The sequence below is a fragment of the Vibrio sp. A1-b2 genome (assembly GCF_021726015.1).
Classification (GTDB): domain Bacteria; phylum Pseudomonadota; class Gammaproteobacteria; order Enterobacterales; family Vibrionaceae; genus Vibrio; species Vibrio diazotrophicus.
The window spans coordinates 1-57,671 of record NZ_JAKKCI010000016.1; the positions used below are offsets into that span (position 1 = coordinate 1).

The 57,671-nt window shown below is 43.1% G+C and carries 36 protein-coding genes and 7 pseudogenes (1 of these 43 running past the window's edge); 27 read left to right on the plus strand and 16 right to left on the minus strand.

From position 1 onward, the window contains the following. Window positions 1–207: 207 nt before the first annotated feature. Window positions 208–1,092: a LysR family transcriptional regulator gene (locus L3V23_RS20325; RefSeq protein WP_237292852.1), complete on the minus strand. Its 885-nt coding sequence runs from the start codon at window positions 1,090–1,092 to the stop codon at window positions 208–210. A 142-nt stretch (window positions 1,093–1,234) separates the two neighbouring features. Here L3V23_RS20325 and L3V23_RS20330 point away from each other — a divergent pair, with 142 nt between their 5' ends. The 5 genes from L3V23_RS20330 (at window position 1,235) to L3V23_RS20350 (ending at window position 8,002) form a co-directional block, all read left to right on the plus strand. Then, the gene (locus L3V23_RS20330) at window positions 1,235–1,855 is read left to right on the plus strand and encodes a glutathione S-transferase (RefSeq protein WP_237292854.1); all 621 of its coding nucleotides are present in this window, start codon (window positions 1,235–1,237) and stop codon (window positions 1,853–1,855) included. A gap of 256 nt (window positions 1,856–2,111) precedes the next feature. Next, window positions 2,112–3,806 carry an FAD-binding oxidoreductase gene (locus L3V23_RS20335; RefSeq protein WP_237292856.1) on the plus strand — a complete coding sequence of 565 codons (1,695 nt, stop codon included), beginning with the start codon at window positions 2,112–2,114 and terminating at the stop codon, window positions 3,804–3,806. A gap of 937 nt (window positions 3,807–4,743) precedes the next feature. Continuing rightward, entirely contained in the window at window positions 4,744–5,502 is a 759-nt protein-coding gene (locus L3V23_RS20340; protein WP_237292858.1) for an FCD domain-containing protein, read from the plus strand. Window positions 5,503–5,676: 174 nt separating this feature from the next. After that, on the plus strand, window positions 5,677–7,119 hold the full coding sequence (aldA, locus tag L3V23_RS20345; RefSeq protein ID WP_237292860.1) for an aldehyde dehydrogenase: 1,443 nt from the start codon (window positions 5,677–5,679) through the stop codon (window positions 7,117–7,119). A 118-nt stretch (window positions 7,120–7,237) separates the two neighbouring features. After that, window positions 7,238–8,002 carry a helix-turn-helix domain-containing protein gene (locus L3V23_RS20350; RefSeq protein WP_237292861.1) on the plus strand — a complete coding sequence of 255 codons (765 nt, stop codon included), beginning with the start codon at window positions 7,238–7,240 and terminating at the stop codon, window positions 8,000–8,002. Window positions 8,003–8,088: 86 nt separating this feature from the next. Here L3V23_RS20350 and L3V23_RS20355 read toward each other — a convergent pair whose 3' ends face one another. The 3 genes from L3V23_RS20355 to L3V23_RS20365 all read right to left on the minus strand — a co-directional run bounded on the left by L3V23_RS20355 (window position 8,089) and on the right by L3V23_RS20365 (window position 14,235). Beyond that, window positions 8,089–10,458: a sugar-binding domain-containing protein gene (locus tag L3V23_RS20355; RefSeq protein WP_237292863.1), complete on the minus strand. Its 2,370-nt coding sequence runs from the start codon at window positions 10,456–10,458 to the stop codon at window positions 8,089–8,091. 140 nt (window positions 10,459–10,598) lie between these two features. Beyond that, window positions 10,599–13,028 carry a glycoside hydrolase family 2 TIM barrel-domain containing protein gene (locus L3V23_RS20360; protein ID WP_237292865.1) on the minus strand — a complete coding sequence of 810 codons (2,430 nt, stop codon included), beginning with the start codon at window positions 13,026–13,028 and terminating at the stop codon, window positions 10,599–10,601. A gap of 124 nt (window positions 13,029–13,152) precedes the next feature. After that, the gene (locus L3V23_RS20365; RefSeq protein ID WP_237292867.1) at window positions 13,153–14,235 is read right to left on the minus strand and encodes a glycosyl hydrolase; all 1,083 of its coding nucleotides are present in this window, start codon (window positions 14,233–14,235) and stop codon (window positions 13,153–13,155) included. Window positions 14,236–14,682: 447 nt separating this feature from the next. On the opposite strand from L3V23_RS20365, the gene L3V23_RS20370 reads away from it, so the two are divergent. Together L3V23_RS20370 and L3V23_RS20375 are read left to right on the plus strand one after the other, a co-directional pair. Next, window positions 14,683–15,957, plus strand: a complete 1,275-nt coding sequence (locus tag L3V23_RS20370) for a carbohydrate porin (RefSeq protein WP_267134839.1) — start codon at window positions 14,683–14,685, stop codon at window positions 15,955–15,957. A gap of 94 nt (window positions 15,958–16,051) precedes the next feature. Continuing rightward, on the plus strand, window positions 16,052–18,910 hold the full coding sequence (locus tag L3V23_RS20375; RefSeq protein WP_237292871.1) for a beta-galactosidase: 2,859 nt from the start codon (window positions 16,052–16,054) through the stop codon (window positions 18,908–18,910). 238 nt (window positions 18,911–19,148) lie between these two features. On the opposite strand, the pseudogene L3V23_RS20380 reads toward L3V23_RS20375, so the two are convergent. Continuing rightward, window positions 19,149–20,217 (minus strand): annotated as a pseudogene (locus tag L3V23_RS20380) (integrase core domain-containing protein). Between the two features lie 268 nt (window positions 20,218–20,485). Continuing rightward, window positions 20,486–21,513, minus strand: a pseudogene (locus L3V23_RS20385) (IS110 family transposase). A 44-nt stretch (window positions 21,514–21,557) separates the two neighbouring features. Here L3V23_RS20385 and L3V23_RS20390 point away from each other — a divergent pair. Both L3V23_RS20390 and L3V23_RS20395 read left to right on the plus strand, forming a co-directional pair. Continuing rightward, window positions 21,558–24,278, plus strand: a complete 2,721-nt coding sequence (locus L3V23_RS20390) for a beta-agarase (RefSeq protein ID WP_237292873.1) — start codon at window positions 21,558–21,560, stop codon at window positions 24,276–24,278. A 389-nt stretch (window positions 24,279–24,667) separates the two neighbouring features. Beyond that, window positions 24,668–27,580, plus strand: a complete 2,913-nt coding sequence (locus L3V23_RS20395) for a beta-galactosidase (protein ID WP_237292875.1) — start codon at window positions 24,668–24,670, stop codon at window positions 27,578–27,580. A 229-nt stretch (window positions 27,581–27,809) separates the two neighbouring features. Here the strand turns inward: L3V23_RS20395 and L3V23_RS20400 are convergent, their stop codons facing one another. Continuing rightward, on the minus strand, window positions 27,810–30,044 hold the full coding sequence (locus L3V23_RS20400) for a beta-galactosidase (protein ID WP_237292877.1): 2,235 nt from the start codon (window positions 30,042–30,044) through the stop codon (window positions 27,810–27,812). A gap of 322 nt (window positions 30,045–30,366) precedes the next feature. On the opposite strand from L3V23_RS20400, the gene L3V23_RS20405 reads away from it, so the two are divergent. From L3V23_RS20405 to L3V23_RS20415, 3 genes are all read left to right on the plus strand, one after another. Beyond that, the gene (locus L3V23_RS20405; RefSeq protein ID WP_237292879.1) at window positions 30,367–31,125 is read left to right on the plus strand and encodes an FCD domain-containing protein; all 759 of its coding nucleotides are present in this window, start codon (window positions 30,367–30,369) and stop codon (window positions 31,123–31,125) included. A gap of 233 nt (window positions 31,126–31,358) precedes the next feature. Further along, window positions 31,359–31,709, plus strand: coding sequence for an MFS transporter (locus L3V23_RS20410; protein WP_237292881.1), 351 nt, complete (start codon window positions 31,359–31,361; stop codon window positions 31,707–31,709). A gap of 29 nt (window positions 31,710–31,738) precedes the next feature. Beyond that, window positions 31,739–32,209 (plus strand): YhcH/YjgK/YiaL family protein, encoded by a 471-nt coding sequence (locus L3V23_RS20415; protein ID WP_237292883.1) that lies wholly within the window; start codon window positions 31,739–31,741, stop codon window positions 32,207–32,209. A gap of 208 nt (window positions 32,210–32,417) precedes the next feature. On the opposite strand, the gene L3V23_RS20420 is transcribed toward L3V23_RS20415, so the two are convergent. The 4 genes from L3V23_RS20420 to L3V23_RS20435 form a co-directional block, all read right to left on the minus strand. Next, complete coding sequence (locus L3V23_RS20420) at window positions 32,418–34,007, minus strand: methyl-accepting chemotaxis protein (protein ID WP_237292885.1); 1,590 nt, start codon at window positions 34,005–34,007, stop codon at window positions 32,418–32,420. A 382-nt stretch (window positions 34,008–34,389) separates the two neighbouring features. Continuing rightward, entirely contained in the window at window positions 34,390–35,397 is a 1,008-nt protein-coding gene (locus tag L3V23_RS20425; protein WP_237292887.1) for an Ldh family oxidoreductase, read from the minus strand. 18 nt (window positions 35,398–35,415) lie between these two features. After that, window positions 35,416–36,432: a zinc-binding alcohol dehydrogenase family protein gene (locus L3V23_RS20430; RefSeq protein ID WP_237292889.1), complete on the minus strand. Its 1,017-nt coding sequence runs from the start codon at window positions 36,430–36,432 to the stop codon at window positions 35,416–35,418. 21 nt (window positions 36,433–36,453) lie between these two features. Continuing rightward, window positions 36,454–37,914: a mannitol dehydrogenase family protein gene (locus L3V23_RS20435; RefSeq protein WP_237292890.1), complete on the minus strand. Its 1,461-nt coding sequence runs from the start codon at window positions 37,912–37,914 to the stop codon at window positions 36,454–36,456. Window positions 37,915–38,264: 350 nt separating this feature from the next. Between L3V23_RS20435 and L3V23_RS20440 the strand changes: the two genes are divergently transcribed. The 4 genes and pseudogenes from L3V23_RS20440 (at window position 38,265) to L3V23_RS20455 (ending at window position 41,389) form a co-directional block, all read left to right on the plus strand. Further along, window positions 38,265–39,230, plus strand: a complete 966-nt coding sequence (locus tag L3V23_RS20440) for a sugar kinase (RefSeq protein WP_237292891.1) — start codon at window positions 38,265–38,267, stop codon at window positions 39,228–39,230. 12 nt (window positions 39,231–39,242) lie between these two features. After that, window positions 39,243–39,863: a bifunctional 4-hydroxy-2-oxoglutarate aldolase/2-dehydro-3-deoxy-phosphogluconate aldolase gene (locus tag L3V23_RS20445; RefSeq protein ID WP_237292892.1), complete on the plus strand. Its 621-nt coding sequence runs from the start codon at window positions 39,243–39,245 to the stop codon at window positions 39,861–39,863. A gap of 14 nt (window positions 39,864–39,877) precedes the next feature. Further along, complete coding sequence (locus L3V23_RS20450) at window positions 39,878–40,966, plus strand: mandelate racemase/muconate lactonizing enzyme family protein (RefSeq protein ID WP_237292893.1); 1,089 nt, start codon at window positions 39,878–39,880, stop codon at window positions 40,964–40,966. 205 nt (window positions 40,967–41,171) lie between these two features. Continuing rightward, a pseudogene (locus L3V23_RS20455) lies at window positions 41,172–41,389 on the plus strand (hypothetical protein). Between the two features lie 111 nt (window positions 41,390–41,500). Here the strand turns inward: L3V23_RS20455 and L3V23_RS20460 are convergent. Then, complete coding sequence (locus L3V23_RS20460; protein WP_237292894.1) at window positions 41,501–42,853, minus strand: MATE family efflux transporter; 1,353 nt, start codon at window positions 42,851–42,853, stop codon at window positions 41,501–41,503. 360 nt (window positions 42,854–43,213) lie between these two features. Here L3V23_RS20460 and L3V23_RS20465 point away from each other — a divergent pair, with 360 nt between their 5' ends. From L3V23_RS20465 to L3V23_RS20490, 6 genes and pseudogenes are all read left to right on the plus strand, one after another. Further along, window positions 43,214–44,008, plus strand: coding sequence for a MalM family protein (locus L3V23_RS20465; RefSeq protein ID WP_237292920.1), 795 nt, complete (start codon window positions 43,214–43,216; stop codon window positions 44,006–44,008). Between the two features lie 500 nt (window positions 44,009–44,508). Then, entirely contained in the window at window positions 44,509–45,525 is a 1,017-nt protein-coding gene (galE, locus tag L3V23_RS20470; RefSeq protein ID WP_237292895.1) for a UDP-glucose 4-epimerase GalE, read from the plus strand. A gap of 72 nt (window positions 45,526–45,597) precedes the next feature. Beyond that, window positions 45,598–46,650 (plus strand): UDP-glucose--hexose-1-phosphate uridylyltransferase, encoded by a 1,053-nt coding sequence (locus tag L3V23_RS20475; RefSeq protein WP_237292896.1) that lies wholly within the window; start codon window positions 45,598–45,600, stop codon window positions 46,648–46,650. A 68-nt stretch (window positions 46,651–46,718) separates the two neighbouring features. Then, on the plus strand, window positions 46,719–47,885 hold the full coding sequence (gene galK, locus L3V23_RS20480; protein ID WP_237292898.1) for a galactokinase: 1,167 nt from the start codon (window positions 46,719–46,721) through the stop codon (window positions 47,883–47,885). Between the two features lie 221 nt (window positions 47,886–48,106). After that, window positions 48,107–48,613, plus strand: a complete 507-nt coding sequence (locus L3V23_RS20485) for a substrate binding domain-containing protein (RefSeq protein ID WP_346656173.1) — start codon at window positions 48,107–48,109, stop codon at window positions 48,611–48,613. Between the two features lie 101 nt (window positions 48,614–48,714). Then, window positions 48,715–49,267: pseudogene (locus L3V23_RS20490) on the plus strand (transposase); the annotation flags it as partial. A 281-nt stretch (window positions 49,268–49,548) separates the two neighbouring features. Here the strand turns inward: L3V23_RS20490 and L3V23_RS20495 are convergent. Both L3V23_RS20495 and L3V23_RS20500 read right to left on the minus strand, forming a co-directional pair. Further along, window positions 49,549–50,499: an arginine deiminase-related protein gene (locus L3V23_RS20495; RefSeq protein WP_237292902.1), complete on the minus strand. Its 951-nt coding sequence runs from the start codon at window positions 50,497–50,499 to the stop codon at window positions 49,549–49,551. A gap of 28 nt (window positions 50,500–50,527) precedes the next feature. Next, window positions 50,528–51,583: an ornithine cyclodeaminase gene (locus L3V23_RS20500; RefSeq protein ID WP_237292904.1), complete on the minus strand. Its 1,056-nt coding sequence runs from the start codon at window positions 51,581–51,583 to the stop codon at window positions 50,528–50,530. A gap of 142 nt (window positions 51,584–51,725) precedes the next feature. On the opposite strand from L3V23_RS20500, the gene L3V23_RS20505 reads away from it, so the two are divergent. The 3 genes and pseudogenes from L3V23_RS20505 (at window position 51,726) to L3V23_RS20515 (ending at window position 54,431) form a co-directional block, all read left to right on the plus strand. After that, window positions 51,726–52,154 (plus strand): Lrp/AsnC family transcriptional regulator, encoded by a 429-nt coding sequence (locus L3V23_RS20505; RefSeq protein ID WP_237292906.1) that lies wholly within the window; start codon window positions 51,726–51,728, stop codon window positions 52,152–52,154. Between the two features lie 183 nt (window positions 52,155–52,337). Next, window positions 52,338–53,218, plus strand: a pseudogene (locus L3V23_RS20510) (IS5 family transposase). A 154-nt stretch (window positions 53,219–53,372) separates the two neighbouring features. Then, window positions 53,373–54,431, plus strand: a complete 1,059-nt coding sequence (locus L3V23_RS20515; RefSeq protein ID WP_237292908.1) for a LacI family DNA-binding transcriptional regulator — start codon at window positions 53,373–53,375, stop codon at window positions 54,429–54,431. Between the two features lie 45 nt (window positions 54,432–54,476). Here the strand turns inward: L3V23_RS20515 and L3V23_RS20520 are convergent. Further along, window positions 54,477–55,365 (minus strand): annotated as a pseudogene (locus L3V23_RS20520) (IS3 family transposase); the annotation flags it as partial. Window positions 55,366–55,565: 200 nt separating this feature from the next. Between L3V23_RS20520 and L3V23_RS20525 the strand changes: the two are divergent. Next, window positions 55,566–55,778: a hypothetical protein gene (locus L3V23_RS20525; RefSeq protein WP_237292909.1), complete on the plus strand. Its 213-nt coding sequence runs from the start codon at window positions 55,566–55,568 to the stop codon at window positions 55,776–55,778. A 79-nt stretch (window positions 55,779–55,857) separates the two neighbouring features. Here L3V23_RS20525 and L3V23_RS20530 read toward each other — a convergent pair. After that, window positions 55,858–56,025, minus strand: a pseudogene (locus L3V23_RS20530) (IS481 family transposase); the annotation flags it as partial. A 437-nt stretch (window positions 56,026–56,462) separates the two neighbouring features. Here L3V23_RS20530 and L3V23_RS20535 point away from each other — a divergent pair. Continuing rightward, window positions 56,463–57,671: the 5' portion of an alpha-galactosidase gene (locus tag L3V23_RS20535; protein ID WP_237292911.1), read on the plus strand. 894 nt of this gene lie beyond the right edge of the window; 1,209 of the gene's 2,103 nt are visible here — the first part of the coding sequence; it begins with the start codon at window positions 56,463–56,465; its stop codon lies beyond the right edge, outside the window.

The following is a 57,671-nucleotide window of genomic DNA, read 5'->3' on the forward strand; positions in this document are numbered from 1 at the left end:
TAGCTGATGAGATCGTAGATTGATGATTTAGTTCCATGATTTAGGAAACAAAGCCGCTCTGGGAATGTAGCTTTCTTCCTTAATTAGGGGCTACATTTTTCTTCTTCAAGCTATTGCGTTTGATGATCTGAACTAGAAGTTTGGGGTACAGATTTAAGTGAGCACAATCACTTACGAGGAAAACCATGACAAGCAAGAATAAACCTATTATTCTTTAAACCAAGATACAAGATGATCCACTAGGGCTCTAATTCTCGCTGTTAAATGTCGGTTTTCAGGATATACAACATATAATCCCATTGGTTCCACCTCCATACCTTCGAATAGCAATTCTAGCTCACCCGATTTGACATGAGGTTCTACGGCGTAATACGGTCCAATTCCAATGCCTAAGCCACCACTCGACATATTGGTAATTGCCCGAGGAGAGTCTGTATTAAAAGTTCCGGATACTGGGTAAGAGACGATTTGGCCATCGATATTAAAGTGCCAATTTTTCGAATCATTGGAGCTGCGAAAAAGAAGGCAGTTATGATCGATCAGCTCTCTAGGATGTGAGGGACGGCCATTTAAACTCAAATAATCTGGAGAAGCAAAAAATACTACCCGCATATCCTTTAGTTTACGTGCTATTAAATTCGAGTCCTGTAGTTTACCAAATCTTATCGCAATATCGACGCCCTTTTCCACTACGGCAATATGACTATCTGATAAGAGTAATTCAACTCTTACATCGTTGTGCTGCTTTTGGAAAGCGAGCAACGGCTCTATCAATTCTTTGCTTCCAAACCCCGTAGATGCTGTCAATCGAATCGACCCAGAAAGTTCTTTTTGGCGGTGCTGTATCAAGTCTTCTAGTTCATCAAACTGTTCTAGCATAGGTAAGCAACGCTCATAGTAAGCGCGCCCTGTTTCAGTTAATGTCACGCTGCGTGTAGATCGATAAAAAAGTTGTGCATCCAGTCTGCTTTCAAGTTGTCGGACATACTTACTTGCTAGCTTAGTACTCAGGTTTGATTGCTTTGCCCCTTGAGTAAAGGATTTATGGCGCGCCACATTAACAAATACACGCATTGCTTCAATAGTGTCCATAAAACTTTCCCTTCTGAATCTCAAAGCCGCCATTATCTATAAAATGTACATTATCTTTGTATGAATAGGTAGATTATAACCTAGTAAAAACCTTATATACTCTTTTCATACACAGACAAACAAATCAGTTTAGGAGTCCACAATGTCAAATGGTATTCGTATTCACAGTTTCCCATTGTCGGGGCACGCACACCGCGTGGAATTATTTGCAAGCATAGCCCGTATTAAACACGAAATTATTCATGTTGACCTTCCATCCGGTGAGCACAAAAAGGAGCCATTTTTAAGGCTAAACCCTTTAGGGCAAATTCCAGTCATTGAGGACGGAGAGGTTGTCATTAGCGATTCAAATGCCATTCTTGTTTACTTGGCTCGTCGATATGCACCAGACTTTTTTCCTTCAAACCCAGTGCTAGAAGCAGAAGTGCAAAAGTATTTGACACTGGCTGCTGGTGAGATAGCTTTTGGTCCTGCTGCTGCCCGTCTGATTACAGTTTTTAATGCACCATTGGATGCTCAGTTTTGCCAAGTTATTGCTGAAAGGGCACTTACTAAACTCAATACTCTAATTGGAACTAAAGACTTTTTGGTTGATGGTAGACCAACTATTGCAGATATCGCCGTCTATTCATATGTGGCTCATGCACCTGAAGGAAACATTTCGCTAGACAAGTACCCGAATATACTACGCCTGCTAAGCAACATTGAGAATCTTGATGGTTTCAAAGCGATGCCTCACACCGCGGTTGGGCTTTATGCCTAGTATGAGTGTTTGGCGTTAGAGTCGTTAAGATAAGACAGCTAATACAAAAGCTGAATACGTTCGAGTAGGTAAGCGAAGGGCCATTGAGAGATTTAGTCAGCAGGTAGTGGCACTCGCTTACTTATGTGCCACTACCTGATTTTGAATCAATTTCCATTTCATGGTTGATAATAATAGGATCTTCGCCGCAGAAAATCCTATTAATTTAAAAACTATGAAGCACGCCAATAAACTAACGGAAGACTCAAGAGGTTTTATGTCTGATTCATCTTATCATCCTGGAGAATTAGCCGCCCAAGATAAAGCGGGAACCAGAGGTGTCGCTGCTGAACTTGCGGCGGGTAAGCATAGTGCCCTTAGTTTTGCTTCTGGTCATGACGTGTTTTTAGCTGCTCAGTCATTTGCCGCGCTCGCCAGTGTTGATTTGAAAAATGAGTCTGTATGGGTAACTCCTTTATTTGGCCAATCAGGTGATTTGGTCGCTATATCAGAAAAGGAAATAGCTATCTCTAGAGACTGTATTCCAAATTTAGACATGCTTAATTTTATAGAGCCTGGTACGCCATTGTCCTTGCTAGGTATAGATCTAAACAGAAGAATTAGGCACCGAATTAACGGATATACTATTGCAGGAGAAGACAACGGTAAACATAGTGTTTTTTTGCAAGTTACTGAATACTCGCCTAATTGTCCTAAATACATTAATCGTCGAGATATAATTCCAGCTTCAGACGGCACGCCTTCGTTAAACAAAGATGCTAGGGTTGAAACTCGTACAAGGCTTACAGAGGATGATCAAACATTTGTCCGAAAGATGGATACCTTATGGATAGGTACTTACGCACCAGGCATAGGTACTGACTGCAATCATAGAGGAGGCAAACCTGGTTTAATTCGAGTCATATCGCCCTCCACAATAGAGTGGCCAGAGTATAGAGGGAATGGAACGTTTTTCACCTCTGGCAATCTGGAATCTTATGAGAGGGCTGGGGTGACACTCGTTGATTTTGAGTCTGGTAGCATTATTCAAATGACTGGTCGTGCAACGGTCGATTGGGAGCACGATGGCAGTTACGAGGGAGCTTCAAGAAAAATAGTTTTTCACATTACAAATTTGGTTCGAACGAATGAAGTAACCAATCATCGTTGGAAGCGTTTAGATTATTCGCCATACAATCCTGTAGTGTCAGGTACAGGAAACGTCGACACTGAAAGTGAATACCCACAAGTGGCAACCTTGGCTAAAATCGTTGACGAAACCGAAAATGTTAAAACGTTTCGTTTTGTGATACCCAGACGTATCGCATTTCTTCCGGGACAATATGCAACTTTTGAGTTTAATAATATTCCCGGTGGTGAAGCTATCGAAGTTCGCACTTGGACACTATCGGAAACACCCAATAGTATTAACGGTGATAACACATTAGATATTACCGTAAAGCGTATGCCAAATGGATTGGTAACAAACTGGCTACATGGCTATGCAGAAGTTGGGATGGAGGTAAAGTTACTTGGTATTCAAGGTGAGATGACTGCGGTGTCAGTTGATGAAAATACACAAAAACCTACAGTGCCTAAGCACTTATTGCTTTTGAGTGCAGGTATTGGTATTACACCTAACCTGGCAATGATTCGAGGGATTGGAGCCTTTTCGTTGCAAGACCAAACCGACATTACCATGATTCACATAGAAAGATATGAAAAGGATCTTATTAGTCAATCAGAGCTGCTTCGACGTTCAAAACAGTATCCTCACTTCCAATACATCCATGTTATCAGCAGTAAAGAGGGTCGTTTAACAAAAGAGGCTTTGAAAAAAATGGTGTCAAATACTACTAGCCAGCAAGCGTATGTATGTGGACCAACACAATTTATGAGAGATATGACAGAATACTTGGTATCAATAGGCGTCCCTGCTGGACAGATTCATACTGAGAGTTTTGAGTTCTAGTTTAATAATTACAATTGCTTTTATACATGCTGATCTTATGAACAAATCACGCATCTTTCTGACCATCAACAAGTGATGAACCAGGCGATGATAGCTTTACATTGATTTTCAGGAGAATACAGACGACAGCAGTCGGCGTTTTTCAAGGTAGTTGTCATCATTTGCTGGCTTGTTAAGCAACTTCTCTTTCTGGATGTAGGCGGACTTCATCAACTGGTTTACAGTTTCTGATTTCGCCAGGTCAGCGCTCTGGGTTTAGACGTTTTGCTGAAATTAATACCTCGGCGCGGCGCTATAAGACGTCTTCATCTTTTCCATTGTGACGCAGTGAGCTAACTTAGCTTACTGTGCATGTACTAGGTGTTGTAACAGAGCACGAAGGCTTCAACCTACCTTCGACTGCGGTTGAGAGTTTCAAAATCCTTTTTGTACAAGCTTGGCATGTACTTTTCCTTGCGGATCAACGACTCGACATTCGGGTTGTCATCGCCGACTCTTGGGTGGCTATACGATGACATAATACCTAACTCACCAATTCTCTATCAGAAAAGAACAACTAAAGGTTAACAAACATTATTTCCAGCCAAAAGAAAGCCCTGAACTTTTGATTCAGGGCAAAATGCAGATAGTACCCCCAATGTACATAACCTGCTACAAGGTCCTCTGACTACTGATACGAGTAAATATGTACCACTGTCGTCATTTAAGATAAACCCTTGACATCATTTGGTCAACCATATGAACTAAATGAATTATAATTGGTTGTCCATTTCTTGTTATTTGTCTTATTATTAATGCTAAATTGGTGTTTTTTCTGGTTGTTTGTCAATATTTGTGTCACTTTTTACCGAAAGTGACAAGGAAATGAGATAAATTTATGCATTGATACTGAAACTACTTGTTGACCAGTGGCAATGGATTTAGGGCGATTAGAGTTATGGCAGAGCTAGGAAGTAATAGAAGAAGATATTTTGATGTAGGAACACAAATAGAAGAGTTGCTATATTCCGGCGTATTCAAAGCTGGAGAAAGGCTTCCTTCTGAAAGGGAGCTCAGTGAGAGGTTTGAGACAAGCCGCGCGACCATTCGTGAGGCTATTATCATGTTGGAGCTGAAAGGATTAGTCGACGTCAAACAGGGCGCTGGTATCTACTTTATTGACTCTCCAGATGAAACCCGCCATTCACTTCTGATACCGAAGAGTGACATCGGCCCCTTCGAACTGCTTCAAGCCCGCCAAGTTATAGAAAGTAACATCGCCGCGTTTGCCGCGACACAGATAAAGTTTAACGAGTTACAAGAGTTGAAAAGAGTACTGACTCAGCAGGAAAGTGAGATCGATGGAGATAGTACGAAGTTTGAAGAGCTAGACCAAAAGTTTCATCAAATGATTGCTGAATCAACTCAAAATCGAGTCCTGATTAATCAGGCGACTCAGATGTGGAGTTCGGTTCGAATACAGAACCCGTTGTGGCGAGAGCTTAATTATAAGTACCTTCATGAATCCGCACTAAAAACCGCGTGGATAGAAGACCACAAACGAATATTGATTGCACTGCAAAAACGCTCGTCGGATGAGGCAAAGATGGCGGTGTGGCAACATATTGAGCACAGTCGACAAGAGTTAATGAAACTCGTTAGCACAGAAGGTTCAACAGCAGAGCTTGATGATCTGTTTTTCGCTCAAGAGGTTTAGAGAGCTGACTAGAAAATGAGCTAACCAGCCGATTTAATTGCGGCTAATCTACAAAAGTTAGATTTCGCGCACACTAAACTGGTTGGTTAATACTTAGAATGTGGTAAACCAATTAATGTTTTGGCTGCCCAGTCGTTAGGTGGCAGTTATCACTAGTTTAGAGTAGGAACAGCTATGAAACGTTACCAAATGTATGTCGATGGCCAATGGATCGATGCCGTAAACGGCAAGATAGACCAGGTTATCAATCCATCAACCGAGGAAGTGGTTGCTGAAATTCAAGATGGCGACCAAGCAGATGCAGAGCTTGTTTTGAGTGCAGCGAAACGAGCTCAAGCCGAGTGGAAGCGTCTCCCTGCCCGACAGCGCGCTGAGCTGATGCGTCAGTTTGCTCAAGAAATTAGAAACAATCGTGAGTACTTAGCTGAGCTATTGGTGAGTGAGCAGGGCAAATTGCACCGTGTGGCATTGGGCGAAGTGGATGTGGCTGCATCATTTATCGAGTATGCATGTGATTGGGCTCGCCAAATGGACGGAGACATTGTTCAGTCGGATAACGAAAACGAGCATATTTGGATTCAGAAAATTCCGCGTGGTGTGGTTGTTGCTATCACAGCATGGAACTTCCCATTCGCGCTAGCGGGTCGTAAGATTGGCCCTGCACTGGTTGCCGGTAATGCGATTGTGGTCAAACCAACATCGGAAACTCCACTTGCTACTTTAGAACTTGGTCATATTGCAGATAAAGTCGGAATTCCTGCAGGTGTTCTCAACATCGTAACTGGTGGTGGTGCGAGTCTAGGTGGTGCATTAACAGGACATCGCGACACGAATATGGTGACAATGACGGGCTCGACACCGGTTGGTCAACAGATCATTAAGGCTTCTGCGAATAACATGGCGCACGTGCAGCTAGAGCTGGGTGGTAAAGCACCGTTTATTGTGATGGAAGATGCTGATCTAGAGCAAGCAGCAGCAGCGGCACTTCACTCTCGTTTTGATAACTGTGGTCAGGTATGTACATGTAATGAGCGCATGTATGTGCACAGCAGCGTTTATGATGAGTTTATGGCTATCTTTATGGAGAAGGTTCAAGCTATCAAAGTTGGTAACCCTATGGACCCTAAGTCTGATATGGGGCCAAAAGTTAACAAGCGGGAACTTGACCATATGGAAGAGCTGGTGGCACAAGCATTGAGTGAAGGCGCTAAGCTTCTTCACGGTGGCAAGCGAATCACTGGTGGTGAGTTTGATAAAGGCTTCTGGTTTGAACCAACGATTCTAGGTGATGTACAACAATCAATGACAATTGTACATGAAGAAGCGTTTGGCCCGATCTTACCAGTGATCAAGTTTGATACTTTTGAGGAAGTGATTGGCTACGCAAATGACAGCGAATATGGTCTTGCGACGATGATCTGTACTCAAAATATGAAGTATGTTCACCGTCTAACGCATGAGCTAGAGTGTGGTGAAATTTATGTAAACCGTGGCCACGGAGAGCAGCATCAAGGTTTCCATAATGGCTATAAACTAAGTGGCACTGGCGGTGAAGACGGCAAGTACGGTTTTGAGCAATACCTTGAGAAGAAGACGTTCTACGTTAACTTCGGCTAATCTTTCCATCAATGAATGTCCTATCCTTTTGAGGCAAAGTTCACTTTGCCTCTTTTTTATTTATAACAAAGATTAATACAAGCATCGGTTTAATGTGTATGGAAGTAGGTGTAGTTCAATGAAAACGGATTCGACCAAATATGCGGTCCCAGCACTTGATAAAGGTTTAGACATTCTAGAGTATCTGGCATCTCAAGATGTCCCACGCTCACAAGCAGAGATAGCGATTGCGCTCGAGCGGAGTGCCAATGAGATATATCGAGTGCTGATTGGACTTGAGCATAGAGGCTACCTTCATCGTGATGATGCATCCGGAAAGTATCGTGTGTCGTTGCGTCTCTATCACTTATCAAGGCGTATTGATCCCGTCGATAAGGTTAGGCAGTGTGCTTTACCGCATATGGAAGATCTCGCTTTTTCTACAGGTTACTCGTGTTATCTGACAATGCTTTATCAAAGTCAGACGATGGTCATCATTCGTGCTGCGAGTCACAACTCAGTCTCGGTCAATATGGCTGAAGGCACTCTCATTCCAACACTGTCTTCTTGCCCAGGTAGAATACTATTAGCGAACAGTAACGATGAAGTAAGATGGATGATTTTGGAACGTGACACGTTATTTCAAGCGTTATCTCGAGAAAACCAAGAGCATGCGCTCGACGAAATTGAGCAAGTGGGTGTTTGCGAAGTGCTTAGTGGCGAGAGTCCGTTTATTCCAAACATTGAAGAGAAATCAGTATTGATCGGGCGACGTGAAGGCACTGTCATCGCATCGCTTACTGTCTCTCTACTGGATGTGAAGCCGAAGCTTGTTGAGAACGCGGAGATATCGAACCAATTGCTCTCAACAGCACATAAGATCACAGAACAATTAGGGCTTTAGTTAGCGTCAGAACTCTAAGGGAAACGACATAGGTTAAAATGGAAAATGCCCTCAACTGAGGGCAATAATAGGGTTAGTTTTAAAGGTTATTCTCTGTTGTCCCACATTTCTGGCCAGTAGCGATAGATGCAATGACCATGCTCTTCAAGACGCTCTTTGGCTTGTGCTAAATATGCAAGGCTCTGTTCTTTTGCTTGCTGTTGGTCACCGATAAGAAGGACATACTCGTTTGTTGCTAATACTTTACCGCCGTTATCGACTAGAGTGAGGTTGACGGTAAAACTATCTACTGCATTGCTAGGAACTCTCCAAGCGATCGTACCAACTTCAGTACTTGAATCCGCCAAGCTGTCTAACGATACTTCACCAGACTCAACAGGTGTATGCTTAGGTACCTGTATTTCCCACTTAAGAGTGAGGTTTTTTAGATCTTTGTGGTAATCGTTCACCGTCCACAACTGTGCGGTAAACTCAGTACCCGCTTTCCAACGACGTTGCTTGAACTCAAGGCTTGGTAGCAGTGGCTGATAAGTTCGCTTCAAATAGTCGAAACTGATTTTCTTTTGACCATAGAAGTCGACGACACCCCACTTGATATCAGGGACATGGGTAATGAAGTGGCATAAAGCAACCCCACTCATTTTGGATTTGCGGCGACGGTATGTCTCAAGTGCAAATTGGATAACAGTACCCTGAGCGATTTGAGTGGCTTCTACAAACTCCTCCAGTGATCCCATCTTATAATCATTAAATACTTCAAAATTTAGGTTCTTAAGAATATCAATATCTGCCCAGTGGTATGCCCAACTTGGGCCCATTGGCCAAAGCTCGTTCTCTGGGATGAATTTGCGTAAGCTCTCAATAGAGGGTGCTGAGGCAGCCGTTAGCTCTGGAATGATGCAGCAATCCAGAGCAGGGTAGTACTCTTCCATAAACTCGGCACCACCCTGATAGTAGTGTTCATTGGCATGAATAGACTCGTGGGCTTTGAATCCCATATTTTGAGCTGACTCTGAGCTGAGCGGCGAAGCAAGACCATAAGGGACATTAGTGAGCTCTGCGACACATTCACCAATTCTTTCCATCAGAGCTTTGTTACCACTTTCTTCATGTGCTCCTGAGAAGAACACTTCTTCTCCTCCCATCCAGAAGATGTTTGATGGATGGTTTCGGCGTTGTTTGACGGTTTCCCGACATTCATGCAGCACACCGTTTATGAATGTTTCATCACTTGGGTAGGCTTGTGTTGCCAGTGTAAAGTTCGTCCACACAGTAATACCGAGTTCGTCACACAGGCGATAGAATTCAGGAACTTCCGGCGGGTGCCAGCCAAAAATACGCAGGTTGTTGATATTGGCTTCTTTTACCATATCTAAACGATGCTGATATTTCTCGTTATTATTTTGCCCATAGAGAAAAGAAGGTTGACCTCCCCAGCAGGCAGATCGCAAGAAGTGTCGCTTACCATTGATAAAAAATGTCCATGGATACTCAGCCTCTTCGCGACTGTATCCAGGGTTGAAGTCCATTTTCACTTCTCTTAGACCAATAGACTCCGATTGCTTATCCAATTCACCTTGCTCGTCTTGAAGAGTAATACTTAGGTCATATAGGTTAGGCTCGCCCATGTCCCATGGCCACCAAAGCTTGGCATGGTCAGCATCGATAGTAAAGTCGATATATGACTTTCCTTGCGATATCGAGACTGACTTTTCGAAGCTGTAAGATTTTCCCTCACAGTTTTTGGGCTCAAGCAGCGCAGTAAGAGTGATGGACTTGCTTGAAGGTCCCATGCTGCTTAGCTCTGCACACACATTCAAAGTCGCGAAGTTGTCTTGCTGAACGTTCACATCAGTGCGAATAGCGTCCAATTTTACGCTGTCTGTCGCGACGACTTTCACGGGACGCCAAATACCAAAAGGCACTAGGCCAGAAAAATAGTCGCCAGAGAAGTTTACTTTCTTGCCACCACAGTTGCGGTAGTTTTTAGGGGGAGGGTTAAGCTTGACCATCAACATGTTTGAGCCGTCTCTCCAATCCGCAAAATTGGCAGCCCCTGAGATATCAAACTCAAATTCAGAAAACATTCCTTCATGTGATCCAAGGAAATGACCGTTCAACCATACTTCACAGCTGTAGTCGACTCCTTCAAACAGTAGGGAAATGTTTTTTCCTTGCATCTCCGCTGGTAGGGCAAAGCGGCGGCAGTACCACCATTCGTATTCGGCTGCCCACTTGGCTCGGTGCATGTTTCGACCAAAATACGGGTCATCTATTTCATTTGCACGATGTAAATCTGAATACACATCCCCTGGCACTTTTGCGAAGTTCCAGCTGAAATGCGTGCCTTGATACTCTGCGGGAAGCAGATGAAGTTCTTCAATCACGCCTTGACCTGGGCGCATTCTTTCCATTTGCCAGCGATTTCCGCTGAGGTCTAATTCTATCCTGCTCATAGTGGCTCCTTATTTGTATATAAAGACTATATTTACAAATGAATAAATTGGTCAACTAAATTAACTTTATTGGTTGACTTATTTTGAGGGGGATCTCACTGTAAGTGCTTTGAAAAGTGTGCCCAGGTTTCTACTTACGTTTATAGGATGTGCGTCATAGTGACTCCATCGTCGATGCAAATGGTGATTTGTCCATTTTGATTCGGATAACGTTTTACGATTACGAGAGCCTTTCCTTGATAAGTAGTAAGGTTTTTTTCGGTGTGTGGCGTGATATTGGCCTCGTGTCCATTGTCGCATCCGATCCACTCGCAGCCTTCGACATCAAAGCTTAATTGATGCTCATTGTGTGTGACATTGCGACCTACACGGTCTTTGAGTTGAATGACAAGTTGGCGATATTCAGCTTCTTTATCATCAGTCTCATCAACGATGCTCAGCGTAGAGGCATTTTCTGAAGTATGGATGGTGTGTTGAGTCACGAGTTCTCCCTGATTAAAAGCATTCAGAGTGAGGGCGCCATGCTCAAAGGGGACAACCCAACGAAAAACGCGATCATGTTGCTCCCCGAGCTTGAGCCGCCCAAAACTGAGCCCACTTATGGCAAGTTCTACTTCATCGCAGTTACTGTACGCTTCAACGACAACCCATTCATTTTCCATATAGTTCCAATGAGTGTGGCGTTTGTCCCATACCCAAAGCTTTGTTTGCCACGCCTGTGGGTCTTTTTCAAATGCTGAAAACGCCGTTTTATCGAGAACATAGTCTGTTTCATTCGCTGAAACAGTAAAGCCTCGTACGAACGGCTTGTCATTCCAAAGCGATCGAAATAGCGCGTAGCTTGGCTTTTCAAAGCCAGCAGCATCAAGTAAACCACTGTCCGTTGTTCTTATTGGCCATTTGCCGTGAGATTCACCCATGTAGTTTATGCCTGTCCAAAGAAACAACCCGGCGACATGTTTGCGTTCTAATACGGCTTTCCATTCATGCCATTGAGGTAGGTTTTCGTTACCGATTATAGGCAGGTGAGGGTAGTGTTCGTGGCCATAGTCGTACACCATGCGCCGGTAACTAAAGCCTATGACGTCTAACGCGTCTGCATAACCAGATAGATAACTTGCGGATGGCAAAATGCAGTTGGCTGTGACAGGGCGAGTTGAGTCAAGTTGTTTGACCCATCGAGACAGTTGTTGCGCGGTTTGACCAATATCGGCTCCAATGTTTGGCAGCTCAGTGAGGTACTGTTGGATTTGCTCAGGGCTATGTGGTGGAAGGCTCCAAAAGTAATTTCCATCCCATTTGGCATCAAAGAACCCAGTAGCTTCGACATTACGTGGATAAGTCCACTCTATCTCGTTACCAATACTCCACATAAAAATACAAGGGTGGTTAATATGTGAACTTATTGTGTTTTTAAGATCCCGCTCAGCATCTCGCAGAAAATGTTCTGTATATCCACGACTGATAAAGTCATGGTGCTGTTCATTCATGTTTAGGCGTTTATCTTTCGGGTTGTCCCACTCATCAAAGAACTCATCTTGGACTAGAAATCCGAGTTGGTCACAAAGGTTAAGTAGACGCTTAGAGGCTGGATTGTGTGCGATCCGTATTGCATTAACACCGCAGGCTTTGAGTTTGTTTAAGCGACGAACCCAGATTTCATCGGGTACCGCTGCGCCGACCAAGCCACCGTCATGATGAAGGCAAACCCCTTTAATTTTTGTTGATTGACCATTTAAGTAGAAACCTGATTCGGACTTAAACTCGATACTGCGAAATCCGGTATGCACTTTTAATTCCTCTACCCAGATATCATTAATATAAATTTTGCTCACGACGCGATAAAGATTCGGAGCGCCTGGAGACCAGAGGCGAGGCTGGTTCACATCAATGGATAGGTTAACTAAAGTGCACGCAGAGGGAGTAAAGTCAGTTCGGTTTTCATTCACGACTGTAAGTGACTGCAAATCGATGACTTGTGTGACGAGTCGACCAATTGCTGCATGTTCTGGTTCAGGTGAACAGAGAGTAACAGATTGATTAATCGTCCCAAGACGACGATCTGCGTCTCCGATTTTTGCCTCGATGATGTTAGACCAAAGAGGAGAATAGTGTTCTCCGGTAAGAATAAGTTCAACATCACGATAGATACCGGAACCTGTGTACCAGCGACTATCAACATAACGACGTCGGTCAACTTTGATCACGATTTCATTGGTGTCATTGAGGAACGGCGTAATGTCGAGAACGAACGGAGAGTAGCCATAGTTCTGCTTATGGATTAGATTTCCGTTAAGTATGATCTCTGAGTTATTGTATATTCCATCAAAATGGATGAAACAGCGCTTAAATTTGTCGGAAAGTGGATGGGTAAACGTTTTTCTATACCAACCTACACCACCAGGTAAGTAGCCAGTCGCGCCATCGTATTGTTCGCTAAATGGCAACGATATGCTCCAATCATGAGGAAGAGTGATTGGATTCCAGTCATCGGGTTGAGGGTGCTCTTCGTTGAGTTGAAAGAACCAGTCGTGGTTAAACAGACAAGCATGTCTAGGGGAAGGGTTCATCAGGCTATCCTTAGTTTTAGGTCGATAAACGACATCACCAGTGACCAGCTGGACAGTGGAGAGGAGAACTTGTCACTAGTTTTTGAAAGCACTGGCTCAGGACAGAACCAGTGCACAGTATCAATTAATTACTATTTTGGAAGGTTCCAGCATCTAAGATTTGACGCTTCACTCGGTAACGACAGATGTAGTTCCAGTTCCAGCTTGAGTCATATTTATGGCAAAGACCCCAGTTTAAGCCGGGTGCTTCGAAGCTGTCTTCATCTTTGTCTCGGAAGATACCAAGCGCCTCTGGTGCGCCCTTGATGTGAGACATGATTTCGAAATTAATACCATCTTCTGCCCACTGAATCGTATTTTTCTCTGGGCCGTCAGTAGTAATAAGCGAAGCAATACCACCGTTATGATGCCAAACAGCCACTTCGTGGCCAGAGTTTGAGATCGGGTTGTATTCAGACTTGACGTAAGGCCCAAGAATATTGTCGGCGATTGCTACGCCATGTTTAATCTCTCGACCTCCCATATTCATGCTCTCTCCCATGGTTTCACCTTTGTAGTATAGATAAAACTTATCATTGAAGTGCATCAGGCAAGGGTCGTGCACCTTATGGCTGTCAAAGCTGCCTTTAGAACTGACACGGAAACGATTGTCTTCATCTCCCTCCCATTCGCCATCTTTTTCAGGGCTTAGAATCGGTGCGTTAGATTTTGTCCAAGGGCCAAATGGGCTGTCAGACCAAGCTAGAGCAATTTCTTCAAATTGACGATTGGTATACGGTGATTGGACGGTTTGGTAAACAAGGTAATAAAGTCCTTCGTGGACAAGAACTTCAGGCGTAAACACAGCTCGATCATCATAAGAACCAGGTTTGCCAACTTGAATTGCTGCGCCTTGCTCTTCCCAGGTAATGCCATCAACTGAAGTCGCATGCCAAACTTCAGTCTTATCCCAAGGGAAAACTTTGTCATCTGGGTTGCCAGTAAAACCCTTGGTTTCGCCTTCACCTTTTGTATACCAACAGTGATATAAATCATCGACTTGGATAACCGCAGTAGGGTCACGACGAATAACGCCTTCCTGATAAGCAAAGTCACCTTTTAATTCTTGAACATCAAATTCAATTAACCATTCAGGACCGCGACGGTCGTAGCCGCGCTCGATCGCGCGCAAACTTGCCAAACTGAGTTTTTTCTGAGGTGAATTCATGAGATATCTCTCTAGCATAGTTACAAATTTGGAGTAAAGGTAAACCAATTTTTTGATTGTGTCTATTTCCCGACAATCAAAACAGTGATTGGTTGGTGATAAAGTGATACATAACACAGTTTTAAAAATCACCATATTTGTTGATTTTCTACAACCTGATGTAAACATTGAACTCCGTATTGCTATAACTTATTAATTTATAATGTTTTTATTTGGTGTGTATAGTTTGTGTGGTGGCGTATACATGACTTTAGGTTAATCTTTAGCTGTAAATTGTTAAACCTGTCACTGAATATTGGTTGTCCATTTTGTAATAATGCCTACATTGAGGTCGAATTGGTAAACCGGCTTCAAGACTTCAATTACTACTTACTCAATCTTTAAGGAAAAAAGATGAAACATAAAATCCTAAAGTACTCTGCAGTGTGTTCCAGTCTCATTTTTGCAATGTCTACAAATGCAAATACAGCAGAGGGACTAGCTTTTCATGGTTACGTAATGTACGGAACAGGCTTCACGAATGATGAAGTATTGAATGAACAAGCTTATGACTGGGCCGGGACTGGTGGCAACATTTTCCGTCTTCCAGGTCAATATCACGCAGATTCTTCTGCGGGGCGGTTGGGGAATGATGGAAACTGGCTACAGCTGCAGTCTGATTATGGCTTAAATATGAACGATATGAACTGGGGCGTTCATGTCATGTTCTCATCTAATGGTTACTCTGACAATTTCGTACCAGAATGGATTTATGTTGACGCTGCTGGCGTGTTCCCAGCAATGCCGGACGCTACGGTATGGGCTGGCCAAAAGTATGTTAACCGTGTGTCTACACCATTGGTTGTTAACGAGGCGCTAGCCAGCGATGGCCGTGGCTTTGGTATTGAGAAAATAGACTTAGATTTTGCTGCGCTTGATTTGTCGGTAACTCGAAACCTTTACAACTCTTACACCAATGGTGATATGAACCAAGGTGATACTGTCTTATTTTCATCAGCACTTCGCGGTATGGAAATAACAGATACAGTAAATAGTGAATTATACCTGAACTATGGCACTTACATGGGGCCGGATAGTGATGTTATCAACCCTAATACCAGTGAAAAAAATAAGGATGCTGCGCCTGATTCCTATCAAGTAGGTTTGAAATTTAACCATAACGCGGAAAATATGCATCACCAATTGTTCTTGCGTTATAGCAGTGAAGCTAGACAAGTTGCGACACGTGAATGGTGGCAGCCAGTGCCTAGTGATCTCCTTGGCGGATTCTTTTATGGTAAGTATCAATTAACAGACCGTTATCGTTTGGAGTATACATTTGCTCATGAGACAGAAAAATATGATCAGCAAGCTCGCGAAACAACACATCCAAGACGTATGCCTATAGCGGCGATGCAGAGTGACTGGGATTCATTCATAGTTCGTAATACTTATAACTGGAGCAAGCGCACATCCACCCAATTGGAAGCAGGATATGAGCAGATCAAGTATAAAGCAGTAAACCCAAGTGAAGGTGGTACTAACTCAGGTTACAAAGTTACGCTTGCACAAAATCTTCACATCGGAAATGGTGAGTGGGATCGTCCAGTAATTAATTTTTATGTGACTTATGCTGAGCAGGATGTAGAGACCGACGTTTTTGATACATGGGGCCTTGGTGGTTTTAAAATGGGTAAATCGGATGCGTTGACCGCTGGTGTGATGTTTGAAGCGTGGTGGTAACTCTGACATAAATTTATTTTAAATGCTGTCTCCACGGCTCACGTCGTGGAGCACTTATATCTATATCCACCAACCTACAAAGATAATAACGAGAATGAACAAGACAAAAACTACACTAATTCTATCGAGCGTGCTGTTTAGTGCTTATGGCTGCCAGTTTACTGCTGGTTCACACTCTGAAACTGCTGTAGGACGTGAAGAACAAGCGAGCATTGCCGTTCCTAATTTCGAATCAGATAACTTTTTCAAAATTGTACAAGTATCACATGCAAAAACGGAGAAGGTTTTGGGCGTTGGGGTAACCTCTGGTTACTCGGCTCTAAAAGTAACATTTGATTCCGTCTCTGAAGCAAACAAATTCAAATATTGGCCGAATGTGAAGTTTTTCCCTGAAGGCGGAATGTGGAACTGGAACAATAAGGGCAGTCTCAAGGTTGATGTCACGAACCCAACTGACAAGCCAGCCACTTTCATCTTTAAAATCGTAGATAACGTTGGCCAAATGGGCGCGGCGACGAATCAGTTGAATTACGCTGTAACAATCCCTGCCAATAGCACTGAAAAAGTAGAGATGCTGTTTAACGGTGGAAAACGTGGTCTAGATGGTTACTGGGATGGCCAAAACATCAATTTACGTAAACTAGCCGAGCTGCAAGTATTTGTTCAAGGCCCAATGGATAAGCAGACGATCATTTTGGATAACCTAGAGCTTATCGATGCTACAGGCGATTTCATTTCAGCAGAAGAGCAAATTGTTGAAGCTGGGCCAATCCCAACCTTGAAGTTGATTACTAGCTTTGAGTCTGGAGAAAAGGACTTTGTATCAGACCGAAGTGTATCAACATCTATTAAGAAAGTGGAATTAGACATTGGTTTGGGTTTACAAGTGAAATTTAAAGCTGATAACGCGTACCCCAATGTCACATTTATGCCAAATCGCCCTTGGGATTGGTCAAATGAAGGCAACTTCAACCTCGCTTTCGATATAGAAAACCCAACCGGTGACCCTATTCAGATGTTCGTTCGAGTGGACCAGGCTGAAAATAAAAACTGGGGAGGTACGGCAGATGGCGTACAAGACAGTATGTCGAACTACGTGACCTTACTACCAAACGAGAAAAGTACTTACTACATGACACTGAGTCAGCTTGAGGGGCATATCGTTTCTGGAATGCGCAGTGAGCCACCAAAGAAAGCGTATAGCGCACAAGCGATCAGCTACGGTTGGGGGGAAACAAGCTTAGATTTATCGAACATCGTCTCTATACAACTTTACTTACAGAACCCTACAAAAGACGCAACCATTGTAGTTGATTCAATTCGCTTGGTTCCTAATCTCGATGCTGATGTATCGCGCTATGAGGGTTTGGTCGATCAGTATGGCCAGTTTACTGGCAGTGACTGGAAAGAAAAAATCCATAGCGATGAAGAGTTGCGAGAATCAGGTAAAGCAGAACTGGAACGACTAGGTAATACTAAACCGATGTCAGACCGAAGTAAGTTTGGTGGTTGGAATGCAGGCCCGCGCCTTGAAGCCACGGGTTTCTTCCGCGCAGAAAAGCTCAATGGCAAATGGACTCTAGTTGACCCAGAGGGCTATCCGTTCTTTATGACGGGGCTTGCGAATATTCGTATGGATGACACGGTTACGATTACAGGTACCGATTACAATAAACCAAAAACGAAAGAGGGTCGTTTGATTGCTTCCTCGCTGCGTAAGTCAATGTTTACTTGGCTACCAGACTATGACGATAAGTTAGCTATCAACTATGACTATGCCGGATATGTTCACTCGGGTGCGCTTAAGAAAGGGGAGGTATTTAGCTTCTACCGTGCGAATTTAATGCGTAAATACGATACGAGTCAGCAAGATGCGTTAGAAATCTGGCGAGACGTGACGCTTGATCGTATGCAAGATTGGGGTTTCACCACACTAGGTAACTGGAGTGACCCTATGTTCTTCGGTACAGAACGTGTGGCTTATGAAGTGCATGGTTGGATTACTGGTGATCATAAACGAATTAGTACAGGTAACGATTACTGGGGGCCAATTCATGACCCGTTCGACCCAGAGTTCAAGAAGAGCACTCGTACGATGGCGGAAGGGCTTGCCAAACAGGTAGATAAAAACGACCCGTGGCTACTCGGTATCTTTGTTGATAATGAAATCAGCTGGGGTAACGTCATGAATGAAGCTAATCACTTTGGTTTGATTGTGAATGCCTTGAGCTATGACGCAAAAGAGAGTCCAGCTAAAGCTGCTTTCTCACAACACTTGAAAGAGAAATACACGACAATCAATGCGCTCAACAAAGCGTGGGGTACGACTCAAGTTAGCTCTTGGGAGGAGTTTGACAAGTCATTTGATTATCGAAGCAGTTTGAATCCAGGCATGAAGGACGACTATTCTGATATGCTAACGTTGCTGGCCGATAAATACTTTTCGACAGTCGACGCTGAGCTAGAGCGCGTACTACCAAACCATATGTATCTTGGAGCCCGTTTTGCTGACTGGGGTGTCACGCCAGAGATCGCGAGAGGTGCTGCGAAATATGTGGACGTCATGAGTTACAACTTATATGCGAACGATCTGAACGATTCGAAGAAAGCACACTTTAGAAAGTGGCTAGCGGAGTTAGATAAACCAAGCGTCATTGGTGAGTTCCACTTCGGTTCTACGGATACGGGGCTATTCCATGGTGGTATTGTCAATGTCGCTAATCAAAGTGAGCGTGCGAAGATGTACACCCACTACATGCAAAGCGTCGTAGATAATCCGTATTTTGTCGGCGCACATTGGTTTCAATATCTTGACTCACCAGCAACAGGGCGAGCTTGGGATGGCGAAAACTACAATATCGGTTTTGTCACGATCGCTGATGAACCATACGTTGAGTTGGTTGAGGCGGCAAAACAATTCAACGCAAACCTATATAACAATCGCTTTCAATAATAACCGCTTCAAATAACGTCGAAACTAGGCACGGACGTTCGTTCCGTGCCTGCAAATTTCATTATGGAAAATGAGATCTAATCTATGAACGTGAATAAAACTCTGACAGCTCTCCTGATTGCAGGGATGGCTGTGCCCACGCTCGCTTCAACTCTAATCACATCGTTTGAAAGATAGTGAAATACATGGTTATGAGTATCGGCGTTTTTCAAGATAGTTGTCATCATTTGCTTGCTTATTAAGCAGCTTCTCTTTCTGGATTTAGGTGGACTTCACCAACTGGCTTACAGTTCCTAATATCACTAGGCCAGCATTCAGGTTTTAGCTGTTTTGCAGTGAGTAATACCTCACCTCGGCGCTTCAAGATCTCTTTATCTTTTCCATTGTGACGCTGTGAAGGCGTGACATAATTTAGCTTACTGTGCTTGTGCTCGGTGTTGTACCAGCGCACGAAGGCTTCAACCCAACTGCGGCTGCTGTCGAGAGTTTCAAAGCCCTTTATCGGCCAACTTGGCATGTACTTTACCGTGCGGAACAACGACTCAACATACGGGTTGTCATCACTCACTATTGGGCGGCTATACGATGAGGTTATGCCTAACTCATCCATCTTCGCTTGCTTTTGTCTAGTCCGCTGACGGCCACGATTGTTAAGTTGTCCTTGAGCGCCTAGCACTCGATAATAGCTTGACTCTGAAGCGATATACTCACCTTTATCAAGCAGTGTTGGTACGATTTGAGTCGGAGGTAAGCTCGCAAACTCAGGGCTGTTACACACCTCGATAATTGCATCACGCTCTTGCTGTGAGAGCTTGTTAGCAGGCTCTGGTCTGGCACAGGCCGGTCTTTTATCCGCCTGAACCTCTCCTTGTCGATACCATCGACGATAGGTTCTCACGTAATTTGAACCTCATGACAAGCTCGCTCTAAGCGGCAACCGCTTTGGCCTGCTTTTTTGCTTCCGCTTCTCGCTCTTTACTCGACATGAACCCTTGCATACATTCGCTGCGCCAGATGTGGACTTGCTCAGGAAATAGACCTTTTTCACGGCAATATTGGCTGAGTTTATTCTCGGTCATCGAGTAAGTCTCGGCGACGATGGCAAGTTTAGTCTGAGTATATCACTGCTCTGTTGAAGTATTGCTGTTTGGCACTGCAGCTCCTGAATGTCTGAGTTGCTGCCGCCAATGATACAGGGTCACGGTGCTAATGCCTTCTTCTTTTGATAACTGGCTCACTGACATGGAATACGGAGGCAGTAGCTTCTTCAATATGGCTTCTTTTCTTTCTGCTGGAATACGAGACACAATTCACTCTTTCCGCCCCAAACTGGTTAAATTTTAACAGTGACAACTTATGTGGACTCCCCTTTGTCAACAATAAAAAGTTCAAAACAAGAAATAAATGCGTACTTATGTACGAGTTCTGGTGAGTAGCTAACTCAGACTCAATGATATTTACGCGAGCTAGTGGCAATTCTATCCTGCGAGTTCGAGACTCTTCGCTGTCGGCTGCTTAGACTAGCGGATTTTCGATCTTACTTTATGCATTTTTACTGTTTCGACACTTTTAAAATCAAGCCATGATAGGCTCTGCTTTATATTCTGTACCTTGTGTCAGAATGGCAAAGGCCGTTAGTACATTTTTATTTGCCAATGCAACAGCAGCACATTTTTTGCCACGGCGTTCTATTAGTACTTTTAGCCATAACTCTTGACCTGTTAGATAGATGGCTTACAACTGCCATTGCTCCAGTGATTAACTGACTTACTTCTTAAAATATTGTTCTTCACACGTCTGCCTATAGAGCCCAATTTTGCTTTGCCACCAGTTGAGTGCTGTATAGGATTAAGACCTATGCAAGCCGCAGCATCTTATTCTTTAGTAAATGTACCGATATCCGCACATCCGAGCGCAATGTACAAACTAACAGCATTTAGCATTCCCACTCCTTCAATTTTGAGCAACTTTTTGCAGTCAGGCTGAGACTGTAGGGATTTTTCCAGGCATGAATCATAAGTATCGACAGCATCAACCAACGATAAGTATTGCTCCCACGCATCAGCAAGAGCCATGCGAAACTCACCTGACAATCCATTCTCTGCATCTTCCAGAGTCGACTCAATACTTCCCCTTAACCCACCATGCTTTTGGGATACTTTGATATTGAACTCGGATAACAAGGCTATTAACTGATTCTTTGCTGCTGTTTTTTGTCTGACACTTAGCTCCCTTAGTCGCATGACGGATTGCAACTGTTGCTGCTCCATTGATTTTCCTGAAATAAAGGCAACATCTGGTAGCGAGGAAGCTTGAACTATGGCTAAAGCATCATTTTTGTCTGTTTTCTGGTTTTGCCTCACTGAGGCTACTAATTTAGGGGAAATTAATCGAGCATCATGCCCTAAGGATACTGCAAGCTGTTTCCAGTAGTTCGAAGTCCCACATGCTTCAAATATAACGGTCACTGGTTCTGAATTTGCTAGCCAAGAAGTAAACTCATTCGTTGTCATTTCAGTATTAGAACGCACTTTTTTGTTCGCATAAACGCAAACTTGAATCACTCTTTTGGCTAGATCTACCCCGACAATTGTCTTCATCATGTTGGATTCTGAATATTTTTACCAGCCACTAGAGGCTACGACTTATGAGAAGGGGAGTTCAATTATCTACCCTGCCAGAGGGGTATGGCCATTTTGGTAGCTCTACGCATGTCATTACGTCTGATGTTCAAACTGATGGCGAGAAATCGATGCAAGCCAATATGGGTGCGAGTTACCAAGGTGGCGTAAAAATATACGCACCGAATAGTTGGAATTGGTCGGAGCAGAAGGAGATCGTATTTGATGTTGTTAATAACACCAACGAAGAGATCAATTATGGCGTAAAGATCCTTACCAACTACGTTTGGGATGATGCTAATGCTTTGTCCGAGTACTTTAATGTTCCGGCTAATACGGTACTTGAAAATGTTGTGATGTCGTTAGACTCTACACAATATGGCTCAATTGGTGCTTCATACAACAAAGCAATGGTCATGGAAATCAACTTCTTTGCTGCTGAGCCACCTAACACAACCGTTTACATTGATAATATTCGCGTCTCCGATGGTTCTGCGGAACCACCCCCACCGCTAACAGACCCTGACGAAGCGAGTGGCCGCATCTCATCAGCGCCAGTCAAAACACTGCTACAGCTTGAAACGTTTGATGAAATTACCGACGCCATCGAAGCTTCAGGCGCTGACATAGTGCTAATTGATGAAGGGGGCAGTATTGGTAACACAGCACTGAAAACAACTTTCAATAATAGCTGGAGCTCGGTGAAACTGCACGGGAATTGGGATCTGTCCACACTAGGTGAACATCTAGCAATTGCGGTTGACGTAACCAATCCAACAAATGCGGAACTGTTCTTATCCTCTCGAGTAGAAGATAACAGCGGTAATGACGCTTCGGGAACTGTTCGTGGCAAGTACATCCCAGCAAATAGCACACAGACCGTTTATGTAAGCGTTAAAGATACGCCAGCAATTAGTGATATTGTAAACACACTGGGTATGCGCGAACTACCAGCGAAAGCTTTGAGCGCGGGAAGGGGAGATTGGCAGGAGTTAAATCTAGCAGCAATTCAGGCTGTGACATTCTTCGTTCCTGACTTGGCTGCAGGCACAACTGAGCAGCAGTTTATCTTTGATAATGCCCGTGTGATCAAAGATCTAAATAACGTATCTGCTTACGAAGAGCTAGTGGATGTACTTGGCCAAAACAATCAATACGACTTCTACGCTAAGTTAGAGGGAAGTGAAGATTTGGAGGGGCTGGGTGAGCGTGAAACACAGCTGTTAGGCAGACTACTTAATCGAAACCAATACGGCGGAGCACCGTCTGGTAGTAATATAGTAGCCGACCAAGACTGTAAACTGTCATCTCCCGCGTCATTTAATGCGTGTAAAACTGCGGATGGCAAGTGGTACCTGGTCGATCCTGATGGTCATGCTTTCATTTCGACAGGCTTGGCAAACATACGAATGACGGACACTTACATTTTTACTGGAGAGTCGAGCACAACCCCTTCAGATGTCCGTAAATCTATGTTTACCGAGATTCCTGCGAATCATCGCAAAGAGATGGGACCTGTCCACAGTGGTCCAGTTGAAAAAGGTGAAGGCGTAAGCTTCTATGCCAACAACATCGATACTCGCCACGGCGGTGAGGAAGCATGGCAGAATATGACAATCAAGCGAATGCAGGATTGGGGCTTTACTTCTTTAGGTAATTGGACGGACTCCGCGTTTTATCCGAAGGCGGCCGCAGCAAATATGTCTTATGTGGCAAATGGCTGGGTACTTCACCATGAGACATCAGAAAACCCAATTAACCGTATCGGTTTTGGATATTGCGGACCGATAGCTGATCCATTTTATCCAAACTTTGCATTATCTGCTGAGAAAATGGCGGAGAAAATCAAGCAAGTCGTCACAGGGCATGAAGCCACATTGATGGGAATTTTTGTTGATAACGAAATTAGCTGGGGCAACTGTCTCAATGGGGATGATGCAGAGTGTTATGCGCAAACTCTAGCGGCAATGAATTCAGATGGAAGCACTAGCCCTGTTAAAAACGCCTTTGTTTGGTTCCTTGAAAATGGTTTCGGTGAATCGAAAACAATCGCGTCGTTCAATAGCGCTTGGGGAACATCGCTGGAATCTTGGTCTGATTTAAACGGAGCACAGAACTTTGTGTATGCTGCCAGCATGCTCGGTGATTTGAAGTCGTTGAACTGGCAATTTGCAAACAAATACTTTGAGGTTGTTAATCAAGCCGTCAAAGCTGAGATTCCAAATAACCTATATTTAGGTGCTTGGTTTGCAGATTGGGGTCGCACGCCAGAAACAGTTGATGCCGCGAAAGGTCATGCAGATGTCGTAAGTTTCAACATTTACAAAGACAGCATCACATCGCAACACTGGCAGTCAGACGTTTTAGAGCAAATTGAATCTCTAGATTTCCCAGCGATCATTGGCGAGTTCCATTTTGGTGTTCTAGATAGTGGTAACTTTGCAACTGGAATCGTCTCGGCTAATTCGCAGCAAGATCGCGGAGATAAGTACACTACGTACATGGAATCGGTGCTAGATAACGATAACTTTGTCGGCGCTCATTGGTTTCAATACCTTGATTCACCGATTACAGGTAGAGCGTGGGACGGTGAAAACTACAATGTCGGCTTTGTGAACGTGACAGATACCCCATACAGCCACCTTACAGACGCAGCACGTATTGTTAACTGTGAGCTTTATGGCGATGATTGTTCAGCATTGAAAGGTGATAACGTGATAGTAAACAGCTTTCAACAAGGAATTTAGGAGTACTTTATAATGGTAAGAATATTGGTATTACGTCAGGTCAGCTAAATGGCTTGGAGACCATTGAAGGCATAGACTCGGTAGTGCCGGCTGAACCAGATGAGCCTCAACTACGCACTGGTGGTTCTACTGGTGGGGGCTTTGTCATTTTAATGGTAATTGCGGGTTGGTTCCGTAGGAAGTACGCATCGTAGTCCTAACTGTATGAAATAATTTAAAAAAGCCGTGATGATAGTGTCACGGCTTTTTTTGTTGCCCAGCGCACAATTCAAGTAATTGGTTTATAAGTTGACCAATAATCGATCTTAGATCACTCCAGTTATATCCATTGGTATGTAGTATTGGATATATTGGTCATCCAATGGTTCGTGAAAGAAAGGAGAATCTCAGTGCGTTTCAACAAAAATACTATCGCGGCCGCTATCATTGCCAGTACTCTAGCTACGGCAAGCTTAGCAGCAACCAAAACATCAGAAGCATCGATTAATGAAGCGACTCCACAAGATATGAGTAGCGCGGTGCAACCCGTTGTCATGACAGATGAAGGGTTTCTATCGAAAACAGCAAATACACATACTTCATACCAAGTTGCTGGTGAGAATCTAGAGATTGTATTTGATGCAATATCAGAATCTGAAGCCAACTCTAAATGGCCCAACATGAAGTTCCGTCCAGAGTCAGGCTCTTATGACTGGAATACCAAAGGTGGCTTACAACTGACACTTGAAAACCCAGGCGATAAAGAAGTTCGTATAGAAATGAAAGTGGCTGACAATTTAGGCATCATGGGGGCTGCAACTCATCAACTGGATTTACCAATTTATCTCGCTGCCGGTAAAACAACGACAGTTGATTTCCTGTTTAATGGCGCGGAAATGAACATTGAAGGTTACCGAGGCGGAAGTGAATTGGATCTTCGTAATATCGCAGAGTTTCAGTTCTACTCTGTAGGACCTATCGCTGAGCAAACAGTGGTGGTTCATGGTATCGATTTTATTGAACGTACTGGTGACTTTGTAGTGTCGGAAGCCCGTCAAGGGCAGGTGATTGAGGCTCAAATCCCGACACTGCTAACAGTCACTGATTTTGAACAAGGTTTTGATCAAATCGTTGAACGACATAATGGGTCGGAAGTTGATATAGTCGAAACATCGACAGGCTCTGGTATTAGAGTCCACTACACAACTGAGGAAGACTATCCAACCATCAAGTTCTCCGCGGGCAAAAATGGTGAGGCATGGGATTGGTCAAAGTATGGTGATGTTGCGCTGGCGTTTGACGCACAAAACATCGGTGACTCAGGTATGCAATTGTTTGTGCGTGTTGATGATGCGCTAGATGAAAAGCTGGGCGGTACAGCAACAGGTGCTGTGAATAGTCGTACCGGTTACGTGCAGATTCCAGCCAATTCCGAAGATAAATACTATTTCACTTTTAAAGATTTAGCTGAAGGTCTTGAATCCGGAATGCGTGGTGAGCCACCTAAAAAATCTTACTCTGCAAGTCAAGTTATCTTTGGGTGGGGTGAAGCTCAGCTTGACCTATCAAATATTGTCAGTATTCAGCTCTACATGATGAATCCTCAACAAGAAGCAACTTTGGTGATTGATAACTTATCACTTATTCCAAATCTGAGCACAGATACAACGCGTTATGTAAACCTTCTTGATGAGTTTGGTCAGTATCAAGAAGAGTCATGGCCAGAGAAAGTCACTGATATAGTGCAACTAAAAGAACAGGGCAAAAGCGACAAAGTGCTAGTAAAAAAAGTAGCGTTAATGGGTGATCGTTCAAAATACGGCGGTTGGGCGAAGGGTCCGAAATTGGAAGCAACAGGTTACTTCCGCACTGAAAAAGTGGATGGTAAATGGGCATTGGTTGACCCAGAGGGCTACCTGTATTTTGCTACTGGTGTAGACAATATTCGTATGGATGATACCTATACGGTAACGGGGATAGATTTTGTTGACGCTGTTGAAGCAGATACTAAGGGTATGCGTCCAAGTCAGGTTGCAACAGAACGCTATGTGGATGACAAACGTGAGCGTGTCGAAGCTTCACCATTGCGTCGTGGCATGTTTGATTGGTTGCCTGACTTCAATGATCCGTTGGCAGATAACTACAGTTACACTCAAATGGTACACACTGGGCCGCTTAAACACGGCGAACTCTTTAGTTTTTACTCTGCTAACTTGCAGCGTAAATACGATACGGATACCGCCAAGGAGGCGATTGATATCTGGAAAGATGTCACCCTAGCACGTATGCAAGATTGGGGCTTTACGTCATTAGGTAATTGGACAGACCCAATGTATCGCAAGAATGGCAAGGTGCCTTATACGGCTCATGGTTGGATTACGGGTGATCACCAAAGAGTGAGCACTGGCAATGACTATTGGTGGGCGATGCACGACCCGTTTGACCCTCAATTCCGCGTATCGGTAGCGACTATGGCTAAAGCCTTGGGTGAAGAGGTAGATAACGACCCTTGGTGTATTGGTTACTTCGTTGATAACGAGCTTAGTTGGGGTAATACCGTCAATGACACGAACCATTACGCTTTAGCGGTTTCTGGTTTGCGTGAAAGTGCTGAATCTAGTTCAACTAAAGCAGCTTTTGATGCGTTACTAAAAGATAAGTACGGTTCGGTTGAGAAGTTCAACCAAGCTTGGGGCACGGAAGTTAGCTCTTGGAATGAATTTGGTAAAGGTTTCAACTATCAGGGAGAATATACTGATGCTGTCAAAGTGGATCTGTCACTTCTACTGGATGCATTTGCTGATAAGTTTTTTGCGGTGGTCAGTGAAGAGATGGAGAAAGTGCTACCTAATCACCTTTACATGGGTGTCCGTTTCTCTGATTGGGGAATAACACCTGAAGCCGCAACTGCAGCAGCGCGCTATGTTGATGTGATGAGCTACAACTTGTATGCCACTGACTTAAATGCAAAAGGGGATTGGAGTCGTCTTCCAGAGTTAGACAAACCAAGTATTATAGGTGAGTTCCACTTTGGTTCAACCGACTCAGGTTTGTTCCACCCTGGTATTATCAGTAGTGATGACCAGAAAGGTCGCGCAAAGGCTTATGCGAAGTACATGGAAAGTGTTATCGACAACCCATACTTTGTTGGTGCACACTGGTTCCAATACATGGACTCACCAGTAACAGGTCGCGCATGGGATGGTGAGAACTACAATGTCGGATTTGTAACCGTAACGGACACACCATACGAGCCTTTGGTCGAGTCGGCGAAGGAGATTAACCGAAATCTTTATAATCGTCGCTTTGGTTCGTTGAACTAGTGTATCAATGGCCAAAACTTGTCTTGCTTGCTAGTTAAACTCTACTGAAGTCAGCACAAGCTGATTCTATTCAGGGATGGTTTGTTTAGGCAGACCATCCTTTTTATTTGTGGCAATATATAACGAACTATTGATCCCAGATTCTTCTTTTCCATTTTACAAAGAAGCAAAAGCCTCCAAAAACGTGGAGGCTTTAAATGGAATAGCTGGGATAAGATATATGCTCTAACTATCTGTAGCGGCGCTTATACATTGAGCTATGCAGACGTTTTGCAGCTTCCACCATAGGTGCGTACGGAGTATCTGCAACCGAGACAAACCCAACGTTGTAGTTTTCGCCGTCGTAAGAACGACCAGTAATTGGTGAGTCGATGTATTGGAACCAGTGTGCACCAACAAAGTATGGGTTGTCGATGACAGAGTGCATATACGTTTCATACATTTCACTACGCTCATTTTGATTGCTTGCGGAAACTAGCCCCGGGTGATACAAGCCAGTATCTGTTGAGCCAATATGGAACTCCCCGATAATGCTAGGCATGTCCACTTCAGATAAGAAGCTCCATGCTTGAGGGTGCAGGCCCTCTTTGTAATAGTTATAGCTAATGACATCACAGTATTTAGCCGCAGCGCGCACTACATCCGGAGTCATACCCCAGTCAGCGAAACGGCACCCTAAGTAAAGATGGTTTGGCAGCTCTTTTTTTAGCGCTTCACGAACGATCTTGAAGTACTGAGATGCATACGCCTCCAATAAGGTTCCATAGTCTTCAAGCTGCGCTTCGTTGTTAGCTAAACCTTTGACACCCTGACTTAAAGCATTCCATGAAGCGATATCCGTACCCCAGCGAGCGTTGAGTGAGTCAATATCACCATACTTATCACACAAAATATTTATAAACTCAGCTTTTGTGGGACATTCGCTCGCGTCACGGCTTAGGGTATGGATTGCTATACCGTACTGACCTTCGATGGTGCCCATACGACCCCAACTTTTTTCGTTGTCGATAAAGATACCAACACACCAAGGTGTATCTTTTATCTCTTCGCGAACTTGCTTAATGGTAACCTCTGCACGTTCTTTAAAGAGTGGATCGAACGGGTCTGGAAGAGGAGACCAGAAGTCGTCACCGCTACTAACTGTCTTAAAATCACCAATGATCCATCCATTTGCGAAGAATGGTATCTTTTCATTGGAGTAAAATTCAGGAGCAGTCCAGTTACCTAACGAGGTGAAACCCCAGTTGAGCATGCGATCTATGGTGACTTCTCGCCACTTGTCCATGTATTCTTTGCCATATTTACGTTGTAAGTTGGCGGCATAGAAACTGAAGGTTTCGCCTTGATCGAGGGCGCCTTCAAAGTTCTCACGCATATATGCGTAGTGCTCTCCCAACTTTTCTTCGTAGTCAGGCAACCATTGGAAGCAGCTACGGCGAACGTCGCTACCAACAAATGCAGTTTGCTTGGCTTCCATTGATACTTCGAACTTCTCAATCGAATCCTCAGGCGTCAAGTCATCTGGGGAGCGCTGTTCGACTTTACTATGGTCGTAATCTATGCCAGTTTGGGTGTAGGAGTTCGCAAGGCGTATGATATCAATCCCTGTCGCGAAATATGGGTAACCCTCGGGATCAACTAAAGACCATTTTCCATCGATTTTCTCTGTGCGATAAAAACCAGTCGCTTCGTAACGTTTACCTTCTTTATATCCGCCAAAGCGAGAGCGATCTGGCATCGCACCTTCTTTAAGCACTTGAAGTTCACGCTCAGTAAAATCTGTCAGTTCTTGGTCGTTGTGGACTTTCTCTGGGTATTCAAAACCTGCGTTTTGACCGTAGCAGTCAATGATGTTGGAAAGGTAATTCGGGTTTATCTCCGGGCTGAGCATGAGACGGAAATTGGACAGTTCAAGCTCATGGTCGATAAGTGTGCCGTGAATACTAAGCTCGATTTGTACAATATCAGATAGGTCGATGTTCATTCGTCCCCACATCCAAGTGGCATAAACAAATGGACTATCCCAAGGAGCAGGGTTAGAACGAAAGCCCGAATAGTAGTTGGTGTTGCCTTTTAAACACTCGCCTTTAAGCTCGACTAAGTAACTAGTATCGGAATCTCCTGCGACATTAATGCTGCGACTATGCATTTGTCCTTTAGAGTCAAAAATATTGATAAAAACCTGCGTTGAGCGGGGGCGTAGATTGTGGATATCAAAAGCAAAGCAAAACTCGGGCATTTGGCTCCAGTCCCACTTTTCTCCAGGAGATGGCTCGAGAAATGCAGACGTATACATGTTATTAGCACTATGGCACTTGATTTTGAGCTTTGCCTTTGACGTCATTGATGCATCAATATTGTTAAAACGGAAAACCTTGGGTAGTTGTTCGGGGGAGAAATCAAACAGAGCGACGGAGCTATCATGCTTTGAGTGTTTCACAACATCATTAATGGTTGGTGTCATTGTTGTTACTCTTAATTAAAACAAACTTGGTATATTTTAGAGATATAAAGTTGCATTGTTAACCAATTTTCGTATTGGTAGTGCCAATTGTTGATCGAAATCCCACAATATGTCCCTACATAGGTATATCTTGGGTTCGGATTATATCGGTGGAATCGCGATGTTAGTTCCACGAGTTTCTTGTACTACAATAATTAGTTTTCATAAATGCGACCCATTCTACTTTGCGCACAATTGGTACACTGATACAATGATACCTATAGATGAATAAACGGCTCCTATTAGACCGAAAAGTCAAAGAAATAGGGAGGGGTATAGAGCTATGAAACAAACGACAAAACGCCGTTACTTTGATATCGGTTTACAAATCGAGGAACTACTTTATTCCGGCGTTTTTAAGGCAGGGGAAAGGCTGCCATCGGAGCGTGAACTGAGCGAGCGATTCGAAACCAGTCGAGCCACCATTCGCGAAGCGATTATTATGCTTGAGCTAAAGGGGTTGGTCGTTGTACGTCAAGGTGCTGGTATTTACTTTATTGATTCACCCGAAAAAATCACATCACGCACAATAATTCCTCATAATGATGTTGGTCCATTCGAGCTGCTTCAAGCTCGTCAAATTATAGAAAGCAATATAGCTAGTTTTGCTGCAACCCAGATAAAAATCAATGAGTTAAGAGAGCTTAAACGAGTACTCAAAGAGCAAGAACAAGAACTGGACGGAGATAGTGAGCGCTTTGAAGAGCTCGATCGTCAATTCCATACCTTGATTTCAGAGTCTACTCAGAACCGCGTTCTTATTAATCAGGCTAGCGAGATGTGGCGTAGTGTTCGCACACAAAACCCTCTCTGGAAAGCTTTGAACGATAAGTATCTGCATGAGAAAGAGTTAAAGGCTACGTGGCTACAGGACCATAAAAATATTTTTATGGCGTTGCAAAAACGTGATCCAGAAAGTGCAAAACAAGCTGTTTGGAATCATCTCGAAAACAGTAAGCAAGAGCTGTTGAAGATTGCTAATTCAGACAATATTGAAGCTGATCTTGACGATTACTTCTTTGCGATGGACTTGGAAATCTAGTCTAAATCATCATTTGATATGGGTTTTGCGTGAGTGAAACCCATATTTTATTAACCTAATATCAAGCGAATTTTTGTTCGTTTGTGATACCTGCTTCACATAAATACAAACAAAACCTCAGAATTCTGTCGCCTCAATCACTTTAAATTGGTTAACCATAAGGTAGTATGCACTACATTATGTTGGTTTTTGGTCGACCAATTAATTTTTTTAAGTGTAAGTGGTGAGTAAGCATGAAAACTGACTCTAATCGCATTGCGATGAGCAAAGTTTGCTTAATGTATTTTTTCTACAATTTCTTTTGGTCACTGAGTTCAGGATCACTCTCTTCAGTTTGGCTTAATGACACAGTTGGCATCGGCGGTTCTAAAATCGGTGTTTTGTTCGGTTTCCAAACAGTGAACAACATAACGACTGCAATGGCAGCACCTGTAATGGGTATGCTGTATGACAGCCAAGGTTTCGCTTGGAGTTACATTTATTTTGGCCTATTTGCAGCGGTAGCAACACTCATCGCAATGGTGACTTTGAGTTCCAAGAAGTCTGTGAAAGTTGAAAACGAGTCTGATCTATTGACAGTTTAGTGACTCATTAACCTGAAAGGATAAATATTGTGTTATTTGGAAATGTTGAAAAGTTGGAGTTGGTTGCTTATATCCACCCAACGATGAAAGCACTGATTCAAGAAGCGTGGGCAATAGCCCATGATGAGAGTAAGCAAGATGGAAAATACGAGCTATCTTACTCTGGTTCGTTTGTTGTGTTAGTTAAAGCTAAAACTGAATTAACCGAAGTTAGAAAGGCTGAATATCATAAAGACTATATTGATGTTCAAATCCTCAAGTCAGGCGAAGAGAAGTTGGGATACTCAAATATACTGCCTAAAGAAAGTCTCGAGTTGACAGCATTAGAAAACGATGTGGCATTTCTATCGAAGGTTGAAAATGAGCAGTTTGTAAGTTTAGGTAAGGGGGATTTTGCAGTATTTTACCCCAACCAAGTTCATCGACCCCTATGCGCACTTGGTATGCCAAGAGATGTGAACAAGGCGATAGTGAAAATACCACATACACTACTGGTCTAGTAAGTTAGCTTTCTCTTTCGACAAAATCTCCGCTCCGATGGCGGAGATTTTTTGACACTGAATTCAATTGAAATGAGTCGTAACACCTTCACGAGGAGCTACAAGGGCTAAGGCTGTCCAGCTTTTCTAAAGGTTAAGTATATTGGCGTTGTTTTGGAATGAAAATGAATACTGCAGCACATGATTGTGCTGCAGTAGAAAGTAGAAACTAGCTCAACTTAAATCGAGAAACCAAAGTCGTTAAGGATTGATTCGTGGCAGAAAGCTGTTCCATGTTGTCTGTGGCATGCTGTGTGTTTTGCTCTAGTGTGTGAACCATCTGATTCATCGAGGTCATATTGCTATCTATTTCAATACTGACTTTAGTTTGCTCAGCTGCTGCTTGGGCGATTTGAGCACTTGTTTCACCGATTGCATTAATTGCACTGACAACCTGTTTTAGAGAGTATGTGATCTGGGTTGTCGATGTGGAGGTTTCACCACAACGTTGCTGCGTTTCGTTTAGTGCACTGACAACGGTCGCACTGCTTTTATGCAGAGAATGCAGCATTTCTTTGATCTGGCTTGTACTGTCCTGAGTGCGAGCCGCTAATGCTCTTACCTCGTCGGCCACGACGGCAAAGCCACGCCCTTGTTCACCTGCGCGTGCTGCTTCAATGGCAGCATTAAGGGCAAGCAAGTTCGTTTGTTCTGCAATTCCACCAATAACGCTCAACACAGAATGGATGTTTTCGACATTAGAAACCATAGAGTTAATTGAGCTCGACATGACTTCAAACTCTTTATTGAGGGCATCAACCGTTGCTACAGCTGTTATTACGACGTCATCACTTTGCTCTGCGTGTGAAATTGCCTGTTGAATCAGTTGAGCAGAATGAGAGGCACTTTGTGACACTTGCTCTGCAGTAGCACTCATCTCGGTTACAGCAGTTGCAGCACGCTCCATTTCTTGATTATGCTTTTGCGCCATCTCTTTATTTGAAAGGGTTTGAACATGCAATTGGTTAATCTCCTTGGTGGAGTTTGTGCTTAACCTATGTACTTCACGCAACATGTCGTTGAGTTGGCTGATGAATTTGTTAATGCTATATGCGATTTGACCTAAATCATCCTCACTGTTTACTGAAAGTCGTTGCGTTAAGTCACCTTTTCCATTAGCTAGCTCTCCGACCAAAAAACGTAGTTCAACAATAGGTTTGTAAGCAAAGTGAATGATGGTCATTCCGATAATGACTAACAAACTTGCAGCAATCAAGGTCGTTATTAGTATCTTATGATTCAGTGCAGAGGTGTGCGATTCAATGTAGTCGTTATCTATGTGGCCAATGATTTGCCATTGCTGATTGTTGAAATGGATGGGTAAAGCGGTCGCGGTAGTGTTAGATGAAGTTTTGTTGGAAAACAGGGGTTGATTCTTATCATCGAATAGCTCGATGAAACTGCCTTCTCGATGAAGTTTGGCTAAATTATCGAGCGTAGGCTGAAGATTTATCTCAAAGATATCAATGCCGCCACTGCTGTCTATTGAAGGGTGGGCAAGGGCGATGATAGGAAAATTATCCACATACTCGATTGAACCAATATACTCGCTAGATCCTGCTAGGGTTGCAATGTCACGGTACCTTCTTTCTTGTTTTTCATTCAATTCTAAAAAAGTGGGAGGAGTGTTCGGCACAAAAGAAACAGATGGATCGGGGCTGAACACCGAACCATATAGCACCTTAGTTATCCGGTGAAAACCTGATGAGTCGAGAACTTGTGCTACATTCGATAAGTTGACAGGGATACTTTCAGCCAATTGTATATACCCAGACAATTGATTTTCGAGTTGTTGAGTTATTAGAGATACTTGTGTTTGTATGGCTCTAGTGTCTGAATCTACGAATTCGCTCCGGATAAAATATCTTGAACTAAAGAAAGATACAGCAATCGAAGTAATCAGCAACGTAAGTATGACAGTAAAGATTGTTGTTTTAAAAGATAACCGTTTCATATGTTGTCCTTGAAAGTTTCACGCATTTAAAACTAACTACTGCCTTGTGTGAACTAGATTAGAGGCAATAGTAGAAGGCTTAGATATAAAAAGGGCTGCAGCCCGTGACTATCGACGAACTAGCAGCCAAACATTAATCAACAATGCAGAGTTAGCGAAAAAGTTGAAATTAACTCTAACAGCTTACTTAGCTGATAAGGTATTGATAGACACCATCGGCAACCGGTATACCTTGCTTTTCACACTGCGCCTTGTACTCAACCTGAGGATCATTTGGCGCCCTCACTTTATCAACTCCTGGGACAGGACGAACATCGCGTAGCTCGTGCATCATGGCCGCCATTGTTGCAGCGAAAAGAGGGGTGCCTAGACGAGTTGGATCGATAACTATTACTAAGCTGGCTAACTTACGCATTTTGTCGTAATCACCGTACATTCTAATGATATGATTACCAAAGTTAGCTCCCATTAGCACGCCCGTAAGAGCATCAATCGCGAGTGCAATACCTGAACCTTTATGACCGCCAAACGGTAGTAGGTTTTCTACTTCATGTGGATTGGTGGTTTCATTGCCGTCTTTATCAATCGCAAGTCCCCTACCTATTTCTTGTCCGGTCTCTTTCGCATGCAGTAGCTTACCAAAAGCGGTCGCGCTAGTTGCCATATCAACGATCATCGGATGAGAGCCTTCTACTGGGAAACCAAAAGCAATTGGGTTGGTACCTAAGAAACGTTCAGCTCCCCCATGTGGAGCCACACAGGTATCTGTTTGCGTCATGGCAATCGCAATCATACCTTGTGACGTTGCTTGCTCCATAAAGTAAGATAGCGCGCCACAATGGGAGGTGTTTTTTACACTGACAAACCCAAGGCCTGTCTCCGAAGCCATTTCAATGCCATGTTCAGTTGCTGCGATAAGAGCAGAGTGGCCCATACCATCATCAGAATCGAGTATAGCAACCGATGGCGAGATTTGATCAATTTTGAATTTTGCTTCTTTGTTCAAACCTCCAGCAGCGAGTCGAGTACAGTAGTGCTCAACGCGCATAACACCGTGAGAGTGAACACCCGTTTTATCTGCGTGCACCAACACATCAGTCACTTCGTGTGCAGTACGATGATCAAGCCCGGCTAAAGTTAGCTTATTAAGGGTTAGCTCACGGAGTTTTTTTTCATTAACACGTACAGTCGTCATAGTTTAATCCTTAGTCCCTCAAAAGTTGATAACGCCTTTAACCAAACCGCGGTTCTCGACCACGTCTTCTTTATAGCGTTCACCGAATGTCTGGAAGTCGTAGTCTTTGTTTTTCATAATGTCTTGAGAAATCTTGCCTGTAGCCATTAGTTCAATCACTTTTTCAAAATCTTGACGCGTTGCATTTCGGCTGCTTAATAGCGTGGTTTCTTTTTTGTGGAATGTAGGATCATCTAGCACCAAATCACCGATATAAAGACCGATGAACACGATTTTACCGCCGTGGCGGATGAGCTCTACACTGCGACTCATTGAGCCCTTATTACCTGTAGCGTCGAGTACAATACATGGTAATCGACCGTTAAAAGTGTCCTTAAGCGCTGCTTCGTAGTCATCCTCTAATGGGTTTAACGCAGGAACATTCAAGTGAATTTTAACATGTTCACGGCGACCAGCATCGACGTCTGCAACTGCAACTGTTGCACCTTCTGCTTTGGCAATAGCAGCTGCTGCGAGGCCAATAGGGCCAGAGCCTACCACTAGGACATTGTTGCCCATGCGTACTTCTGCACGGCGCACTGCGTGAGCACTGATCGCAAAGCACTCAACCAATGAACCTTCTGATGCGGATACGTTTTCAGGAAGTTTGACTAGATTCTCTTCATATACAGCGAGGTATTCAGAAAAGCCACCGTCTTGGTGAACACCATATAGTGATACATTTTCGCAGCAGTTAGTTTTTCCTTCTTCACAGGCTGCACAAGTACCACACGGAATGCATGGAATGACTGAAAAACGTTCTCCGGTTTGGACTAGGCTGCATGCTTGGCCCACTTTTTCAGCAGTACCGCAAATCTCATGACCGAGTACTCTAGGGTAAGAGAAAAATGGTTGGCGTCCGGCATAAGCGTGGATGTCAGTACCGCAAATGCCTACAGCATTAATTTTTAGTAAAACTTCGTTGTCTTTGATTTCTGGGATGTCGCGCTCAATATACTCAATAGAGTGTGGTTCATTACAAACAAGCGTTTTCATATAAATGCCTTTATTGTCTAATTAGTGGATAAGCTCAGCGAATATAGCTCTGATGCCGCTCTCTTCGATGCGTTCGAAGGCGCTTAGGATTTGTTGTTTGAATAATTTGTGTTGTTCCGCGTTGTTGCCAAAAACCTTATCTACACCAAGTAGAGTCTCTGCGGCTTTTCGTTTGTTGACGGATCTTGTCACGATGTCTGTAAACTGCTCAGCCAGCGGGTCCGCTAACGTTTCACCCGAGGCGATTGTATTGATGACATAGTGAATCCAGCCAGCAATAAGAACGGGTAGACAGCGTGTAGTGATACCGCGCTCGTGAAGTGTTAAGAATGGGTCGACAGCACGTTGAGGAAGCTTTTGAGAACCGTCCATTGCGATCTGTCCAGTTTTGTGTTTGATGTTTTGATTACTGAAGCGATCGATGAGAAGTTCGGCATACTCATCAAGATTAACGCTTAAGCTTGGACTTAGAGATTTCGCTTGCTCTTCTTTCATCAGGGTGAGTGTGACTTGACGTAATTCTTCATCTTCCATGCATTGATAAATGAATTCGTAGCCTGCTAGTGTCCCATTGTATGCAAGGAATGAGTGACTGCCATTAAGCATACGCAGCTTCATTTCTTCGTAAGGTAGAACGTCCTCTACAAGCATAGCGCCTGCTTTGCTCCAGTCTGGACGACCTGCAACGAAGTTGTCTTCTACAACCCATTGACGGAAATCTTCACAAACGACACCACAAGGGTCACGGTACCCTGTTTCCTGTTCGATGACATCGAACTGATCATCAGTCATTGCTGGTACGATACGGTCAACCATTGTGCTAGGGAATGAGGCATTTTCTTGAATCCATGTGCATAACTCTGGATCGCAAAGTTCGGCAAAGTTCAATACAGCATCACGAGTAAGTTGGCCGTTTTCAGGGATATTGTCACAAGACATTACACTGAATGCCGGCAAGCCAAGTGCTTTACGCTGTCTCAACGCTTCGGTAATCAGACCAATCGCTGACTGCGGTTGAGTAGGTTTTTCAAGATCGTGAGCAATAAGTGGGTTTGAAGTATCAAGAACACGTGACTGCGGGTCGACACAGTAACCTTTTTCAGTGATGGTCAGTGAAACGATTTTAACTTGTGGTTCAACGAGTTTCTCGATAGCAATTGCGATACCAGTATCAGGGGTATGAATACAATCGGTAACTGTACGAACTAAACGAGTCTCTGTTTCAGTTGCCGATTTTTCAACAACTGTAAATAGCCCATCCTGAGATCGTAAGTCATTAATTAGCGCTGAAGAGCCAAACATATTGATCTCGCAAATCCCCCACCGAGATCCTGTGATCTCATTCGTTAAGTCGTTATAAACGGCTTGATGTCCACGGTGAAAAGCACCGAAGCCGATATGCACAATATTTGTTTCTAGTTCTTCACGAGCATACGAAGTCTTCGTTGTGAATCTCGCTTTTTCAATATCTAAACCGTTCATGTTCAACCTTTAAAAGTAATTGATTAACCATTTGGTTATTTATACTGTACCAAAAAGCAATTTTCAGTGACCAAAGTCACGAATGGCAAACCAAGATTCTATAATTGGTAAACCAAATTTGAGTTCAATCCATTTTTTGTGATCAGTGTAACGTTATTTGTCCGTATTTCGGAGCGCTATTTGTATAGGCATACTTTTTATATGGAATAAAAAAGAACTGTGATCTAAGTTGGTAAATTAATGCTTATATTGGTTGACCAGATGTGGCACCTACCTTAGTATTTGATTTATTCCTTTGCTTTAACTTACTGCGGCAACATAAATAAATTGAATAACGAGGTTTTGTGACAATGAGTGTGGAATTAGAACAAAGTCAGGAAGCTGGCTTTAGCGAAATTTTAAGTTTTGGTGAGCCAATGTTTGAATTTAGCCAAGTTGGTCAGGCAGGTTCAGGAGAAGCAGACTTTTTGAGTGGTTTTGGTGGTGATGCATCAAACTTTGCTATAGCAGCAGCACGACAGGGTGCTTCAGTAGGGATGCTGACACAACTTGGTGATGATGAGTTCGGCAAACGTTTCCTCGACCTATGGCAACAGCAAGGTGTAAGCTGTCGTGCTGTTAAGACACTGAGCAGCAAAGCCACTGGCGTTTATTTTATTACACATGATGAAGACGGCCATCATTTCTCATTTCTTCGCAAGAACTCTGCGGCGAGCTTAATCACACCACAAGATCTACCAACACAGGCGATTGCGAATGCAAAACTGCTTCACGTGACGGCAATCACTCAAGCTATCAGCGATTCAAGCTGTGACTCAGTTTTTGCTGCGATTGAGACAGCGAAGGAGAATAATACACAAGTTTCTTACGATACTAACTTACGTCTCAAACTGTGGTCTCTACAGCGCGCTCGCGCCATTATCAACGAGACAGCTTCACTGGTTGATGTGTGTTTCCCTAGCGTCGATGAGGCTCGTTTAGTCACAGGACTAGAGCATGCAGATGACATCATCGATTTCTATCTTAAAGCGGGTGCAAAAGTCGTTGTGCTTAAGCAGGGTGGTGATGGTGCTACCGTCGCTGATGAACATAGCCGCCACTTTATTCGTCCACACCAGGTGACGCTAGTCGACGCGACAGCCGCAGGTGACTCTTTTGCCGGCTCTTTCTGTACTCATTACGTTAAAGGTGAGTCTCTGGAACAGTGTCTAGCTTATGCCAATGCAACGGCTTCAATCACGATCACAGGTTACGGTGCAGTAGCGCCTTTACCGACTTTTGAACAAGTTCTTGCAAGAATTAATGAATCGAAATAAGGAAATGAATTCATGGATCTTAATCAACGCCTAGCGCAGCTTAAGGTTGTGCCTGTTATTGCAATCGACAATGCACACGATATTTTACCGTTAGGCAAAGCACTGTTAGAAAATGGTTTACCAGTTGCGGAAATCACATTTCGATCTGATGCTGCGGTTGAAGCGATTCGTTTATTACGTGATGCATACCCAGATATGTTAATTGGCGCAGGAACAGTGCTGAATGAATCGCAAGTCATCGAAGCAAAAAAAGCAGGTGTAGACTTTATTGTTTCTCCAGGTTTGAACCCGAGCACAGTAAAAGCGTGTCAAAAACATAAAATAACCATCGTTCCAGGCGTTAACAGCCCGTCGTTGGTTGAGCAGGCCTTAGAGCTGGGTGTTGATACAGTGAAATTCTTCCCAGCAGAGGCATCAGGTGGTTTAGCCATGCTCAAGTCTCTGCTTGGCCCTTATCAGCAAATCAAAGTGATGCCAACAGGTGGTATCAATCAAAACAATATTCATGATTATCTAGCACTCCCTGCCGTATTGGCATGTGGCGGCACATGGATGGTCGACAAGTCACTTGTGAACGACGGAGCTTGGGACGAAATTGGCCGTTTGGTCAGAGAGATTGTCGCGGCAGTATAAGATAGGTATTTACAATGAAAACAACAATTAAAGACATTAAAACAAGACTGTTTAAGATCCCGTTAAAGGAAATTTTGTCCGACGCTAAACATGGTGACCATGACCATTTTGAGCTGATCACGACCACAGTGACACTTGGAGATGGTTCTCAAGGTACGGGATATACCTACACTGGTGGTAAAGGTGGATATTCGATTAAAGCCATGCTTGAACACGATATTCAACCGGCGCTAATCGGAAAAGATGCAACTCAGATTGAAGAGATTTATGACTTTATGGAGTGGCATATCCATTATGTGGGGCGCGGTGGTATATCAACTTTTGCGATGTCCTCGGTAGATATCGCCCTTTGGGATTTAAAAGGTAAGCGTGAAGGGTTACCGCTATGGAAAATGGCTGGTGGCAAAAACAACACGTGTAAAGCGTACTGTGGTGGTATCGATCTTCAGTTCCCTCTGGAGAAACTATTGAACAATATCCGTGGTTACCTCGAAAGTGGATTTAATGCTGTTAAGATCAAGATCGGCCGTGATAATATGCAAGAAGACATCGACCGTATTAAGGCGGTTCGTGAACTGATTGGTCCTGACATTACCTTCATGATCGACGCTAATTATTCTCTGACAGTAGAGCAAGCCATCACACTTTCTAAAGCCGTCGAGCAATATGATATTACTTGGTTTGAAGAGCCAACTCTTCCTGATGATTATAAAGGTTTCGCTGAGATTGCTGACAACACTTCTATCCCGTTGGCTATGGGTGAAAATCTTCATACTATCCATGAGTTTGGTTACGCGATGGACCAGGCAAAGCTTGGCTACTGTCAACCAGATGCCTCTAACTGTGGTGGTATTACCGGGTGGTTAAAAGCGGCGCATTTAATCACTGAAAACAATATCCCAGTATGTACACACGGTATGCAAGAGCTTCACGTGAGTTTGGTATCAGCGTTTGATACAGGTTGGCTAGAGGTGCATAGCTTTCCGATCGATGAATACACCAAGCGTCCATTGGTGGTTGAGAATTTCCGTGCTGTTGCTTCAGATGAACCAGGAATCGGGGTTGAGTTTGATTGGGATAAGATCGCACAATATGAGGTCTAGAGTGTGTGAATTGCTTAGATAGTGATTTTCACATTACTGGTATTATAAACTCCCATTGTAGTGAGACTGCGATGGGAGTTTTTTATTTTCTACCCCTAAACCACCTTCTATGAAGGTGGTGATCGTTCCTTTGGGCTATGCCCGAAGAACGCTCATGTTCAATATATCCAGTGTTTGTAACCAGCAAATCAAGGAGATAAAGAACATGAGCAGATATGATTCAAGCTCACACGTTTACTATAGATGTCAGTATCAAATAGTTTGGACGCCCAAATTCAGGCTGAAAATCATTTCTGGCAGCGAGGTTACTTTGTTGATTCGGTAGGAATGAACGAGGAAATTATTCGAAGATATGTCAGGTACCAAGATCGTGTGGGAAAGGAAGAAGAAGCGCGCCAAATGCTTTTAGGGTCAGAGAACTAACAGTGAGCCCCCTTATAGGGGGCCATTCAAAGCCACCTGCTATGCAGGTGGATTTTTACTGAGGTTTAAGACCAAGCAAAACTCTGAAATTTGCTTAGCTAGAATGGATTTCTATTGGCTAGAAACGAGAGAGTAGCGTTTCCAGTGCATCGAACGCCAGCGAACAAACATGATTGAACTTCGTACCCACTCATCGGCAGCGATGGCTAACCATACGCCCAGAACACCTAATCCCCAATGCAAACCAAGCAAGTAGCCCAGCGTTACCGACACTCCCCACATGATCAAAATACCCATTTTGACGGTGTAGTTAACATCACCGGCACCTTTTAAGGCTGAGATAAATATCAAGTTACCAACCCGTCCAGACTCAATCAGTAGAGAGGCAATTAACAAGGTAGCCAGCAGTGAAGCAATGTGGGGGTCTTCAGTGAAGAGACGAATGATAGGCTCGCGGACCAGAATTACGACACCGATGGCTGTAATCGAAGTAACCACTCCAATGAAATAGTATTTGTACACTCGCGCAGATATGTCATCTAACCACTGCTTGCCAACGAAATAACTTGTTTGAATCTGAGTCGCTTGCCCCAGCGCTAAAGCAAAAGTAAATGTGACCCTAGTGATGTTTTGTGCATAGGTGTACGCGGCTAGTGAGGCCGTACCAAGTTGAACAACGATATACACCAATGCAATTTGAGAGAGGTTATAGGATAGTATTTCACCACCATTCATCACGCCAATTTTTAATAACTTTCGGTAGATAGAGGAAGGAATCGTGCGCCATGCTTTGAATGGAAACTGAATATCAGTACTACTTAATACGATAATCAATAGTACCGTAGTCACAACCTGGCTGAACACGGTAGCGATAGCTACACCAGTAATGCCGTAAACGGGTAGCCCGAATGGTTGATAGAGAGCAATGTAATTACCAATGATATTTAGGATACCAGCGATGAGGTTGATGACCATAGGGGAGCGCGAGTAACCGTGACTGCGCAATATGGTGGTCAAGATAACGCTGAACGTTAAATTGAAGGTAAAAACACCGCTGATGACGAAGTAGTCGACACCCATTTTTGCAACGTCGGGTTCAAGACCAAAGACACCGACGATGCTTTCAGCGCCCACAAACATGAGAAAGCTGAGTAAGATGCCGACGGTCAGACCCAATATCATACTGGCTAACACAACTTGCCCAGACTGTTCAGTTTGTTGTGCCCCGTTGTATTGAGCAATGAGAATACCGGTACCACTGCTGACCATGATAGAGATAACAATTAGAAAGAAAACGATCTGTGAAACGACACCGACAGCCGATACGGCAAGGTCAGAATAACCAGAGAGCATGAAAACATCGGTAACACCTAACGCACTTCTAAGCAGTGTTTCAATGAATATTGGCCAAGTTAAACCAACTATATTCATTCTATTTTCGAGGGAGTGATATTTTGAGGACATGAGAGATTTTCAGTTGATCGACTTGTGTTGGCTAAATTTACAAGATATTACAGGTCAACCAATATTGTCTACAGTCATAGTGTGAAAGTTAGATGAAGACTTTACATTTGAGTATGAAACATAAACTATTAACAACAGACTGGTAGTTAAAAGTAAGGGGAACCCCATGAGTTATACAAGGTTGCAATCAAAGGAAACTGAAATAAAACAATTGGTTATGGTAGATTCTCAAGGGGTGGGGAGGAAACTATCAGTCATTTAACAGAAGCCTTGAATTATTGAGTATGAGATTTGCAATCTTAGATTAAATATCAAAAATTGATAAGCCAATCCCAATGTTTTGGTGTTTACTATGTGAAAATGTCATCAACAGGAATGGAGGAGTTCAAACTAGTGATAAAGAACGTAGTGACGGCCGGACTGATTGTAGGGTGTTTGAGTGGTTGCCAAACAGCTGCTTACAATTTTGCTGGAGATGGGCCGGTAGAACAGTTGAGCAGCGTAAAGTTCAGTTCTTTGAACGAACTCGATGCGCTATACGTAGTTAAAGGCAACTTATCTGAGATTAATATTCAACAGAACACCCAAAGGTTAATGGCATATGGTATCGATAGCCCTGTTGCCTCGTATGAGTTACCGTCAGGATCTCAGATATTGGATTTAAAGGTACAGGCTTTCTACGATGCGAAGATATTTGCGCCGTCAGTATTAGTCATCGATAGTCTAGGTAATATTATATCTAGAATTCCCAATTCCGAATTTGTGTATAAGCCTGGCGATTTATTTGAAACATATCGTCAAGAAGCAACTGTACGTTTCACTCCACTAGTCAAAGATATTCCTTTGTATGTTATCGTTTATACAACAGACGAAGATGCGAATAGTAGCAGTAAGATATGGATTAAGAGAGACAGAACAATTGAAGAAGAGGAGATAGTGATCCCACATAGTTATACAGGTAGGGTAGCTATAGAGTTTGATGCTTTTGGTCAAACGGATACGCTAATTTTTTCAAATGAAGATGGCCTAGATCTCAAGGCATTGGAATACAACACTGAGAAGGTGAAAAATTTATTTCATGAACTCCGTCAAGCCATAAAACAAGGAAACCCTAAAAAAGCACTTGATTTAGTTGATAAAATCCAACAACTATAATCTTTAGTTACGTAGAAAATATAGATAACGGCCAATGGTGCTTTCTATTGGTCGGGGAGGTGTTGTACCCACAGTTTGTGGATTCAAAATATGTCGCAATCAAAACATATTGCTGCTTGCATATTGTCGGGAATAGCTGAGGAAACGCTCGATTCATCATACTGACAACCTAGCACTTACCCGATAAGACCTCACCTCGTACGCCCCAAAATGATCTATACAACTCTCTTATTGCCTGTCTTTGAAGATGGCAATAGTAAAACAAAGTGTTGACACCGTAGGCTAATCCTTGGAAAGTCTTGTCTCGAAAATGTAAACGTAACCACAGAAATGTTCGCTAATAAAAGCCTGTTATTCATTATTTGTCGAATTCATTTAGTCACTTTAAGTTACTTTTAGTGGAAGCGTTTACACAATTAGACTTTGATCACGGAAAGAAGTTCTTCGCCGTTGTTAGAATGCCCCCAGTTGATGAAGTTGCCTAAATTTGGAGAAGTAAAATGAAAGTTCTTGTTACTGGAGGCATGGGGTACATCGGGAGTCACACTTGTGTTCAGATGATTGAAGCAGGTATTGAACCGGTGATTATTGATAATCTATGTAATGCAAAAGAAGAAGTGCTTAACCGCATAGAAGCACTAACCGGTAGCAAGCCTGCATTTTATTTCGGCGATGTACGAGACGAAGCTTTTCTCGACTCCGTGTTTGCTAAACACGATATTGCTGCTGTGATTCATTTCGCTGGGCTTAAGGCTGTAGGCGAGTCAGTTGCTAAGCCACTTGAGTATTACGACAACAATGTGAATGGAACTTTGGTGTTGGCGCGCTCAATGCGAAAAGCCGATGTTAAGAGCATAGTGTTTAGTTCGTCAGCGACCGTTTATGGTGACCCAGAGGTAGTACCAATCACAGAAGATTCACCAACTGGCGCAACAACCAATCCATATGGGCGTAGTAAATACATGGTCGAACAGTGTCTGTCTGATCTCTTTAATGCGGAAGACGGTTGGAGTATTACTCTGCTTCGCTACTTCAATCCTGTTGGGGCACATCCGTCGGGAACGATGGGAGAAGACCCGCAAGGTATTCCTAACAATTTGATGCCATTCATTGCTCAAGTCGCGGTCGGTCGTCGCGAAAAACTGTCTATTTTTGGTGACGACTACAACACACCAGATGGCACTGGTGTTCGTGATTATATTCACGTGATGGATTTGGCCGATGGTCATATCGCAGCATTGAAATCCGTTGGCGAAAAATCAGGTTTGCACATTTATAACTTAGGCACGGGCAATGGTTCGAGTGTGCTTGAAATGGTGGATGCGTTTGGGAAAGCATGTGGCAAGCCTGTCTCATATGAAGTTTGTGCACGTCGTCCTGGTGACATCGCTGAGTGCTGGGCTAGCACTGATAAAGCTGAGCGAGACTTAGGTTGGAAAGCCACTCGTACGGTTGAAGAAATGACGGTTGATACTTGGAAGTGGCAGTCTGAAAACCCGCAGGGCTATAGCCAATAACCCTATCTAATTCGCTCTTTCCTGCTGCTCCTTAGTGGGAGAGAGCCCCCAAATTAAATCGAGAAATAGAACATGTCTAACATTGAGTTCAATCCTGTGGATCATCCACATCGTCGTTATAACCCATTGACTGGTCAATGGATTCTAGTTTCGCCTCACCGAGCAAAGCGTCCTTGGAGTGGTCAAGATGAAAAGCCTTCAATCGAGCAACTTCCTAGTTATGATAAGGGTTGTTTCTTGTGCCCTTCCAATTCCCGAATTTCTGGTGATGAGAACCCAGACTATGAAGGCACTTATGTGTTTTCAAATGATTTTGCTGCACTGATGCCAGATTCGCCTGATGCGCCAAAATCAGACAATCCACTGTTTAAAACTCAGGGAGTACGTGGACTTAGTCGAGTGATCTGTTTTTCTCCGGATCATAGTAAAACTCTGCCTGAGCTTCCTGTGAGCAAAATTCGAGGTGTGATTGACACATGGAATGAACAGATTGAAAAGTTAGGTAAAGATTACGTCTGGGTTCAAGCATTCGAAAATAAAGGTGAGACGATGGGGTGCTCTCAGCCACACCCTCATGGTCAGATCTGGGCAAACAGCTTCCTTCCAAATGAAATAGAGCGTAAAGAGCAGCACTTAAAAGAGTACTACGAGCAGCAAGGCTCGAACCTCCTTGTGGATTACGCACAAGCTGAAGTGAAAGATGGTTCGCGTACGGTTGTCGAAACTGAGCATTGGATTGCCGTTGTTCCTTATTGGGCTGCGTGGCCGTTTGAAACTATGTTACTTCCTAAGACGCACATTCGCCGTATGAGTGAACTGTCCAATGATCAGCGCGATGATCTTGCTCTCGCTATCAAAAAACTCACTAGCCGCTATGACAATTTATTCCAATGTTCATTCCCTTATTCGATGGGATGGCATTACGCGCCATTCTTTGAACAAGGCACTGATATTGACCACTGGCAGTTGCATGCGCTGTTCTACCCGCCACTACTTCGTAGCGCGAGCGTGCGTAAATTTATGGTTGGTTACGAGTTGCTAGCAGAAAGTCAGCGTGATTTAACTGCCGAGCAAGCGGCTCAACGTCTGCGTGATCTCAGCGATATCCATTACAAAGAACAGTAATTGTAACGCGGCTATTGGGTGATGCGCCTCTAGTCGCTATTGAACAAATAAGAATTAGAGAGCCCACTATGCCTGACTTAATACAAGCGGTTAAAACCTCATTTAAAGAAGTTTTAAACTATCAACCAAGCCATATTATTCAAGCGCCTGGTCGCGTGAACTTAATTGGCGAGCACACTGACTACAATGACGGCTTCGTATTGCCTTGCGCAATCAACTATCAAACAGTTGTAGCAGCAGCTAAACGTGATGACAACATCGTGCGTGTGGTATCGGTTGACTACGGCAATGCAACTGACGAGTTTGATATCACGAAAGATATTGAATTTCAGCAAGACAAAATGTGGTCAAACTATATTCGCGGTGTAGTGAAATGCTTGCGTGATCGTGGTTATCAGTTTAGAGGGGCGGATATTTCTGTTAGTGGTAATGTCCCACAAGGTGCTGGCTTGAGTTCGTCTGCAGCGTTAGAGGTGGTCATCGGGCAAACCTTTAAGGTGCTCTACAACTTGGAAATAAGCCAAGCAGAGATTGCCCTTAACGGCCAACAAGCTGAAAATGAGTTTGTTGGTTGCAACTGCGGCATTATGGATCAAATGATCTCGGCGAAAGGTCTTGAAAACCACGCTATGTTACTGGATTGTCGTAGCTTAGAAACAACCTCAGTCTCCATGCCTAAAGAAATGTCAGTGGTTATCATTAATTCGAATAAAAAGCGTGGTTTGGTGGATAGCGAATATAATACTCGTCGCAAACAGTGTGAAGAAGCGGCGCGTATTATGGGAGTGACAGCACTGCGTGATGCGAGTATAGAGATGCTAGAAAGTACTCTGAGCGAGTTAGATGATGTGGTAGCCAAGCGTGCTCGGCACGTAATCACTGAAAACGACCGAACGGAACAAGCTGCAAAAGCTTTAGCTTGCGGGGATATGGTGCGTATGGGCCAGTTGATGGCTGAATCTCATGCTTCTATGCGTGATGATTTCGAAATCACAGTCAAAGAAATTGATACTCTTGTAGACATGGTCAAACAAGTCATCGGTGACAAAGGAGGCGTGCGGATGACAGGTGGTGGCTTCGGCGGCTGCGTTGTTGCATTAGTGCCGCCTATGCTAGTCGATGAAGTTAAAGCCGTCGTGGAAGCGAACTACCTAGCGGCTACTGGCCTTAAAGAATCTATCTATGTGTGTCAGGCCAAACCAGGGGCAGGCGTGTTAGAATCGCTGTCTAATTAAACGTGATTTCAATTCATCTAATTGATTAAGGTAGAAGCGATTCTACCTTTTTTAATAACTTTTGAATTTCATGCTTGTTGTAGTGATTTTGTGTTTTTTGCTCACTACTCTTGCGGATGATTAACTCCACAGGTATACGAGTTTGTTTGAATGAATCGGTATCTTGCGGAGTGTGATTCTTTAGCTCAATTGCTTGTATCATTGCTTGTTCACCAATCAGTGTGAAATCTTGCTTCACTGTCGTTAGCGGTGGGGCTGGAGCAGATCAGTTTGGTAAACTGCAAGATTCGAACTTAATGGCGCGAAAACTAAAGGATATGAGAGTGGTAATTTTTGCTTCCCCAGAGTATCTAAGTGCCAATGGTCGGCCTTTTCATCCGGAAGAGCTTGTCGGTTATAACTGCCTACTTTTTCGTAGTTCCACTGATTCGAAAAACTGGCATTTTAATATCAATGGTCAAATCGTCTCTTACCCAGTATCCGGAACTTTTAATGCAGACTCGCCAAGGGCAATAACCAATATGTCGTGTGGTGGTTTAGGCATTGGAATTGGACCGTATTACGCTGTCGAAACCCATGTAAAATCGGGTGAGCTAGAGCTGCTTTTTGAAGATATGGAGATGGACCCAATGGGCTTATATGCAGTTTATCCTGAGAACCGGCATTTGACTGCACGAGTTAGAGCCTTAATTGAATATCTTGTGGCTTGGTTTAACGAAAAGCGCTAGCTATAAATTCTGGGTAGAAGAGGCATTTTTGCGCAAATCGAAGGAACTAAAGCAGGAACTTATGAGCTGTTCGGTCAAAGCAGCTAATCTTCAGTAGTGTTATGTCAAAATCTCGTTATAAAAAACTAGCTTGAAACACTACAATGACGCCCTTATCAGCTGCGATTTACTTATTTTATGGATCGGTGAAGATACAATAAGAGAGTGAAAGCAAAGTAAACAGAATAAGTGCAGTAGGCCACGTTAAATTAGCTAGCTAGTTAGCTAGTACTACAACACTCATGGTGAAACACGTTTTCTCTATGATATTGAGAGTGCTGAAAGGTTTTCTAGACTCATTACTCAAGCTGGCTAACATCCCAATTGTTTGTCCCCACTACAACATAAGCCGTTGATCTAATAAAGTTGATGTCTCATTTAAATCCAAAACTAGGGAAGCAATACAGCATTTAGCCTCTGATGCCACTGGTCTCGAGGTCTATGACGAAGGTAAATGGAAAGTCAAGAAGCATGGTGCTGACTTAAAGTGCAAAATATGGTGTAAGCAGCATATTGCAGTAAATACAAGCATCCACGAAATCGTTGCAGCGGAGCTGAGTTTATCTAATGTGACCAATACAGAATCTCCCGAAATGGCTAAAGTAGACCTATCGTTAACTCATTGAGATATCTGATGAAGATGTTCATGGCACAAGGAGCTGAAACTCAGTATATTGTATAAAAGCGGCTCAACTGTAGGGTGTTTGGTTTTTCGTATGAAATACGCAACAAAGCCAGCCCAATTTTAACTTAGTTTCTCTAAAGTAACTGAATAACACGATGCAGTTTGTTCGACTCTACTGCATCGTCACTCTATTTGAAGATATGTGTCAAACACAATCATTGATTCATTCAGTTATGGTTATGGTCAAACCAATAATATGTATCTATTTTCATTAAAACAACTCGGCAATCATGCAACGTATAGAACCTCCGGCTTGTTCGATAGTCGGGATATGGATTGGCTGCAAAAAGGCATGTTGGCTTAAACGATACTTCTGAAGTTCACTTAATGCCGCATAGGCTGTGGTTGATAATGCGAGAATTTTACTACGTTTGCCCTGCAATTCGAGTACATTTCCACAAAACTGCTTTGCCTGCTGCCATGAAATGTTAATCACTTCCTTATTAGAGTTCTTAAACGAATCTAATAAGCGCTCTCGGGCTGTTGCATCTTTGATAACCTCTAAGCATATAACGACAAAATTTGTTCCTAGAGCCATAATTACATTGGTGTGATATATTGGGGTTCCGTATTCGTCTTCGCTATCAAAGACGATGGGAGACATTCCCAATGTTGTAGCTATTTTTTCTATTAAAGTATCTGAAGTACGGCGTGAACGAGCAACGTAAAAACAATCGTTCATATGATCAAAAATCATAACACCTGTTCCTTCCAGAATGTGGCCTTCAGTTTCATTGTAGCTAAGGTCTATAGTGCGATGGTATTGTTGACGATTTTCAAGGTACTTAATAATGGAACGTTTTCTTTCCAGTCGTCTATTTTGCGTAAGCATCGGGTACAGGACTAACGACCCGTCATGGTGTGTAGTAAACCAGTTGTTAGGAAATACCGAATCTGGTGTTTTGAGGCTTGTATCTTCAAACAATTTCACATGAATACCGTGAGAACGCAGGACAGCTGCGGCTTGTGTTACCTCCATATAAGCACAGTTTCGGATGGTCTTTTCATCCAATTGGCTACTTTTTTGAAACGCATTGTCTACCAAAGTTTGCTGGTTTACCTGAAACTTATGAGGACGAACCATTATTACTTGATCAGTACTTTGATAGCAGCTGTCTTCTAGTAGCTGAGAACGTTTCAAACCACATTGTAGTTTAGTCATTATTGATACGGACTCCACGAATTTCTGCTTATTGGAATAAAGAGAACAGGTTTTTCGGGTCAATTTGATTCGACACGATATCAAGGGTTTGTAACTCAGATTTTTTTACATACTGCTCACTGGTTAAGATATTGCGTATAAAGCGCAAAACAGATAAGTCTTCACTGGCAAAGCCCACTCCATCAAATAAAGTAATTTCTTCTTCACTTCGTCGGCCCATTTGATTGCCGGTAAAGAGGTCGTGCAGTTCTGTAACTGCAAAATCATCAGGCATTTGTTGAATTTCGCCCTCAATTCGGGTTTGAGGTGTGTACTCAACAAAGACAGTAGAGCGTGTAAGTATGTTTTTGTTCAACTCCGTTTTCCCAGGACAATCTCCGCCAATAGCGTTGATATGGATTCCTGGTTTTACAGCCGAATCATCGAGAATTTGTGCGTATTTTTTATCGGCGGTACATGTGGTTATAATTTGAGAATTAGCAACAGCCGCGTTGACTGAGTTATGAATGACGACATCGAAGCCTCGAGAACGTAAGTTGTTATAGGCTTTCACTGATGCTTGATGATCAATATCGTATAAACAAACTCGATTGATTCCCAATAATGCCCTAAAAGCCAGGGCTTGAAATTCAGACTGAGCGCCATTACCAATGAGAGTCATTTGTTCTCTGTGCTTTGGTGCAAGGTAAGTTGCGACTAAAGCTGAAGTGGCTGCTGTGCGTAATGCAGTCAACAAGCACATTTCGCTGATTAAGATAGGATAGCCACTAGCCACATCACTTAAAACTCCAAAAGCGGCAACAGTTTGTAATCCATTAAGGTAATTATTAGGATGGCCATTCACTGTTTTACAACTGAAGTAAGTGCCATCACTAATTGGCATTAATTCGATGACGCCGTCCGCCGAGTGTGATGCATAGCGATTTGATTTATCCAGATGCTCCCAATGAATAAAATCCTGTTCAATTTCTTGAGCAAGATCTTTTAAAAATGCTTCTATGCCGTAAGCGGAAATAAGCTTACATACGTCTTTAACGCCTAGAAACGGTACTTGCTCTTTAGCGGATAAGATAAAAGTTGACACAAATTTCTCCTGATATTTTAAACCAACGTTTATATGATAGGGGTGCGGTCCGCTATAAAAAATGTTAATAATCCATAATTTTTGATTAAAAATTTGTCAGAATGTAAGGTCTTAATAGCAAATTGCTAAGTTAGGGTGAGAAATGCCATATTTGCAAGATGAACTAGACAGAAAGCTGATTGCTGAACTACGTAGTGATGCAAGAGCATCAATTTCCACTCTGGCCAATAGTTTGAAAGTATCACGAGGTACAGTGCAAAATCGGATCGATCGCTTAGTATCCACTGGCGCGATTCTTGGCTTTACTATTCGTACGGATGATTCTCTTGAAAAAAATGTAGTCAGAGCAGTAATGATGGTAGAGGTTGTCGGTAAGTCAACCAGTCAGGTTATTCAAAAAATGAAAGGTATACGTGAACTGACTAAAATTCATACTACGAATGGTGCTTGGGACTTGGTGGTTGAAATTCGTGCGAATGATCTACAGGCCTTTGATTCAGTGCTTAAAGTGGTTCGTGAACTTGATGGGGTACTGAATAGCGAGACCAGTATCTTGTTGACAAGCCGTTAGTTATTTTTGCTATTGAACATTTATTATATTTCTTAGTTCAACGAGTGACTAAATTGTACCTTCTTGCTTGATATACATACTGCATTGTTTTACCACTGAGTTTGGCTTTGTTGCAGAAATCGAATTAATTAAATCATAATCTTACGAACAGATCAGGGACATTCATTCTCCGACTTTAATTTCATGCCGAAGCCTCGCTACAAAACCAATAATTGGCGCAAGTACAATAACTCATTAATCAACCGAGGTTCACTCACGTTTTGGATTGACGAAGAAGCGATAACTGAATGGAAACAACTTAAGCAGGATAGGCGTGGTAGACCACGATTGTTTAGTGACTTAGCTATCACAACTGCTCTCATGGTAAAGCGCATTTTTTTCCTTGCCTTTAAGGGCGTTTCAAGGCTTTATCGACTCCGTTTTTAGATTGGCGAATGTTCCATTGGTTTGTCCCCACTATACCTGTATAAGTCGCCGAGCAAAGGGTGTCTAGGTTAGCTTTAAAACCTCTTCACGAGGCTCTATTCAGAACCTAGCCATTGATGCAACTGGACTTAAGGTATACGGTGAGGGCGAATGGAAAGTAAAAAGGCATGGAACCGATGGTAAGCCTCGAGTCTGGCGTAAACCCCATCTTGTCGTTGATACCGATACTCATGAAATTATCGCAGTTGAGCTGACACTATCAGGCGTGACAGATTCGGAAGTACTCCCCAATCTACTCAAACAAACACGCCGATTCATCAAGGAGATTTCGGGAAATGGAGCATACGATACAAGGGAGTGCCACAGGGCCATTAGGGTTAAGAAAGCGATACCTCTAATCCCTCCGCGTGAGGGAGCAGCCTTCTGGGAGTAGGGGCATTCACGCAATTTGGCGGTTGGGTGCCAGAAGCTCTATGGGCCGAACAAAAAGCGGAAACAGAAGTATGGTTATCACAGACGTTCACTGTCTCAAACCGCTATGTATCGAGTGAAACAATTACTTGGAGCCTCACTCCATGATCAAAGCCCTTAATAAGTTAACTGGGATAGGTATGCCCGAAACTCAGTATATCGTTTAAAAGGTGTACGATTTAGCTAGCGTCCGCTCGTAAGCTGAATTCAGCAACAAAGCTAGGATTTGTTTTCGAAAACATAGTGCGATACCATTTGACGTATTTATACCCAATACTGGGGGATTTCTGATGGGAAACTATCAGCAATAAGGATGTTTATATGGCTATTACCTTTAAAGATGTCGCTCGTTTAGCTGGTGTTTCAACGCAGACTGTTTCTCGCGTTACAAATGGATCTGATAATGTTGCGGAAGCTACACGCAAAAGAGTTAATGATGCAATTAAAACTCTGGGGTACATACCCAACAAAGGGGCACAAATGCTCAGTCGAGCAAAGTCTCGCATTATTGGTTTAGTATCCTTAGATATTTCTTTACACGGTGTGGCTCTTATTGCCAAAGGAGTTCGCAGTCAGGCGCACGAGATGAACTTTGCAACAGCACTTTCTGTTATAAAAAACAATTCTGCCGAAGATCTCCGCCTGGCTATTAGAGAATTGATTGCCCAACAGGTCGATGCCGTTATTATTAATGTACCAGTTGAACGAAATATTGCTGAAAATTTAGTAGAGCAGTTTAGTCAACTGACAATAGTTTTTATCGATGTCCCAGAAGGTACTCATGTAAACTATATTTGCTGCGATCATAGAGCAGGAGCTTCTGCAGCAGTTCTACATCTAGTAGAACAAGGACGCAAGGAATTTGTATGTATCACTGGTCCCGCAGAATCAACGGCATCTGCTATACGATACGACGAATGGAAAAATAAACTAAATTATTTTGCTCTTAAAGAAGTGGCTTACTATGAGGGCAACTGGCAGGCTAACAGTGGTTACAAAGCCATAAAAGAAGTTGTAGTTGAGGGAAAGATTTTTGATGCAGTGCTGGTTGCGAACGATCAAATGGCTTTAGGTGTACTTTGCGCATTAGCAGAAGTTGGTATAAAAGTGCCTCAGGTAGTTTCAATCGTCGGGTTTGATGGCATAGAAGATAGTCAGTTTTTTTCGCCACCGTTAACTACCATAAAACAAGACTTTGATGAGTTAGGCAGGCAGGCTGTTAAACTTGTATTGAATAGTATTGACAAACAGGGTACAACTTCTATAGCTTTACCCGTGAATTTGTTGATTAGATCAAGCACTACTCAAAAAAGCGATGGTAAATATAACAAAGAAGAAGTGCTTGAACATTTAGAATTTATCAGACGTTTGTTACCTTAAACTTAAACCATGAATCAAATTAAATTTCTGTACAGTTCTCTTAAGTAAACATTCATTCCTGAACTTACCATTAAAACTTTCAATATAAGCATTCTGTGTCGGTTTTCCTGCTTGGATTAATTTTAAAATCACATCATGCTGATAAGCCTATTGGTCGAGGGCTTTCCCCGTAAGCTCTGGCTCTTGATCAGTTCGTATCGCTGTTGGATAAACTCGAAATGCAGCGATAGACTCTAGTGTGATCACTACTTCATCACCCGAGGTCACGTAGCGACAGGAATATCTAGACACTCTTTTGTGTAATCATCCACAATCGTCAGGCATTTAATTAATCCGTCGGCCGTTATTCAGAGCATCCAGCACGAAGTCCATAGACCACGTGTGATTCGGTACGGAAGGAAGTAAGATAGTCTCTCGCTCAACCCACTGTGATTTTCTGCGTCTCCGCGTACTGACCATTAAGCTCAACTCACAGTAAAAGCGATAAACTTGCTTATGATTAACATCAACCCCTTCTCGCTTCAAAAGACGATGAATACGACGATAACCAAATCGACGTCGTTCCAATGCCAGCTCTTTTATCCGAGCCTGAAGCCTATCATCCTCCCGGTTAGCTTGAGGTTGATATTTCATTGACGCGCGTTGAATACCGACGAGTAAACAGGCTCTGCGTTCTGAAAGCTGAGTGCCTTCCTGAATCACTTAACAGCCTTGCGCTTGTCCTCGACGGTCAGTACTTTTGGCTGAGAGCAATTTTCAGGGCTTCTGCATCCAGTAACGTTTTAGCCAACAACTTTTTGAGTCGAGCGTTTTCGTCTTCCAGAGCATTAAGCCGACGAGCTTCAGAGACATCCAGGCCTGCGTATTTTTTGCGCCATGTATAGAATGTTACATCTGAGATCCTATGCTTGCGGCAAAGTTCTTTTGCAGGGATACCCGCTTCCGCTTATTTTAAAATGGCAATGATTTGCTGTTCACTGAATCGCTTTTTCATGTTCATCATCTCCTGGGTTGGATGAACATTACTAAGTGTAGACTGGACTAGATTATGGGGAGCAGGTCAAATTCCATTTTTAGGAAATATTTTCGAATAGTGACTGGTTTGGATTTGAAGGTAAACGGTGTAGGTTGTTAATGATTGTCGATACTTCCGTTACACCTTATTTAGGTGTATGTAAAAACCAAGGTGCACATAATCAAACTCATAATTTTGCTTTAGAGCCATGTTCGGGAATTTACGATAGTGCGGAGCAGGCGCAAGCCAATGGTACTGGTGCTTATGTGTGTGGGAATAGCCCCAAAAGGGGGTATCTGCTTATATGCCTTACAGCATATACCGAAGATTAAACTCTCTAATGTAGTAATTAACTGTACTAATTCAGACCTGAACTGACCGGTACCCATATTTGACTCGGTGCCTGTTAGATTATGTCTGGGCTAGATTCTTTTCAGTCCAGATTGATTTTTCATCTTCTAATGTCTCTAATGTCTCTAATGGCATTCTGCCACAGCGCATTTTTCCCTGATAAGTACGATGATTGTTGTAGTGTATACAATCGTCCAGATCTTTCTGAATTTCTTCCATCGAGCTGTAACATCCGCTAATTAGATGACACCGTACTTAGCTTTTCAGTTGTAATAGCTCAAGTCTGAAATGCAGTATTCACGGCACACTTCATTGACCTTGCTGCCAGCTTCCATTTACTTAAAAATTTTGACGATTTGTGTTTCTGAGTAACGTGATTTTTCATCGCGAACTCTCCTTTTGTTCTCAGCCTAAATCGGAGGGCTTAGAAATGACATGTAGCTAGTTATGAGATTTACAGAACGAGTTGGTAAGTAAATATGTCATAAATAACACGGCTTAATGTTTTCGATAACAAGATGTCTATGTCAAAAATTGTGGTTATTTATGGTGGTTTATATCACATATAGATGCATTTTTTTTGATATTTATAGAGGAAGATATCAGTATCTAATTAAGTTGTGTTTTCGAAAACATTAATCAAGAAACAAAAGGTCAAACCAATTATGAGTGAATTTATCCACCTAAAGAGTATTAGTCATAGCTTGATTATTAAGATAGATAGAGTTCCAGAGATCCTTCATTGGGGTGCGAAAATTGCGCAAATTGATGAAGACCTCCTTTTATCTACAGAACGTCCCATATCTCAGGCTAGGCTTGATGTTGATGTACCATTGTCCCTTTGTCCAGAGCTGGGATGTGGTCATTTCAATGCACCCGGTATTGAAGGCCATCGTGATGGTTATGACTGGGCTCCCGTTTTTAAGCTGACCTCCTCCTTGGTACAAGATAGTCAAGTGACATTTCTGATGGAAGATGAAGTTGCTAAATTGCAACTCTCTGTAGAACTCGCTCTGGACTTCAATACAGATGTTGTGCAAAAACGAGTCACAGTAAGGAATACTGGTAACAGCAGATACTATTTAGGCAAATTGTCTTCAACACTTCCTCTGCCTAATCATGCAAATGAATTAATGACTTTCCATGGTCGTTGGTGTCATGAGTTCCAAACTCAGCGTCAACGATTTGAACATGGTGGGTTTATGCAAGAAAACCGTCGTGGACGTACGTCTCATGAAAACTTCCCAGGTCTGTTTGTTGGAACTAATGGTTTCAATGAACAGACTGGTCAAGTGTGGGGTTTTCATCTTGGTTGGAGTGGTAACCACCAAATACGCGCCGATGTTCGGAGTGATGGTCGTCGTTTTGTCCAAGCTGGGGAGCTTCTACTATCGGGTGAATCTATTCTAGAGGCTGGTGAAGAGTATCAAACACCGTGGCTTTACGGTTGTTACAGCCGCACTGGTCTAAACGGCATTTCACAACGATTCCAACAATATGTTCGTGAAAACATTGTTAAGTTTCCGGTGAACAAACCTCGCCCAGTTCATTTGAACACTTGGGAAGGTATCTATTTCGATCACAAACCAGAATACATCATGCAAATGGCGACTGAAGCGGCGGAAATGGGAGTTGAGCGGTTCATTATTGATGATGGTTGGTTTATTGGGCGAGATGGTGAGCGGGCAGCTCTAGGTGATTGGTATTTGGATGAGCAAAAGTACCCAAATGGCCTAGAGCCGGTTATTGCGCATGTCAATAAAGAAGGTATGGAGTTTGGTCTTTGGGTTGAGCCTGAAATGGTAAGTCAGGATTCCAATCTATATCGTAAACATCCTGATTGGGTGCTCGGTCTACAAGGTTATCATCAACCG

What these genes read in the sequence shown, in the direction of transcription:
- L3V23_RS20335 (WP_237292856.1), top strand. Translation starts at nt 2,112, where the DNA reads ATGTCTGATTCATCTTATCATCCTGGAGAATTAGCCGCCCAAGATAAA.
- L3V23_RS20405 (WP_237292879.1), top strand. Translation starts at nt 30,367, where the DNA reads ATGAAACAAACGACAAAACGCCGTTACTTTGATATCGGTTTACAAATC.
- L3V23_RS20370 (WP_267134839.1), top strand. Translation starts at nt 14,683, where the DNA reads ATGTCTACAAATGCAAATACAGCAGAGGGACTAGCTTTTCATGGTTAC.
- L3V23_RS20375 (WP_237292871.1), top strand. Translation starts at nt 16,052, where the DNA reads ATGAACAAGACAAAAACTACACTAATTCTATCGAGCGTGCTGTTTAGT.
- L3V23_RS20360 (WP_237292865.1), bottom strand. Translation starts at nt 13,028, where the DNA reads ATGAACCCTTCCCCTAGACATGCTTGTCTGTTTAACCACGACTGGTTC.
- L3V23_RS20525 (WP_237292909.1), top strand. Translation starts at nt 55,566, where the DNA reads ATGATTGTCGATACTTCCGTTACACCTTATTTAGGTGTATGTAAAAAC.
- L3V23_RS20495 (WP_237292902.1), bottom strand. Translation starts at nt 50,499, where the DNA reads ATGACTAAACTACAATGTGGTTTGAAACGTTCTCAGCTACTAGAAGAC.
- L3V23_RS20450 (WP_237292893.1), top strand. Translation starts at nt 39,878, where the DNA reads ATGAAAACAACAATTAAAGACATTAAAACAAGACTGTTTAAGATCCCG.
- L3V23_RS20410 (WP_237292881.1), top strand. Translation starts at nt 31,359, where the DNA reads ATGAAAACTGACTCTAATCGCATTGCGATGAGCAAAGTTTGCTTAATG.
- L3V23_RS20445 (WP_237292892.1), top strand. Translation starts at nt 39,243, where the DNA reads ATGGATCTTAATCAACGCCTAGCGCAGCTTAAGGTTGTGCCTGTTATT.
- L3V23_RS20330 (WP_237292854.1), top strand. Translation starts at nt 1,235, where the DNA reads ATGTCAAATGGTATTCGTATTCACAGTTTCCCATTGTCGGGGCACGCA.
- L3V23_RS20365 (WP_237292867.1), bottom strand. Translation starts at nt 14,235, where the DNA reads ATGAATTCACCTCAGAAAAAACTCAGTTTGGCAAGTTTGCGCGCGATC.
- L3V23_RS20465 (WP_237292920.1), top strand. Translation starts at nt 43,214, where the DNA reads ATGTCATCAACAGGAATGGAGGAGTTCAAACTAGTGATAAAGAACGTA.
- L3V23_RS20355 (WP_237292863.1), bottom strand. Translation starts at nt 10,458, where the DNA reads ATGAGCAGGATAGAATTAGACCTCAGCGGAAATCGCTGGCAAATGGAA.
- L3V23_RS20515 (WP_237292908.1), top strand. Translation starts at nt 53,373, where the DNA reads ATGGCTATTACCTTTAAAGATGTCGCTCGTTTAGCTGGTGTTTCAACG.
- L3V23_RS20505 (WP_237292906.1), top strand. Translation starts at nt 51,726, where the DNA reads ATGCCATATTTGCAAGATGAACTAGACAGAAAGCTGATTGCTGAACTA.
- L3V23_RS20390 (WP_237292873.1), top strand. Translation starts at nt 21,558, where the DNA reads ATGAGAAGGGGAGTTCAATTATCTACCCTGCCAGAGGGGTATGGCCAT.
- L3V23_RS20440 (WP_237292891.1), top strand. Translation starts at nt 38,265, where the DNA reads ATGAGTGTGGAATTAGAACAAAGTCAGGAAGCTGGCTTTAGCGAAATT.
- L3V23_RS20460 (WP_237292894.1), bottom strand. Translation starts at nt 42,853, where the DNA reads ATGTCCTCAAAATATCACTCCCTCGAAAATAGAATGAATATAGTTGGT.
- L3V23_RS20325 (WP_237292852.1), bottom strand. Translation starts at nt 1,092, where the DNA reads ATGGACACTATTGAAGCAATGCGTGTATTTGTTAATGTGGCGCGCCAT.
- galE (WP_237292895.1), top strand. Translation starts at nt 44,509, where the DNA reads ATGAAAGTTCTTGTTACTGGAGGCATGGGGTACATCGGGAGTCACACT.
- L3V23_RS20430 (WP_237292889.1), bottom strand. Translation starts at nt 36,432, where the DNA reads ATGAAAACGCTTGTTTGTAATGAACCACACTCTATTGAGTATATTGAG.
- L3V23_RS20350 (WP_237292861.1), top strand. Translation starts at nt 7,238, where the DNA reads ATGAAAACGGATTCGACCAAATATGCGGTCCCAGCACTTGATAAAGGT.
- aldA (WP_237292860.1), top strand. Translation starts at nt 5,677, where the DNA reads ATGAAACGTTACCAAATGTATGTCGATGGCCAATGGATCGATGCCGTA.
- galK (WP_237292898.1), top strand. Translation starts at nt 46,719, where the DNA reads ATGCCTGACTTAATACAAGCGGTTAAAACCTCATTTAAAGAAGTTTTA.
- L3V23_RS20435 (WP_237292890.1), bottom strand. Translation starts at nt 37,914, where the DNA reads ATGAACGGTTTAGATATTGAAAAAGCGAGATTCACAACGAAGACTTCG.
- L3V23_RS20400 (WP_237292877.1), bottom strand. Translation starts at nt 30,044, where the DNA reads ATGACACCAACCATTAATGATGTTGTGAAACACTCAAAGCATGATAGC.
- L3V23_RS20340 (WP_237292858.1), top strand. Translation starts at nt 4,744, where the DNA reads ATGGCAGAGCTAGGAAGTAATAGAAGAAGATATTTTGATGTAGGAACA.
- L3V23_RS20475 (WP_237292896.1), top strand. Translation starts at nt 45,598, where the DNA reads ATGTCTAACATTGAGTTCAATCCTGTGGATCATCCACATCGTCGTTAT.
- L3V23_RS20425 (WP_237292887.1), bottom strand. Translation starts at nt 35,397, where the DNA reads ATGACGACTGTACGTGTTAATGAAAAAAAACTCCGTGAGCTAACCCTT.